Here is a 57671-nt window from a genome sequence, read left to right on the forward strand (position 1 = left end):
ATTACTGATCAGGAAATTGCATTTCTGGCCGAAAGTATAAACGGATTAATTCAGAAAAAAGTTTCCGATTTTCAATTTAAAACATACAATGAAATTCAGATCGACTGTGACTGGACAGCCGGCACCCGCGATGATTATTTTAAATTTTTAAATCGATTAAAAAAGATTTCAGGCAAGTCCGTAACCTGTACGCTTCGGCTGCATCAGGTAAAAGATAAAAACCTCACGGGAGTGCCGCCTGTTGATAAAGTTTACCTGATGTGCTACTCTACTTCGTCGCCGTTGGAGAATTCAGACAGAAATTCGATCCTTGATGTCAACACGCTGAGAAGTTATCTGTCGAAAATTGAAGACTATCCCATTAAAAATATTGAAGTAGCCCTGCCGATTTATTCGTGGGGGATCGTCACCAATCACTTAGGAAAACACCGGCTGATCAACGCTTTGTCCAGAAAAGATTTGCAAAGCCCGGACTTTAAAAGGATTTCCGATACAGAAGCCGAAATCCTGAAGGACGGGTTTTACTTTGGACACTATCTGAACAAGGGATTTAAAATCAAAGTAGAAGAGATTTCAGATGAACAGCTTCGAGAAGTTATAAGTTTCCTGGAGAAAAAAATAAAACCTTTCGATATTATTTATTATCAATTAGACCGTAAATTTGTTACAGGACATCCGTTTGATTTATAGTATATTTTAATATATATTCATCAGCTGAAACTTCAAATAAACTATTACACTAAAAACACCATCATAAATGAAAAAGTACATTCTTTCACTTGCGGTTTTTTCGCTTTTTTATACCGAATCCCAAGCCTGTGCCTGGTCGGATCCGGATTATGAGTATTTCAATCTCTTTACCCAGAGTATTATCCGGGACAAATCTTACCTGCCTTTTCTTCACAGCTATTCCACAAGGTTCTATTCGGATTTTAAACCTTCCCAGATTCCTGACGACAACATTTATACCTGGAAGAAGTTTTTCAACAACCAGTTGAATTATGCGGAAACCGATTATCTGGTGAATAAAATGAACATCAGTGATCTGAATGCTCTTAAAAAAGGAGCACCTACAAATCAGCTGCTGCTAAAGCTGGGGGCCGGGTTTTATCCGAAGTACCGTGAAGCGGTGGATTACCTGATCGAAGCCAAATACCTCGAGCCGTACATGAAAATCAACTATGTTGAAACAGCAGACTCATTTTACTACAGGGAGAATGAAAGCAGTAAAAATGCGACTAATCTTGATTACGACAAAACCATTGCAGCGCTGACATCACTTTACAATGCAGCAAAGAATCCTGAAATCAAACAGCGGTACGGCTATCAGCTGGTGCGGTTCAACCATTATACAAGAAATTACGACGCTGCGGTTCAGGCATTCAAAAAGTATGTTGAGCCGATCCGGTTAAGAGGGACTGCTTATTTTATGGCATTGGATCAACTGGCGGGTGCACAGCGGGGATTAGATCTGAAAAGTGATGCCAACTGGAACTTTTTCCAGGTTTTCATAAACAGCAAAAGCCGCAAAGAATCCGCTTTTGTATCCATGAAGCTTTCAGATTCGGCTTCCTTTAATAACATCATGAAAAGAGCAGGAACCAGTCAGGAGAAAAATATGGCCTATTTCCTATTAGGCTATGAAGATTTCAACAACCCGATCCCGACCATGGAAAAGATGTTTGACATTGATCCCGATTCGGAAATCCTGAAAGTAATGGCCGTGAGAAGCATCAACGAGCTGGAGCGAAGCTACCTTCCCATTTACTATTACAATAATGACGACGGAAATACTTCTGTTCAAACCACGACAGCGGATAAAACCACAGATCAGGGAAAAACCACAGCCGTAGAGCCAAAAAAAGAAGAGCTTTCCTTCTGGCAGAAAATTGTACGGTTTTTCAAAAATCTTTTCAGCAGTAAAAAAGACAAGGATACTCCGGAAAGCAAAGCAGAGCAAAGTGACGACGAATTGCTGGATAATCCTAACCGCATTCCAGTCTTCAGCAAAAATAATTATTGGTACGATGACAAAAGAAAAGACTTCCTTGATGATCTTGAGAAATTTACCGACAAAGCCAAAGAAAAGTCTAAAGATGAATACTGGCAGATTGCTGATGCTTACCTTAAATTTTTAAGGAAAGACTATAAAGCCAGTACAGAGATTTTAAATGATATTACGACAACGAATCCGGAATACCTGGAACAGATCAAAAGAATGAAAATCCTGAACGACATTGTTTCCCAGCCTAAGATCGATGCCGCTTATGAAGATCATTTAATGAACGACTATGCGGAATACTTTGTCGATCAGCATGAAGTTAAAAAAGACAGCACAGATACTGCGGATTATTATTACGGTGAAGTACCCTCCACTAAGGATTTCCTGAAAGACGTGCTGGCCAACCGCTACTTTCTGCAGGGAGAAGACGGGAAATCTTTCCTCATGAACAATAAACTTTCGGACCTTCAGTACAACCCGAACTCCAGCTTAGTAAAAAGTGTGGAGGATTTCTATAAAAAGCCCGATAAGACGCGGTTTGAAGAACAGATTATTGCTAAAAATATTGATGATGTCGGGAATATTGATGCCTTTTTCGCTATTATTTACGGAGACCGTGCGATGCGGCAGGCAGATTTTGAAAAGGCAAAAGCTTATTATGCAAAAGCTCAGGGATTCAAAGGAATTCCGAGAACAGAATGGAATTATGACTCGAAAAAAGTAATGCCGCTTCAATATCCGGCCACGGCTTATAACGGATTCAATAATATCTCCGATCTGGTCTTCGGGCACAACGTCTGGGAAAGTTTCCAGAGCACCCCGGAAGAAAGCATGAAAAAAGAGGATTATTCCCAGTTTCCGTTTATTAAACCCTCCATGAATAAACTGGAACTTGCGGATGCTTTGCTTCAGCTTAAAAGAATAGGTTCAGGAAAAGATGTAAAGGCTGCTACGGCCAACCAGCTGATCGGAAACCTGTTGTACAATACATCAATCTTAGGATATTACCGTCAGCTTTTTGTAATGGATATCGACAATACGAATGGCGGAAAATACGACTTCTGGAGTACAGACCGGAAAAATCCGTATCAGTATTATTACAAAAACTTTTTAGACCGAAGCTATATCGAACCTGATAATTTTGATCTTGCCATCAGCTATTATAAAAAAGCCTTTGACTTATCCGCAGACCGGGAACAGAAAGCAAGGATACTTTTTCAGATGGCCAGTGCGGAACAAGGCAAATATTACCAATACGAAGCAAAACATCCCTCCACGATTGATTATTCCGATCCGAAATACAGTGAGAAAAGCGATGCTTACCAAAAGCAGCTGGATCAGATTAAAAATCAAAAATACAGAACGTATTTTGCGATGCTGAAAACGCAATATGCGAATACGGGAACTGCACGGGAACTGACGGGAAGCTGTTCTTATTTTGGGTATTTTGTGAGATAGTTTTAAATTAAAAAGGAATCATTTCGATTCCTTTTTTTGTTGCTGTTCCTGAAGCCATTTTTCATGTCTCTTTCGGAACAATTCATCTTTATAATCTTGGTTACGTTGAGCTGCGTCGATGGAATGGGAAGCATGAATATCCTCATCCTCTTCGGCGAAATCTGCCAGCTTTTCGTAATACAAGTGAAGCTGATCAAGTTCCTTTTCTGTCAGGTCTTCGATATCTACAATCCGGTTACTCGCTTTTTCGTTGGCGGCAATGAGCTCATTCAGTTTGATCTGGATGGCTTTGGAGTCTTTATTCTGAGCCTTTTGAATTAAGAAAACCATTAGGAAAGTAATGATTGTTGTACCAGTGTTGATTACTAGCTGCCAGTCTTCCGAGTATTTGAAAACAGGCCCTGACGCAGCCCATAAAATTACAATTAAGGTGGCCCCTATAAATGCATAAGAGCTTCCGGTAAATTTTGATGCCCAATCTGAAAATCTTTCAAAGATACTTTTGTCTGCCTTAGCCATTTCTTTAGTTTTAATCAGGTTATGGACATCAAAAACTCCGCCGAAACAGCGGAGTTTGCAGGTTTAAATTAATTGGACTTATAATCAGTATTTAATGGCTTTGTCCAGCTCTATAGAATTATTATTTTTCTTTAATGTTTTTCTGTATCATATCCGACAGTTCTTTAATTGTTCCGGTCTTTTCCATCGTCATACAGGGTGTATCCATATTTGTGTTGCTTTTGTAATTCTCTTTTATGGAGTAGATTATTATAATGAAAGTAATTACTTTTTTATTTCAGGATATCGTACTGCTTTATCAAGCTCGATGGGATTGTTATACTTTTTGATCCTCTGCCGCTCTGCAATGCCGTACTGGCGGAGTTCTTCGGGCTTGTAGATCACCTTGCCATTATCCAATGCTAATTTATTATTTTCATTGATCTCGGTCTGCCCGCTATTTATGAATTTAAGAGGATCCTGATAATAGCTTAAAAGCATAGATTGATACTTTGAATATGGGATTTCTACACCGCGATTTTTCGCATTTTTATACATCTCAATAAATTGGGTATCGGGAAAATTCTGTGATTTATTAAGCGTAAAATGATAGTTCTCCTTATCATCATAAATTTCCACAATCATCCCGGGCAGCCCATGGAATTTGTACGGTCCTTCCTGAAAAGGAAAATCTCTGGAAAACCAGGCTGTCCAGTTTCTGCCTCCGAATCTGGCAGTCGCCTTCTGAAGTTTTAATGATGAAGACATTTTGGTCTCTTTTTCAATATTCCATGACATTAAAGGAGCATCTTTGAGCTTATAAATATCAAAATTCTGAAAGCTGTACAAAACGTACTGTTTGCTTTTACGGTTTTTGCTTAAAAAATCACTGGGCTTTCCGATAAAAGTCCTCATTCCCGAAGCGTGTTCAATAGAATCACTTACGAAATAAGACCGCTCATAATAAAAGGCTTCTTCCGGATTGATGTCCAGGTAATAATTTGTTTTGCGCACTTCTGCCGAAGTGGAATCCGGCCGGTAGACCAGGTCATAAATAAAACGGTGGGTTTGTGCGTTTAATGAAATACCAAATAGGAGAATACCGAACAGTAAAGTTTTCATCGTAATAATTTTTACGAATATACATATAAAAATGAGCCCTCGTCGCAAAATTATGGTGATGAATAAAAACAAAAATCCGCTCCTTTACAGGAACGGATTTTTTTATAATCATACAAAGTATGTGAATTATCACACTTTGATTTCAACGTCTACTCCTGAAGGAAGCTCTAATTTCATTAGGGCATCTACAGTTTTAGAAGAAGAAGAGTAGATATCCATCAGTCTCTTGTGAGCTGATAACTGGAACTGCTCTCTTGCTTTCTTGTTTACGTGCGGAGATCTCAACACAGTGAAGATTCTCTTATTGGTAGGCAATGGGATCGGTCCGTTTACCACAGCACCGGTAGCCTTTACCGTTTTTACGATTTTCTCTGCAGATTTATCTACCAAGTTGTAATCGTAAGATTTAAGTTTTATTCTGATTCTTTGTGACATTTTAATCTAATTTAATATTAACCTTTAGCCTTAGCGATTACTTCTTCAGCAACGTTACTAGGAGCAGCTTCATATTTTTCGAATTCCATAGAAGATGTTGCTCTACCTGAAGATAACGTTCTAAGAGAAGTTACATAACCGAACATTTCAGATAGTGGAACGAAAGCTTTGATTACTTTAGCGTTGTTTCTATCATCCATACCGTTTACCGTACCTCTTCTTCTGTTAAGGTCACCTACGATGTCCCCCATGTATTCTTCCGGAGTTACTACTTCAAGCTTCATGATTGGTTCCATGATAACCGCTTTCGCAGCTCTACCCGCATCTTTGAATCCCATCTTAGCAGCTAATTCGAAAGATAGCTGATCGGAGTCAACCGCGTGGAAAGATCCGTCTTTAAGAACAATTTTCATTGCCTCAACTTCGAAACCTGCCAATGGACCGTTCTTCATTGATTCTTTAAATCCTTTTTCAACTGCAGGAATAAATTCTCTTGGAATGTTACCCCCTTTAATTTCGTTGATGAATTCAAGACCTGTCTTACCTTCGTCTGCAGGACCGATTTCGAATACGATATCTGCGAACTTACCTCTACCTCCGGACTGCTTTTTGTAAACCTCTCTGTGGTTAGCTTTCTGTGTAAGAGCTTCTTTGTACTCTACCTGCGGCTGCCCTTGGTTAACTTCTACTTTAAACTCTCTTCTCATACGGTCTACGATGATATCCAAGTGAAGCTCACCCATACCGGAGATAATTGTTTGTCCTGAAGCCTCGTCAGTCTTAACCTGGAAAGTAGGATCCTCTTCAGCTAATTTAGCCAAAGCATTACCCATTTTATCCTGGTCAGCTTTCGTTTTAGGTTCAACAGCGATACCGATTACCGGATCCGGGAAGATCATTGATTCAAGAACGATTGGGTTCTTTTCATCAGATAAGGTATCTCCTGTTTTAATATCTTTAAATCCTACAGCAGCACCAATATCTCCAGCTTCGATATACTCAACCGGGTTTTGCTTGTTCGCGTGCATCTGATAGATTCTTGAGATTCTTTCTTTGTTACCGGATCTTGTGTTCAATACATAAGAACCAGCATCCAATCTTCCTGAATAAGCTCTGAAGAATGCCAATCTACCTACGAATGGGTCAGTAGCAATTTTGAAAGCCAATGCAGCGAAAGGATCTTGAACAGATGGTTTTCTTTCGATATCAGCGTCAGTTCTTGGGTCTGTTCCTTTGATATTGTCCTTATCCAATGGAGAAGGAAGATATTTACAAACAGCATCAAGCATGAACTGTACTCCTTTGTTTTTGAAAGAAGATCCACAAGTCATAGGAATAATAGAAAGATCGATAGTCGCTTTTCTAAGCGCTTCGTTGATTTCCTCTTCAGAAATTGAATCCGGATCTTCGAAGAATTTCTCCATTAAAGTTTCATCGTAGTCAGCTACTGCTTCTACCAATTTCTCTCTATATTCTAGAACCTCATCTTTCATGTCTTCAGGAATCGGAACTACTTCATAAGTAGCACCTTGTCCAGCTTCATCCCAGATGATCGCTCTGTTTTTAATTAAGTCTACAACTCCTTTGAAATCCTCTTCAGCACCGATTGGTAAAACAATTGGAACAGCGTTGGAACCTAACATTTCTTTTACTTGTTTTACAACGTTCAAGAAGTCAGCACCCTGTCTGTCCATTTTGTTTACGAATCCCATTCTTGCCACTTTGTAGTTGTCTGCAAGTCTCCAGTTTGTTTCAGACTGAGGCTCTACACCGTCTACGGCAGAGAAAAGGAATACCAATCCGTCCAATACTCTCAAAGATCTGTTTACTTCTACAGTGAAGTCAACGTGTCCCGGTGTATCGATAATGTTGAAGTGGTAAGGCATTGTTTCAGGTAATTTCTTACCTTGATCTGTTGGAAAGTTCCAAGAACAAGTAGTGGCCGCAGAAGTAATGGTAATCCCTCTTTCTGCTTCCTGCTCCATCCAGTCCATTGTAGAAGCACCGTCGTGAACCTCTCCAATTTTGTGGTTTACACCTGTATAGAATAAAATCCTTTCTGTAGTGGTAGTTTTACCTGCATCGATGTGAGCAGCAATACCAATATTTCTTGTAAATTTAAGATCTCTTCCCATTTCAGATTAGAATTTGAAGTGTGAGAAAGCTTTGTTCGCTTCCGCCATTTTGTGAGTATCAGATTTCTTTTTGAAAGCAGCTCCTTCTTCTCTTGAAGCAGCTACAACTTCATTAGCCAATTTCAAAGCCATAGACTTATCATTTCTAGCTTTAGAATATTTGATTAACCATTTCATTGCCATAGAAATTTTTCTATCTGCTCTGATTGGCATTGGGATCTGGAAGTTAGCTCCACCTACTCTTCTGGAACGTACTTCTACGTGAGGCATTACATTAGTAAGTGCATCTTTCCAGATTTCAAGGGCTGTTTTCTCGTTATCTCCTTTTTTAGTTTCTACGATGTCCAATGCATCATAGAAAATTTTGAATGCGATTGACTTTTTACCGTCAAGCATTAGGTTGTTTACGAATCTTGTTACCAATTGATCATTAAATTTCGGATCTGGTAACAACGGTCTTTTTTTCGCTTTTGTCTTTCTCATTGTTTCTGTACCTTATTTAATGATTATTTTTTCTTTCCTTTTGCTGGTGCAGCTGGTGCCTGACCTGGTTTAGGTCTCTTCGCTCCATACTTAGATCTTCTCTGTGTTCTTCCATTTACACCTGCAGTGTCTAATGCACCTCTTACGATGTGGTAACGTACTCCCGGTAGGTCTTTCACCCTTCCGCCTCTTACCAATACTATCGAGTGCTCTTGAAGATTATGTCCTTCGCCCGGGATGTAGGCGTTAACTTCTTTACCGTTAGAAAGTCTTACCCTTGCAACTTTTCTTAGTGCAGAGTTAGGTTTCTTCGGTGTAGTAGTATATACTCTCGTACATACACCACGTCTTTGTGGACAAGAATCAAGGGCAGCCGATTTGCTCTTCTTGGCAAGCGTGGCTCTTCCTTTTCTTACTAATTGTTGAATAGTAGGCATTTAATTGCTTTTTATTTTAGGGTGCAAAAATAATAATATTTTTTTAATTAACAAGCAGTTAAGTAGAAATAATATTTTTATTTAAAAATTAATTAACAGCCACTTACGGTTTAATCTGTAATCGTAACCTGAACATTACGGTTCCACTTAAAATTTCTGATATTTCTTCTTAACTGGGCTTCGTTGCCACAGTCAATTGAATAAACAGACACCTCGTCCCTTGCAACTGTGATCGGATGGGTTATTTTCAGTACCGCTACTTTCTTCCAGCTTTTCGGTATGTACGGATGCAGCCATGCATCATATAGTATAGCTATATCATATTTCCGGTCAGCGGTATATTGCGTGAGAAAATATTCGAAGTTATGATCCGGATGTTTTTTGTTTTCGTTGAAAGGAATGGTTTCTTTAGATCCCAGGCCGGCAATATCGAGGAGACGAATATCCGTAAAGTAAGTAATGGCTCCGATATCATTTGCAACTACTTTTGATTCGTTATAGTAGGCATGGAGAAATTTTGCCGACTGGATCTGCTGCTCGTAAATATTCTTTCCGCCTTCAGACAACATCGTATGTGCGCTGAAACATTTATAGAACAGCAGGAAGATATTCATTGTAATAAAAACGGACAGGACTTTTTCTTTGTTAAAATACCCTTTGAAATCTTCGATAAAACCCCGAACTCTTGGAATGATGGCCATAGAAAAACCAGCCAGCAAATAAGCTTCATACCGGAACAGCCCTTTCAGATCCGCAAACATGGAATGACAGATCATGGTAAGAGTAATAACAATCAGAAGAAAATTATTCTCAACAGCTTCATACAATTTCTTATTCTTAAAATCCCAGTACATGAGGATCAGACAGATCAGGATCGGAAAAAAGCCGATTTTATAAAAACTTACATTCAGTAAAAAATTATCCAGAAAAATCTCCTTCAGCTGATAGGAGAAATGACTGTCAAATGCAAGCTTCGTCCCTTTTACCACCACCGAATTCGGAAAAAGATAGCCGTCCTGCTGGTAATTAATAAGACAGAACAAAGCGATAGGCACAAAACCAGCCAATAAAACAAAAATTGCCCTCCTCCATTTCCTGAGCACCATAAAAACAAAAGCCAGTGCTACAAAGTAAAACATACTTTCAAAACGGACCAGTCCCATCAGCAGTAGAGAAATATAAAACCCGGCAACCGCCGGTTTATATGGCAGACGCGTAAGATAGAAGATATTTAAAACCAATAAGAAAACATGGAATACATGCTCCATCCCGGATAATACCTGCAGATGCAGTACCGAAATAAATAAAGTAAAGAGCACCGACAGAACAATACTTTTAATCTTTTCAAAAATACCGCTGAAGTATCGGTTCAGGATATAAACGGTTCCCAACCCGAAAACAATATTTACATACAATGGAATCTGGTCATTGTTTCCAAAAATTTTAATTAAAATACTTAAAAGATAGGTGAATAACGGAGAGGAAGAAGTAGAGGAAAATTCGTATCGGGTAACGCCCCAAACCTTATACAGCGCAAAATTCTTTGCCATCGCCAGATGGATGTAAGCATCATCAATTGGATATATGTAATGCCCGTCAGTCTTCGGAATCGACAGCATATAATAGATCATGCAAACCGCAGAAAATACGACAACCGAAATCAGAAAGCTTTTCGAACCTGTACCGGGAAGAGATTTCATAGATAAATTAATTCTAAAAATCTCAAAGATAAGTATCATCAATCACTCAACCATGTTTTCGGCACAATATTTCCTTAATTTTGTTTTTAGAAATAATAAACTGCTTACTTATATGAAAAATGCCAACATTATCGGTCTTCAGGAAGAAGATTGTACAAAAATTGCAGAAAAATTAAATATCCTTCTGGCCAATTATTCCGTATTTTATCAGAATACAAGAGGTTCCCACTGGAATATTAAGGGAGATCAGTTCTTCACGCTTCACCCGAAGTTTGAGGAATTATACAATAGCCTTGTTCTTAAGATTGACGAGATTGCAGAAAGAATTCTTACCCTGGGTGCTACTCCTGCACATAATTATTCAGATTACCTGAAGGTAGCTACTATTAAGGAGAGTCAGGAAGTAAGCGATGCAAATAAAAGTGTAGAAAACATACTGAACTCTTTTAGGGTAGTCATTGATCTTCAGCGAGAATTGCTCGATATTACGGATGAAGCCGGAGATGAAGGAACCAACTCTCAAATGAGCGATTACATCACCGAACAGGAAAAAGAAGTTTGGATGTACAATTCATACCTTGGAAAATAAACCTAAATTTTTTCCCGGAAAAATCAAAAAAATCACCTTACATTTAGGTGATTTTATTTTTAATTATTATATTTGCGTATAAATTACACAATTATGCATAACGTACGTTTGAACTCCATTCTGGATAACGATTTCTATAAAATAACCATGCAGAACGCCGTGGTAAAATTATTTCCTGGCTCTGTTGTAAAATATGAATTTATCAACCGTGGCAAACATCAGTTTCCCGAAGGTTTTGATGCTGCTTTACGCGAAGCCGTCAATAAAATGGCTGAGCTCAAACTGACGAAAGAAGAAAAGAAATTTATGGCCAATACCTGTCCGTACATAGATCTGCCCTACCTTGATTTCCTGGAAGGCTACCATTATGATCCGTCGGAAGTAAAAATCCATCAGGAGGGGAGCGAACTTTCCGTTACGGTAGAAGGGCTTTGGTACAGGACCATTCTTTGGGAAGTTCCTTTGCTGGCACTCATCAGCGAGCTGCATTACGAGATGAATCATATGGAAAGGGATTCCAATGAAGTGGTAATGAGCAAAACCCTTGAAAAAGCGGATGCTCTGGCAAAGCTGGGGGTAAATTTTGCAGAGTTCGGAACCAGAAGAAGACACTCCCACAAAGTTCAGAATCTGGTGATGGAAGCACTCACGCAGAAAAAAGATTCCACTTTCATCGGAACATCAAATGTGCATTTTGCAATGAAATATGGCGTAAAACCAATTGGTACCCACGCTCATGAATGGTTTATGTTTCATGCTGCAGAATACGGTTTCAAAATGGCGAACGAACTGGCGCTGGAGCATTGGGTAGACGTTTACCGCGGAGATCTGGGAGTTGCCCTTTCCGATACCTACACCACCGATGTTTTTTTCCAGCAGTTCGATAAAAAGTTTGCGAAACTTTTCGACGGCGTTCGTCACGACAGCGGCGATCCACTGGAATTTGCAGATAAGACAATTGCTCACTACCAGAAGCATGGTATCAATCCTCTATTTAAATACATCATTTTTTCCGATGGACTGAATCTTGAAAAGGTAGAGGAAATCACCAATTACTGCAACGGAAAAATCGGGATTTCTTTCGGTATCGGAACCAACCTTACCAATGACGTTGGCTTAAAACCAATGAATATTGTAATGAAACTAATCGGTGTACAGGCTCCGAACAAAGAACTCATCCCTACCGTAAAGCTTTCCGATGAGCACGGGAAATACACCGGCGATCCGAAGATGATTGAACTGGCGAAAGAGTTTTTGAGAATAAAAAATTAAAATAGGTAAATGTGTATTAATATGATTTGATAACTTGCCTTTGTATATTGAAAAATCCGGATGCAATCGTAAAATAAAAATCTCGAATTAAAAACAAATAAACCTCACAAATATTTGTGAGGTTTTGTTATCTTTATTAAAAACTAAAACCATACAAACTAATTAAACAGACTTTATTAATGATTCCAACTATTGTTACAAATTTTTCAATTAGCCTTATTATAGTTATATTTTATTATTTTTTTGATTATAAAAAAGATAATTACTCCTATTTTATAAAAAGACTTAAAAAAAGAGTTTCTTTCGACAACTCGTTCAGGATATTTAAATACACTTTTTTAATATTTCTCGGATATCATATTTTTAACCATTTATTATTTATTAAAACTTTTAATGAATATAAATATTCAAAAACACTATACATCTATCTGATAGAAAATATTTTAGATATTTATATTTTTTCAAGTATTCTAATATTATTAATTTATTTAATTTTTAAAGAGCGAATATCTGACAATCTATGTAAAGACTTTGAAAATTCATATGGAAGGAAATTTACTTTCTTTATTAAATATTACATACTTTATGCAATTTCTTTTGTACTTTTTGCACTAAGTCTGGCATTATCAAATTGGATTTTAGAAACTACTGATATACTATTTATAAAATCTGGGTTTTATCCGTTAAAAATAAATTACAATAGCTCAAACTATTATCAAAGTGGTGTTTACCTTTCTACTATTTTGTCATTTCTAACGACATTTATCTTTTTTAACTCAATTATAAAGCATCTTAATAGTAGATATACCCCTTTTGAGCTGGTTAATTTCTTTTTGATATGTGTTATAGTTGCAATTGGAACCTTTTCAGGATTTTATTCATTATTAAATTTCGTTATAAATATATATTATTTGGGATACGACGGAGAATGGATTAATCAGGACAAATTGGTTGGCTACTACTCAATAAGAATAACGTCAATTATATTATTGTTTAGTTTGTTAACTTTTATTTATAAAACAATTTTTCATGGAAATATTATTTATGCTCTGATACTGGGTCTACTACCTTTGGAAAACAAACTTTATGATACAAGAAATATAGCGTCTTTATACGGACTTGATAGTGATTATTATGATAAAATTTATTTTTTACAACTAGGATTTTATATCTTAAGTATATTTATATCTCAGTTTTTAATATCAAATAATTCTATCGATTTTTATAGTTCAATTATTTTTTTGGTATCTCCAATTATTGTGGATGACTTTTTAGTTATTCATGTATACCACAAAAAATTTGGATATATAGATAAATTACATAATGCAAAAATTAATGGCTTTAATATAATTTTATTTATTTCATCCATTACTACTTTACATATTGAGAAAAAGAGCTTACTGTTGATATTTTATATAATTTTTTCAATTATCTTTTTAATAATTTTTGTAAACGATTTCCGTAAAAACTTATTAATTAAGCAATAACAATTACTTCTTAATATTAAAACAAAAACCACCATGAAAACCATCGAAGAAGTCCTTAAAAAATTAGACGAAATTATTAGCTGGGCTAAAGAAAACCAAAGCCCGGTAGGCTATTTTGCATGCACCTACAGAATTATGACCGCCCAGGTTTTAAAGGGAATTCAGCAGAAAAAATTTGAAGACAATCCAAGGATGACGGTGCTGGATGTTGCTTTTGCAAGCCGTTATCTTGAGGCTTGGGAATCCTATTCGGCAGGGAAAAGATGCAGCAATTCCTGGTATATCGCTTTTGAAGCCGCAAAAAATAAAGACCTGCTGATCCTGCAGCACATCTTTTTGGGAATGAATGCCCACATCAATCTCGATCTGGGAATTTCCGCAGCCTCCATCATGCCTAACCGGAAGATCGCTCCCCTGAAAAAAGATTTTGAAAACATCAACAATGTTATTGCCTCCATCAACCAGAAAGTACAGGATTCCCTGAACCGGATCTGCTACCCGGTAGAGCTGATTGATAAAATCTCCAACGGAAAAGACAACGCCGTGCTCGATTTTGCCATTTCCAAGGCACGGGAAACCTCATGGGCAACCGCAGTTATGACCTCCAACGCGCCCAATTTTATGAAAGAATCCGTAATCGGAATTGTGGATTATGCCGCCGCAAAAGTTGCCTCACAGATTATCAGTCCCCGTATCCTGACACCGGCTTTAGTAAAACAATTAAAGAAATGCGAAAGCAGCGACGTCCGGAAAAACATCGAAATTCTGGCTTCACCGAAAAATGGGTAATGGTAAAATACTTTAATTTAAAGCTTGCTTAATTTTTTCATGAGAATTCCTTCCATTTTTTCATAGCCCTTTGCGGTAGGGTGAATTTCATCTTCAGTATAGATCTTATCCAGCCCGTTGCGTGAATCTTTCATTTGGGAATGGTAATCAACATAAGGGATATTATGTTTTTTTGCATAATCTGAAATCATTTTATTAAGGGCAATTACCTTATCTGCGGGATGCATATCTTTTCTCCAGCCGAAATCATAAGCCGGGAGAACCGAGCATAGCACCACTTTGATATTATTGGCTTTGGCCAGTTCCACCATCGAAACAATATTTCCGAAAACTTTGTCTAAAGAGATCGGACCCTGATTTTCCGCAATATCATTGGTTCCTCCCAAAATAATTACCCGTTTCGGCTTCAGGTTGATGACATCTTCCCGGAATCTCAAAAGCATCTGGGAAGTAACCTGTCCGCTGATTCCTCTCCCGACAAAATTGTTTTTCTTGAAGAAAGAAGGATCTTTGGAAACCCAGCCTTCCGTAATTGAATCTCCCATAAAAATGGAGTTAGGCGCTATTTTTCCGGCTAAAATTTCCTGGTTCTGCTTTTCATATTTTGCATAATTGGCGAAGTCCTGTCCAGATACGACGGCTGAAAAAAGAATGACAGCCAGGCTTAAAAATTTCATACGATCTTATTTTACAATTTGAATATATGAAATAACGCAAAACAAATTGATTTTCCAAATACGTTTCTAGAATTTTGCATATTAATGAAAGCAAACAGAATGACCACAAATTTCACGTTTTACATAAAATTACGGGTTCCCGTCAAAAAAATAAACTTTCCTTTTTGTAATTTTGATAGATGGAGATAACGTATTTAATCATCGGATGTATTGCCGGAGGAATTATTGGAGCAGTGATTGTATATTTCGCCCTGAAATCATCAACCATTTCAAGAAATTCATACGACGAACTCAATAATTTATATATTAAAAATAATTCTGACCTTGAAAATGCCGGCCTTAAAATTCAGGAACTGACCCGGCATATGGAGAGGGAAAAAGAGGTCACTATTCAACAAACCGATATATTCAACGATCTGAAAAATGAATTTGCAAGAATTTCGGCGGAACACGCTTCCCTGCAAAAGCAGTTTTTGGAACAGAAAGAATTTACGGCAAAACAGAATTTCCAGATCGAAACCCTTCTGACTGAAAAGCAATCGCTTTTTGCTAAAAATTCCGAACTCTCGGCAATCAACGAAAGCCTGCAGAAATCTTTGCAGACCCAAAAAGAGGAAATTGCCAAGATTCAGGAGGATTCCAAAATCCAGTTTGAAAACCTGGCCAACAAAATCCTGGAAGAAAAGACAGAGAAATTTACCACGCTCAATCAGAACAATTTAAAAACCATCCTCGAACCTTTCCAGGAAAAAATCACCGATCTGAAAAACCGGGTAAATGAAGCCTACGAAAAGGAAAACAAAGAACGTTTTTCCCTTGCCGAGAAAGTAAAGGAACTGGCCGAGCTCAACCAACAGATCTCCGAAGATGCCAAAAAGCTTACCCGAGCCCTGAAAGGCGAAAGCAAAACGCAAGGGAACTGGGGAGAAATGATTCTGGAAAGCATTTTGGAAAAATCCGGACTGGTAAAAGGAAGAGAATATTTTCTGGAACATGAGCTCCGGGATGAAGACAACAAAGCGCTCTTTTCCGAATTCTCGGGTAAAAAAATGCGTCCGGATGCCGTCGTAAAATATCCGGATGAAAGAAATGTGATCATCGATTCCAAAGTTTCACTTACCGCCTTTACCGATCTTGTCGATGAAACAGATCAGGATATCTACCTGATGCGGCTTAACCAGCATTTGTCTTCCATCAAAAACCACATTACACAACTCAGCCAGAAAGCTTATGACGATTATGGAAAATCGCTGGATTTCGTGATGATGTTTATTCCAAGTGAGCCGGCTTATATTGCTGCGATGCAGGCAGACCAGAATCTCTGGAATTTTGCCTATGAAAGAAGAATCTTATTATTAAATCCGAGTAATTTAATTACCTCTCTAAAATTGATCGCCGATCTTTGGAAAAGGGAATACCAGAACCGGAATTCTATGGAAATTGCTGAAAGAGGAGCTAAGCTGTACGATAAATTTGTAGGCTTTGTGGAAAATCTTGAAAAGGTGGGAAAAAACCTGGACCAGGCAAAAAACGTTTACAACGATGCTTACAAGCAGCTTTCTACCGGAAACGACAATCTCGTTATCCAGACCCAGAAGCTGAAATCTCTTGGAATTAAAAACAAAAAAGACCTTCCGCCAAGCCTTGTAGAAAATTCACAGATTACTCTTGAAACCTCGGAAGATTAAATATAGAACCTCAGATCAGCACTGAGGTTTTTTATTTACCTGTAATTTTGATTAATTTTGCAGGATGATCATAGAAAGCTTTCAGAACGAAAAAGTAAAACACGTTACCAAACTTCTTACCGACAACCGATTCCGTAAAAAATCGGATGTTTTTGTCGTGGAAGGGCAGCAGGAAAATGCGCGTGCACAAAAATACGGGTTCCAGCCTTTGGAATTTTTTATCTGTGAAACCATTTTTCAGCAAGAACTTCCTCAGGGAAAAACGCATTTGGTAAGTGAGAAAGTATATGAAAAAATCGCTTACCGCGGAACCTCGGAAGGAATTATCGGTATCTATAAAACAAAGGAATCGGATCTATCCTCCTTTAAGCCTAAAAAGGATTCTACCGTCATTATTGTAGAAGGCGTAGAAAAGCCGGGAAATCTAGGGGCGATCTTAAGAAGCTGCGAAGCTTTTGGTATTGATGCCTTGATCGTTGCAGACGGTAAAACAGATTTTTATAACCCCAATGTTATCAGATCAAGCGTGGGCTGCCTTTTCGGGATGGACGTTTTCCAGGCGGAGAACCCGGAAACCCTTGAATTTCTTCAGCAGAATAATTTCAACATCTATACAACGATCATGGATGAAACAGCAGAAGACCTTTACATCCGTGATTTCAAGCAGAGATCCGCAGTCCTGTTCGGTACGGAACATTCCGGGCTCAGCGATTTTTGGATCGGCAAAGGAAAGAATACCCTGATTCCGATGGCAGGAAGTATTGATTCCCTTAATCTGAGCAATGCGGTGGCCATAACCTGCTATGAAACATTGAAGCAGAAAAAAAGTTAAATACTTTATTACTAAAAAAAATAAACGCATAAAAAAACCGCTCACATAGTGAACGGTTCTTTTATTTTAGCAGAGCTAGAAATTATTTCTTAGCTTCTTCTTTTTTCTCTTCAGCTTTGATTTCTTCTTTAGCTACTTTACCTTCAGCTTTAACTGAATCTTTAGCAACTTCAGCAGTAGCTTTGATAGAATCTGTAGCAGCGTTAGCTGTAGAATCGATAGCAGCAGCAGTTGAATCTGTAGTAGCAGCTACTGAATCTTTAGCAGCTTCTGTAGAAGTAGTTTCACCTTTTTTACAAGCTACTAGAGAGATTGCAGCGATAGCAGCTACGAATAATGACTTTTTCATAATAAATTAAATTTAATTTTGTTAATATTGTTTTATAAAATCTTTTCTCTGTTCTGTTATTTGAACAAGACAAAGGTATAGCAGATAGAAAATTTGTTTATGAAAAATAATTGTAATACCTTTGTAAAATCGTTTTACAATTAAACATAACTGATAATCAATAATTTAATCACTTCAAAATACATTGACGGATTTAGATTTATTACATTTTGAGCAGCTGAAAAAGGATGTACAGGCTCAATATTTGAAAGAACACTCTCCTTCCTATGACGATATTTCGAAATGGAAGGGCATCGATATCATATATTTTCAGGAAGATCTCAGAAAAAAGGCAAAAGGCAACATCAGCGAAAAGTCTTTTTATACCTATTTTAAAAATTCTCCGGTTACTAAATTACCGAGAATCGATATGCTCAACTTACTGAGTATGTATGCAGGGTATGATTCATGGTACGAGTTTAAGAAACAGCATCTTTTTGCAGGCGAACTCTTGCAGGAAAATGAAGATTTTAATGATGATGATCTTAAAGAACTTGAAAAAACAGTTTCTGCATCGCTGGAACTTCCAAAAGATGAAATTCCCCCTATAAAAAAGGAAATAAGCATTCCTGAAATTAGTGATTTACAAAAATCAACTACTGAAAACCAGCCAGTTGAAACAAAACCAGCGATTACTCAGGCATCATCTGATTCAATTGAAAAACAAAAGAAAAATTTCTTTCGAAGAAATGCCTGGGTGCTTGTAACTGCTGTTCTTATTATAATAACAGGACTTCTTGGTTTCAAAGATGTTATTTTCCAGAAAACGTACCAATACTGCTTCACCGATGCCGACAGAAATATGAGCATTCAGCGTGAGATCGAAATTAAAGTTATTAAAGAGAACGAATCTCCTATCTTATATAGGATAAAACCCGGCGAATGTTTCCGGTATGCCACTAAGGATAAGATTCTTAAGATGCAGATCAGCTCTCCTTTCTACGAATATCTTGAAGTAAGCAGAAACCTTGAAAATGCCCCTGAAGAAGAAATCATAGAACTGAAGCCGGACGATTACAAAATGGCGCTTTATTATTTCTCCACAAAAGATATCAAAGGAGGGAATCCTGAAGAACAGCTGAAACTTATCCGGCAGAAAAGAAAGCAGCTGGAAGGCCGCATCAGTGATAACGCCGTCATCACTCAAGTTTATGACAGTGATATTTATGGGCTTGAAACGCTGGATAAGGAAGATTATATCACGCTGATGACAACACCGACTACTTCTCTTAAAAACCTCAATGTAATTGAAATGAAGAAAGATAAAAAAGGAAAGATCGTCTCTATTAAGTTTAAAATCTCAACCAATGAAAACAATAAGTAATATTTTATTTTCTACGATACTTATCGGAATTATCATGATTTCCTGCATCAAAAAAGAGGATAACGCAGGACCAAGCGATCTGGAAAAGCTAAGAAATACCAACAACATCACTGTAAAGATGGATAGTGCCCAGGCAATCAATTCCATTACAATGCAGAAAGTGCAGGATGTACTGGATCTTTCTACCCTGTATCTTTCCGGACAGAAAAACACTGAAATCGATACGGCCATTTATTCCAAAATTGAAAAATATTTCCAGAAATCGGATTCCACGACTTTCAAAGATCTCTTCAAGGAGTTGGAAAGCCTGAATGTAAAAAAGGTGAAAGTAAGCAACATCAATGTATTCCAGAAGATAAAGGAAAAAGACACCCTGCATTTTGCAAAGTTTAATGTAGAATATACAGGAGAAAAAAATAAGAAAATAGGAAATTTTGAGCGCAATGCTCAGTACACCCTAGTTTCAAAACCAGACCAGAAAAGCAAGGAATTTAAGTTCTACTTCGTCAAGTTCTATTCGGATGAACCGGAGAAAGACAGCACTTCATCGGGAGTAACCAAGTAGTCGAGCGGAATATCATATTCCCAGACGTCATCGATATTTTCATCGGGGTTAAAATAATTAACTCCGATTTTTTTGGTCTCAGCCGGAATAGTTTCAAAGAAACCGTCATAAAAACCTTTACCGTATCCTACCCTGTTTCCTTTCCCGTCACAGTACAACAGCGGTGTAATCACAAAATCGAAATCCGAAATTCCTGAGTCTTCATTCGAAACCGGCTCCGAAATTCCCCAGTTGTTCGTTTCATACTTTGTATCAGCAGAAATTTCAACCGATATAAGCTCCGTGCTTACTACTTTGGGAACAAAAACACGGATATTACGGCTTAGAAAATATTTAATAAAAAGCTGCGTATCGATTTCCTTGAACTTCTGAATGGGGATGAAAACATGAACTTTCTGGCCCGGAAGCGGTTTGAAATAAACTATAAAATTCTCAAAAATCTTTTCCGATAACAGGAAAGCCTCATCATCAGACAAGGCTTTTCTTTTTTGCATATATTCTTTCCTGAGTTCAGCTTTCAGCATCCTTACGCGTTTTCAGCAGATAAAATTTTATATAGTTTATCAGACAAACGCACCCTGAACGGAAGCTCAAAAGTAATCTGATCTCCCTGTACAGCCGTCTCTACAGGACCTCCGTTGGCATGAATTTCCGTAATGGTAATTTCCTGCTCACCGGTAGTCGGCCCGGAAATCAACACTTTGTTTCCTACAGACAATTCATTGTTTTCAATAAGGAACTGCGCAATTTTTGATTTTGTAAAATAATGCTCCGCTTTTCCGATCAAAGTTTTCTTGACCTTAATTTTCTGACGGATATCTTTTGTTTCGGCTTTGGCCAAAGGCTTATTAGGCAGATCACCTGATTTTTTGAATTTTAAAGCTTCCGACTTTCCTTTTCTGAAAACTTTATTGCCTACCTGCAGGCCTTTTCTCAATTTCAACTGCTCGTCCCACGGCAGATGAATGGTTTCCAGGCATTCCGTCGAACAGCAGTTTTCCATCGCCGCCTTACATTCATCACACTGGATAAACAACAGATGGCAGGCATCATTGGCACAGTTCGTATGGTTATCGCAAGGTTTCCCGCATTGGTGGCACTGTGCGATGATGTCATCCGTAATTCTTTCTCCCAGACGGTGGTCGAACACGAAGTTTTTCCCGATAAACTTACTCTCAATTCCTTCTTCTTTGATCTGTCGGGTATATTCGATGATTCCGCCTTCCAGCTGAAAGACGTTTTTAAAACCCTGATGCTTAAAATAAGCACTTGCCTTTTCACAACGGATTCCGCCGGTGCAGTACATCAGAAGGTTTTTATCTTCTTTGTGATCCTGCAGCTGATCGTTGATGATCGGCAGGCTTTCCCTGAAGTTTTCCACATCAGGCGTGATGGCCCCTTCAAAATGGCCGACTTCGCTTTCGTAATGGTTTCTGAAATCCACAACGATGGTATTCGGGTCTTCCAGCAGTTCATTGAATTCTTTTGCTCTCAGGTGAACCCCTTTATTGGTTACGTCGAAAGTTTCATCATTAAGGCCATCTGCAACAATTTTATGCCTTACTTTGATGGTCAGCTTTAAAAAAGAATGGTTGTCCTGCTCTACCGCTACATTCAGGCGGATGCCTTTCATAAAATCATATGCTTCCAGCGTATCCCGAAAAGCCTCGAAATTTTCTGCAGGAACGCTCATCTGAGCATTGATTCCTTCATGTGCTACATAAATACGGCCTAATGCATCGAGGGCATTCCAGGCTATAAATAAGTCGTCGCGGAATTTTTTGGGATCTTCAATATGGGCATACGCATAGAAAGAAAGGGTAAGGCGCTCTTGTCCGGCCTCATCGATAAGTCGTGCTCTTTCTTCTGCGCTTAAGGTGTTGTACAGTTGCATGCTATAAACGTTTTAAGTGAGAAAAATAATTTGGCAAAGATAATGAATTTTTCAAAATTAATTAAATCATGAAATAAAACAGCTTTTCGGCCTAATTCCCAATTTGCTGTCTCAATTTAACCTTTAGCATGACAATTGTATCTTACCTATGACATTTTGTCTTTAATAAATTTTTAATATTCGTTAATTCCGGTTTTAACAATTATGACTTAATCCATAAAGTATTCCTATTCCCGTTAAATTTTAGTTAAAATTGAAACATTAGGTATTAATTGCATACGTATTTAGCATTAAATTTGTTTTAGAGTAAAACGAAAAAGTGAATAAAATAATTAATCAAATAAAGAAAGATATACAATGAAGAGTACTTTAAAAAAACTATTGCCATTTGCTGTAGTAGGTGTTATTTCAGGAGCTACTACCGTTGGAGGATTACAATACCTGAATCATGACTCCAACAGCACAGACCAATCCTATTTTACAAAAGCTTCCAACGTATCTTTTGCCGGGATGAACTCTTCGGCGGTAGGTGATGACTTTGTGAAAGCAGCTAAAACAACCGTTCCGGCTGTAGTTACCATTAAAAATTACCAGTCCAGATCCACAAGCAGGGCTTCAGAACAGGATATGTTCGATTTTTTCTTCGGTGATCCTTTTGGAGGAAGAAACCAGCAGAGACAGAAGCAGCAGGCCCCGGACAACATGCCTTCAGGTATGGGATCAGGAGTTATTATTTCCCCCGATGGCTATATTATTTCCAATAACCACGTTGTGGCAGGAGCCAACAAGCTTGAAGTGGTTTTAAGCAATAAAAAATCGTATATCGCAACCTTAGTAGGAACAGACCCGAATACCGATATTTCCTTATTAAAAATTGAAGAAAAAGGATTGCCTTATTTAAATTTCGCTAATTCGGATAATATTGAAGTAGGACAATGGGTACTGGCGGTAGGAAACCCGCTTGGACTAAACTCTACTGTAACGGCGGGGATCGTTTCCGCTAAAGGAAGAGGTATCGGGATTTTAAGCTCTCAGGGAAAAGCAGCCAATCCGATTGAAAGCTTTATCCAGACCGATGCGGCTATTAACCCAGGAAACTCAGGAGGAGCCCTTGTAAATACAAATGGAGACCTGATCGGTATCAACTCGGCGATCCAGTCTACTACAGGATATTATCAGGGATACGGATTTGCCGTTCCTTCCAATCTCGCCAGAAAAATTGTGGAGGACATTAAGAAATTCGGAATTGTACAGCGAGGATTCTTAGGGGTTACCTCATTAGACCTTTCTAATGATCAATTGGTAGCAGCTTATAACAAACAGGAAAAAACCAATATCAAGGCAGGATCAGGAGTGCTGGTAACCGGCTTTGGAGAAAACAGCGGTGCTGAAGATGCAGGATTGAAAAAAGGAGATGTTATTACCAAGATCGATAATGTTGCCATCACCGATTTTGCAGATCTTTCGGTTGCCGTAGGTAGCAAACGTCCGGGCGATAAGGTACAGGTTACCTATGCAAGAAACGGCAAGGAGAATACGACCACCGTTACTTTGAGAGACCAGAAGGGCGGAACGTCTACCAGAACAAAAGCAGATCTGAGCGTTACTGAAAAGATCGGTGCTGAGTTTGAGCCATTAAGTGAAAGATTCAAAACCGATTACGGATTGAACAGCGGAGTAGTCGCTAAAAACGTAACGGAAGGAAGCGAGATTGCCAAAATCGGGATCGTAGATAACTACATTGTTATTGAGATCAACGGCAAGCCGGTAAATTCGCAAAAAGACGTTGAGAAAATTCTTGACCGATATTCAGGAAATGTATCTGTTAAGTTTGTAGACGCTTACGGACAGATCTATACAAGAGGATTTAAAATGCCTTAATTAAGAGAACTAAACTTCACTTCATATCAACAAAAAGCCGCTGCGAATTTAATTTGCAGCGGCTTTTTTATTTATGACCTGTTCATTTTTTCGGAAATCCTCCGTTTCTTTTTCCTCTCATAAATCACTTCCACAATTTTTCCTCCGATCCATGAAAAGGGGAAAAACGTGAGAAAAATAGATACTTTGTAGAAGGTAGGATGATAAGGGAATACAATAACATCAAGCATTGCTATAAAAAGCATAATAAAGCCGATAAGGATTGCATATGCCACTTTAGCATACTTTACGATGATGGCTGTGGCCACTCCCCCAACGGTAGTTCCCAACCCGGAAATAAACAGCAGGAAGCCGAAAAAAGCCCCGTCTTTCTGCATGCTCTGAAGAAATTTTTGCCAATGCTCAAAAGGAGCAAAAGCCTCGAAAGTTACCCATTGCGGAAACATCCTGATGCCAAGAGTAATAATAAGCCCTGCAATGCCAAGGCCTACGATAACCGCAATTGTATTTCTTATAAAGTTCATTAATCCTGATGTGCGATCATAGAAATTTCGATATCAACATTTTTCGGAAGGCAGGAAACCTGTACGGTCTCGCGTGCCGGATAGCTTTCCGGATCCAGATAAGAAGCATAAATATCATTCATAACTGCAAAATCGTCCATGCTCTTTAGGAAGATGGTTGCTTTTACTACATTTTTAAATGTCATTCCGGCTTCTGTAAGAACGGCCTCAAGGTTTTTCATTACCTGATGGGTTTCTTTTTCGATTCCTTCCACCAATTTGCCTGTTGCAGGATCTACCGGGATCTGACCTGAGATATACAAAACACCGTTTGCCATATTGGCCTGTGAATAAGGACCGATCGCTGCAGGAGCATTTTCCGTGTTGATTATTTTTTTCATTAGAATTTATTTTGGGTGCAAATATAAAATTTATATTCTATTTCTATAATCAAATATCAAATCTGATGCTAGAATGGTGCATTCGGCTGTGTAAAACTTCTGTCTTTATACTTCAGCGCATCGCTTAAGATGTTGGCTTTGATTCCGATAAAGAAATCATATACTTTATATTGTCCGAATGGAACCCAGTTGAAATTGATGGTAAAACTTCGCTGATCCCTTGAAAATCCGATCCTGGTATATGCCAGCTGGCGGGTCACCATATCGTAATGGGTGCTTCCGTTGATATTCCAGTAAGGAGTGAGCTTGATGCTTCCGTCCAGTCCGACAGAAGCCAGCTTTGTCGGGGTTCTGGATGCCGAGCTTCTCGTATAGGCATAGTTGGCATTTACGTTCAGCGTCCAGGCCTGATCAAAATGAGCATAATTATCGTCGTCGAAATAATAATTTTCATTTCTGATTTCTCCTTTCTTACTGTACTTTTTGCTGTAGTCTACTTTCTCTCCGAAAATCTCGCTGCTTAAAGGATAGGACATCTGTACGTTGAATCCCTGCACACTGAAGTGACCGAAGCTCTCCGTTCTAATTCCCGCTTCCTGTCCCGGGATATAAATAATCCGGTAAGGATCCAGTGACAAGCTGGTATTAACGCTTAATTTATTGTTAAAAAAAGAAGACTGCCCATTAACGGTGATAATCGAAAAAGGGTGATCCTTTGCGGCGAAGTTATAGTTTCCGGAAAGGTTTAACGATTCAAAAATCTTTATTTTCTTTACGCCAGTAGAATCTTTTTTAGACCGTACTTTCATTTCGACGTTGTTCCCGATGTTGAACCCCAGAGCACCAACCAAACCACTGGTAGGCGATCCGATAATCCCGCCTTCAAAAATGGAATATGGCGTTAAAGCTCCGTTGGCATCATAATAATTTCTGAAGTATCCGAATCCTGAACCGCCGAAGTCCGGTGAATAGGTAAACCCGATACTTGGGGTCATCATATGCCTGATCGCTTCAATAGCGGAACCTTTCTTGAAATTTTTCGTTCCGTATAAAGTCGTCTGCAAACTTGCCGTTGTGGAAAAAGTGGAATATCCCGACACCCCTTTGTTGGTTTCGGTAACTACTTTATTCTGGATCGGATCGTAAAATTTATCAATCGTTTTTGTAGTCAAGGCATTGTCTACGTTGGCTCCTAAGCTGAAAGTGAAATATTTTGCAACCGTCGTATTGGTTCCTAACGTAATATTGTTTTTAAGCCCGGTCTGCATTTTATCCCACATCGCCGCCTTGAAGAGTTCGCCTTCCTGGGTCTGGACATAGTTTGTTAAATTAATCCCGGTATTTACCGTAAGGTTTTCCAGTAACCCGGATCGCACACCCGTTTTTGAACCGAACAGATAAAACTGGTTAATCGCAATGTTCATCTGCGGCAGACGGAGATCCGAAAGACCTGTCGCAAAGTTCTGCGAGTAAGAAGCCGTTCCGGTAATGGTAACCGGCAGCTTCAGGAATCTCTTGGTAAGCGTTACCGTAGAGTTCTGTTGGGTATTCAGTACGTTCTGGTTGAGAATGTAATTGTTGTTCAGTGTATTGTTATAAAACTTTGTACTTACCACGTCTACTGAAGCGGAGAAAGTAAGGAAAGGATTCGCTTTGGTATCCTGCGTATGTCTCCAGGCAATCCGATAGGTTCCCGTCTTTCCGTAATTATCGAGCCCCTTGATTCCACGGACCATGGTTCCGATATCGGCGGAGAAGTTTCCGGAATAGCGGTACTTCTTGATGTAATTCATTTCCGGCCGGAGGTTCCAGCTTCCTTTAGTATAGATATCCGAAAGGATCTTAAGGTCAAAATGTTCCCCGATCGGCTGGTAGTAGCCTAATCCGTTTAAGAAGAAACCCACATCCTGCCGTTCCCCGAAACTCGGGATCAGGATACCGGCCGATCTTTTGTCTGAAAACGGAAGAATGGCAAAAGGCATAATCAATGGGGTTGGAACTTCTTCGATATACATCTGGATAGGACCGGATATAATAGAAGATTTATTTCTGGTCTTTACCAGTTTGATGTTGGACGCCCGCAGATAATAATCGGCTGCGGTATCTTTTTTCTTGATAAAATAATCATCGGTCGTGTAGATCGCACGCTTCATTGCAAAGACCGAATCGTTGTATTTTTTTGTTTTATTCGCTACAATTACCCCTTCATTTTCCTCTGTTCTGGCATTAAAAGCGATTGCCTGCCGTGTTTTCGTATTGTACTGAAATTCTGTAGTCTCGTATACTTTCCCGGCCTGGGTTGTAATCACGGGTTCGATAATTCTCCCGAGAGAATCCTGTTTACCACGGGCATACATGATGTTTTTCTGCTCATCGATGGAAATGTAGTCGGCATCGATCTGCATGTCCTGGTATTTTACCTGCGCATTTTTGTTCAGGTAAATCATTTTCTTCTGGAAATCTCTTCGCTGAACATCTGCTTTCGTACGCAGAACATCTTCAAGAGATTCCTTTTTTACCACTACAGTGTCCTTTTTGGAAATGGTATCATTAACCGCATTTTCAGGCAATTTTTCAGGAGTCTGCTGTGCTAAAAAATTGTTAAAAATTAGGATAATTAAAATTTGTAATATATTTTTGGAGACGGTTTTGACCAATTTTTTCGTTATATTTATATGTATAATACTAGGGCTCAAAATTAATATAATTTTTAAAACTGAAAGATGCACAAAGTAAATTTTAAAATAATTTTATCATTTCTCTTCCTACTCCTTACCAACTTTATTTTTTCGCAAAAGAAATTCATCGTGGTTTTAGACGCGGGACACGGAGGAAGTGATCATGGAGCAAACAGGACCTACGCCGACATCGGAAGAATTGCCGAAAAGGACGTTACTCTAACAATCACCCTGAAAGTTGGGGCGATGCTTGAAAAGAATAAGGATTTCAAAATAATATACACCCGTAAAATCGACGAATACCCTTCTCTTTCAGACAGGACCAACCTGGCTAACCGCAGCAAAGCGGATCTTTTTGTCTCTATCCACTGTAATTCCGCAAAAAAGCCGACCGCCTACGGAACGGAAACTTATGTACAGGGGCCTGACCAGAACGATACCAACCTGGAAGTAGCCAAAAGGGAAAATGACGTGATTTTTCTCGATGAAAAAGATAAACAGACCTTCGGATCGTACGATGCCAGCTCACCGGAATCTTTAATTGCCCTGAAACTTCAGCAGAGCAAATATCTGGAATCAAGTCTTTTGCTGGGCGGACTGGTAGAAAATAATTTTGTAAATAAGGACAAAAGGTTTTCCCGGGGAGTATTCCAGAAAAACCTGCACGTTCTGCGTATGAATGCCATGCCTTCGGTTCTTATTGAAACCGGATTTATCAACCATCCGGAAGAAAGCCACTATCTGGCTTCAGAAAAAGGACAGGAAGAAATTGCAGAAAGCATCTATCAGGCGATCATCGATTATAAGAAGGCGATCGACAGGAAGTCGGGCTTCACAGGTAATGTAAGAAAACCGGAACCTGAAAAACCGGCTGAAGTCGCTCTGAAAAATGATTTCAGAATTTTACTGCTCAGCTCTCCACAGAAATTCAATGACGGAGACCCGGCGCTGAAAGGGCTGAATTACATTTTACCGATTAAGGAAAACGGACAGTACAAATACTATTACGGCGTTACCAATCTGGCTTCGGTAAAGGATATCAACATCAGAACGGCCAAGGATGCCGGATTCAGAAATGCCTATGCGGTAGGATTTATGCCGAACCAGAAGCTGAGTACAGGCTATTATACCATTGAAGTATATGTAGGTGATAAGCTGAACGGAAACTCACCGATCATCCAGACGCTGAAAGATGTGGAACGGAATAAGGAAAGCGGCGTATTCTATTATACCTACGGAAAAGTCTATACTTTAGAAGATGCGGTAAAGCTTCAGAAAGATATTGAGGCCAAAGGAATTAAGAATACCGTGATCCAAAAAGTTTTCAAATAGAAGAAAAATAATTTTGAAGTTAAAAAGTTAATTGTTACTTTTGCAACCTCAAAATTTGGCCTATTCGTCTAGTGGTTAGGACTCAAGGTTTTCATCCTTGCAACAGGAGTTCGATTCTCCTATAGGCTACCAAATTTTTATCATGCCGGATTTAAAAATACAAGAAGCGAAATTGCTTTTTAAGAAAATCCACTCTAACCCAAAAAGTTATGATTTAAAAATCAATGAAGACGGGATTACAGGCAGTGATGATAAAGTAAGTTTCAGACTTTACAGGACGGGAGAAAGGGTCAACTTTGAAGTAACGATTGACGAACTAACCTTCACCAATACGACTGGAGAATGGAACAATGCGATGGTAATGCTTACAAGCACCATCAAAAAATTAGAAAGAGAAGAAGAGAATATTAAAATAGAACAAGCAATAGATAAACTTCGAAAATATTTATCTGAAGAAAATTAAAAATTTTTAAAAATAAATTTGGAGGATATAAAAAAAGTTTTTACTTTTGCACTCACATTTGAACGATATGGCAAATCATAAATCAGCATTAAAGAGAATTAGACAAAACGAAGTAAGAAGACTTCGTAACAGATACTACCACAAGACTGCTAGAACAGCAATGAAAGTGTTAAGAAATGAAGAGGATAAAGCTGCTGCTGCAGAACAATTGCCAAAAGTAATCTCTTTGTTGGATAAATTAGCGAAGAAAAACATTATCCACAAAAACAAAGCAGCTAACTTAAAAAGCAAATTAACTAAGCACGTTAATAAACTGGCTTAATAAGCATAGTTGGCCCGTTCGTCTATCGGTTAGGACCTCAGATTTTCATTCTGGTAAGAGGGGTTCGATTCCCCTACGGGCTACTAAACAAATCACTTACTAACCAGTGATTGTTGTAAGAGTTGTAAACTTATAAAAACAAAAAAAACTAACACGCTATCATGTAGCGGAAGACAGATGGCCCGTTCGTCTATCGGTTAGGACCTCAGATTTTCATTCTGGTAAGAGGGGTTCGATTCCCCTACGGGCTACTTTAAAAGAGATTCAGTTTTGGATCTCTTTTTTTGCTTTACCTCGAATTAACCACGCCGGTTTCTTCAATGAGATTTTACACAATGCAGAAAGATCAGAAACCATTATTTTTTTGGGAGCTTGATCCGGCTCTCCGCTACTACTCCTCGCGCCGACACCTCTAATCCATTCACTCCATCGCTAAACCCATCCGCTTCCCGACGCGCCAATCCCGCTGTGGGGTAACCGCTGCGATCCGGGCTAGGGCATCAGACTTTTGACCAACCGTTGACACCATAACAAATTCTGTAGGGTTAAAACCTTCCAAAGCAACTCCTCTGTTTATCATTAAAAAAAACCTTCAGGCTTCTTAAAACCTGAAGGTTTGGCATATAAAACGAAATCCTGCTAAATTCCAATATTCAGAAAAATGCTGAAGCGGGATTTTGCTTCAATATCCCCTCCGGCCAGGTGAGAATATACCGGAAGCATCACTTCACTTCCCAGACTGAATTTTTTATAAGCAGTCTCAAATCCCACCTTTCCGTACAGGGCATTACCTGCTGTATCCGGCAAAGCTTCGTCAAACTGCCGGTTCCGGCCATACACTTCTCCCTGTAACCCTGCTTTTGTGGAAAAGATGATGTTTCCTGCGCCGGAAATCTGATAGAATACTGTGGCTGCATAATTCCACTGGTTTCCGAAGCGATAGCATTTCCGGTTCTGGGTTTTTACCGTGTAATCCGTATTCAGGAGAAATGCGGTCCTGTTTTTCCGGAACTGATAATTCAAAGCCAGCTGATAATCCCAGCTTCCGGTGCCCAGCTGAAAGCTCGGATTGACTCCCGAAAGGCCCTTTTCGTCAAATTTCCCTAATGGGATTTTTATTCCGATACCGCCATTAAGCTGATGAATCCTGTTTTCTGAAGTCAGCAGCCGGTAAATTCCCATCAGGCTTGCATCGCCGATGCCGCTGATACGGACAGTGCCCTGCAATGTCTGCTTCTCATGGAAATGAAACGGAAGGCTTGCGTAGATGCTCAGCTTTTCAGTAACCGGAACCTTTGCCCACAGCTGGAGGGTATTGAAATACTGGTCCTGCGTCACATCATCAACAAACAAATTCTCTTTCGCCTTATAATGCTGGGCAAAATATTTAATCCCTACAAACTGGGGATTCAGCAGCGATTCAAACCCGGAAGAACCGTTTCCTGCTGCACATCCGCAGGCATCGCAGTCTTCCGGAACAAAAGCATACCCATCGCGCGGAATGGAAATACTGTCGCTGACCGTCCCGGCATAGATGACCTGGATCATCATCAACGCCATCAATACAATGATCTTCTTCATATCGACTGCTTTATTCCGCAAATGCCGGATTGGTGATGAATTTTTTATCGGACAGGGTTTTCAGGAAAGATATAATCCATTGTTTTTCCTGAGCATTCATCGCAATTCCGGTATGTCCGTTCTGCTTCAGTTCAGGATCAAGGTTCGGGTTATCCGTAATCCCCTCCGAATAGAAGTTGAGGACCGCGTCCAGTGAGTAAAATCTTCCGTCATGCATATAGGGCGCCGTATATTCTACATTGCGCAGGCTCGGAACCCTGAATTTCATGCGGTCGGCAGGATCAAGCGTTACACGGTAACGGCCCTCATCCTTAAACTGGGCATTATAGTACAGTCCGGTATTCCTGAAACTTTCGTCGGTAAACAATTCCCCGCTGTGGCAGGAAGCACACTTCTGCTGAAAAAGATGCATCCCCTGGGTTTCCTCTGCCGAGAAACTTTCTTTTCCCTGCTTCATCCGGTCGTATTTTGAATCAGCAGAAACCAGCGTAACCATGAATTGAGAAAGCGCCTTCAGCACTCTTTCACCCGTAATATTTTCATCGCCGTAAGCAGCTTTGAACAACTTTTTATATTTCGGATCGGCATTCAGCCTGGAAACGGCTTCCGGCATTGAGCTGTCCATTTCATCTTCATTGGTGATGGGGATAATGGGCTGTTCATTTAAATTATGGATCACGCCGTCCCACATATACCTTTTCAGGAAAGCCATATTCTGGATCGGCGGCGCATTCCTGATTCCGGTCCTGTCGTCTACGCCGTGGCTCACCGGATGGCCGTGATGCGTAAAAGCATTTTCCTGGATATGGCAGAAGCCGCAGGAAATGGTATTGTTCCGGGAAAGCCTGCCCTCGTAAAACAATTTCCTCCCCAGCTCCACTCCGTTTTTCGTAACCGGGTTTCCGGAGGTATCAAAAGTCATTGCAGGAAAATACGAAGGAAATGAAACGTTGTAAGCCTCATCTTTTTCCAGTGGCTCGATCACTTCACCGGAACACGAAACAAAAATCATAAACAGAGGAACAGCGAGCAGGGTTTTGATTACTTTAATCATTGTGAACATGGTCTGCTTTAAACATTTTCGTCAGGTTATCGGTGATCTTGACCAGGTGCGGTCCGGATCCCATCATCATATCGTTCGTCGGATCCAGAATAAGCGGGTTTGCTCCGCTTAGATATTGATTGAAATCTGCCAGAATATGGACTGAAGGCCTGATTTGTCCGGTCACCCTTGCGGTGGTAGGAAGATCCAGGGTAATTTCGCGGTAGAGATCGAGGGTACCGTTGGCTTCGGTATTGCCCATATTGCCGGTATGATTCATGAATTCTGTATCGGGAGAACCCGCGCCGTACTTCCCTTCCAGCTTTACAAAGATATAGCCGGCCACCCAGGACCAGGTCATGCCTTTCTGTTTGGCTTTATTCCAGAACTCCGCCTGTCCGTCCTGCCCCAGCAAGTAAGCCTTCTGGCTGATCCCCAGTCCGAATTTTATCTTTTTATAACGGCCTGTAGGAACTTCAGTAAGATTCACGTAGACGATTCCTGCCACGGCATCCGCCTGGTCGATGATGAAAGCACCTTTGTCGGGATTGTTTTCATTAAACCTGAACTCATTTCCGGCCTCATCGATTAAAGCAATATTGCTGATGACGTATTTAAGATTGGAAAATTGATGCTTCTGTCCGGCTGATGAAGTCTGTACGGTCTGGTTCAGCACAATATCGCCCAGATTATTAAAGCCGTTTTCAAATTTTAACTGGAGGTTTCCTTTGGTTTCAGATGAAGAATCATCCTCACCGTTATTCCGGCAGGAAATAAAAGTGGAAAAAGTAACAGCAATAAGAAAGAGTGATAAAAATTTATAAATTTTCATTGTTGATTTTTTAAGTTGAATTTTTTTGATGAGGGTTTCCTTTGTTTGCTCAACGGTCATCCTGCAGGCAGAAAAGTTTTATTTTTTCACCTGGTACAACAGTTGGGCAGGCTCAGTATAAAATAACTGAGCAAAGGACACCGGTATTCCGCACCAACACTGGTTTTAGCGGTAATCATGTTTATTTGATGATTTGCGCTGATACAGTGAATGCAAAATACAGTGGTTAAAAAAGACAACTAAAAAACCGGCGGTCTGAAAACCGGTTGTGAGAACAAAAAAGAATACGCCGTTTCGTAAAGGAAGCCGGAATCTGAAGAGACCGGTTTCCGGGTATTGGTGATGCCGGCAATTTCAGGAAGAACATAAAAATCCAGTAATTTCTGTCCCGGATTTTTTAATTTGCTGAAAGGAAGTGAACCGGTATCGGTGGTTTTTGCCATTTCTTTACTGAGGTAACACGTTCCGTTGCAATGAAGTTCGGGCCTGCTTTTGTTGATACACAGGACCCTGGAGATATAATCATAATTTACAGCATATTCCACCAATGGGATCAGAGGCCTGAACACCACGAAAAAAGTGAGGAATATGCTGCAAATAAGGTTCATCGATTATTATTTCTTGCTAACCGCTTCTTCGTACCTTCTGCTGATTTCTTTCCAGTTGGTCACATTCCAGATTGCTGTCAGATAATCGGCTCTTTTGTTCTGGTATTTCAGGTAGTAAGCATGTTCCCATACATCAATCCCGAAGATCGGCGTTCCTTTTTCCTCTACGACATCCATTAAAGGATTGTCCTGATTAGGGGTTGAAGAAACAAAGAGTTTTCCGTTTCTATCCACGGACAGCCAGGCCCACCCCGAACCGAAACGGTCGGCTCCTGCCTTTGCCATTTTTTCTTTAAAAGCATCCATGCTTCCGAAAGCATCATTGATGGCTTTTGCCAGTTTTGCAGAAGGCTGGGTATTTTTTACCGGCGTAAGAACCGTCCAGAACAGTTCGTGATTGTAATGTCCTCCGGCATTGTTTCTTACGGCAGCCGGTAGCTTAGACACATTCGACATAATTTCAAACAGGGTCTGCTTTTCCTGCGGCGTACTTGCGATAGCTTTGTTCAGGTTGGCTACGTACGCTGCGGCATGCTTGGAATAGTGGATCTCCATGGTTTTGGCATCGATGTTTCCTTCCAACGCATCATAAGCATACGGTAAAGGCGATTGTTTGAATTGGGCAAACGCAAACTGCGCCGCGAAAACTGCACTTAAAGCAGCTACTTTCATAATCTTCATAACGTTTCGTTTTTTGTGGTTTGTATTATTTGTCGGAAGATGGGTGATGGAAACCGGAAGTTTACAACTCACTGTAAAATTTCCAGTTTCATTCCATCTTCTCGCTTATTTATCTTAGAAAATTTACTATTTCTGAACGGTTAACTTTTGGCATACTCTTCAGCCTTTACATTCAATCAATTGCTACTATTCCTTTGCAGGGCGACAATTTCTGATTAAGCCAAAAAACAACCTCCAGCTTCCGTCACCCATCTCCCAACTATTTACTTCAACAGCTTCCTGATATCTTCGATCAGCATTTCCCGGTCGGGATGGTATTTCCCGGTCAGTTTCGGCGTTTTTCCTTCCGGATCCTCATAATTCAGTCCGGAATAATACAGGATCGGCATGTTGTCTTTATTGTACCGGCACCGGATATTCCCCTCTTTGTCAACCAGCGCGATCATTCCGCTGTGGTTGAGGCTTTCGCTTTCGTCTTCCTTATCCCCGACATAAATATTGAACTGGTCTGCCAGTTTCCCGATATAATCCCTGTCGCCGGTGAGAAAATGCCAGTTGGGAGACTTCACCCCGATTCTTTGGGCATGCTCTTTCAGCAATGCCGGCGTATCATTTTCCGGATCGATGCTGATGGAAACAATTCCGAATTCAGGATCATTGATTTCATCTTCAATGGCTCTCATATTGGTATTCATGACCGGGCAGATCGTCGGGCATCTGCTGAAGAAAAACTCTACGAGATATACTTTCCCAAGCATCTCTTTATTGGTAATTTTCTTATTATTCTGATCTGTAAGCTGAAAATCCGGAACTTTCATGACCGTATACAGGTTCTTTTTAAAATACCCCATTCCGATCCCGATTCCCAGAAAAAGCAGTGCCATTACCGCCAGCGGAACAATAATCCTGCTTTTAGATTGCGGTTTCTTATTTCTGGACATATTTCTCCGGATTCTTTTTAAATTCATCTTTGCAGTACACACTGCAAAAACCGTACGTTTTATTTTTATAAACTGCCGTATCTTTCATATCCGGTTCGGTTGGCATATGACAGATCGGGTCTACCGCATTGGCAAATTTTACTGCCTTTGCATTTGATTTTGCCACAAGAGCCGCTTTTTTATGTTTTACTTTAGGCGTTTCCTGGGCACACGCCATCAGGGAAACCGACATCAGTGCCGTTAAAATAAGTTTTGATTTCATTTTTTATTGAAATTGAAATTAATAATATAAAAGGAAAAATAATTGAATGTAAACTAAATTTAATCCTGCCGGTCAGCTCAATACCAAGGCGATAACCTCCTAGATTGAGGATTTTCGTATTCACCACCAGGTAAACCTCAGCAATGAGGCTATGTCTGAATGACCGTACGTATTACATTCAGTTAAAATAAATTAAGCTAAAGGAGGATGGAATATCCTGGAGAAATATTCCGAAGTATGAAAATCAGTGTACCCGGATTTAATCTTTGTATTGCTGATATCGAATCGGGTACTGTCTGAAAAAGAAAGGATTTCACGGGAAAGGAATACATCCAGCCCGGCAAGCTTTATGTTCTGGCCGTTGTTCGACTGCTTTTCCGTTTTTGAAAGTTCTTTTTCCAGATAGCATTTCCCTTTACAGGTAGACTGCGGGACGTTTCTGTTTTCGCAAAGATTTTTCACGATATACTCATAATTTACAGCATAGCTGATCAACGGCAATACCGGACGAACTGCAATGGTAAAAATAATGAATATGGAAATGAAAAACTTCAACCGATGATTTTTGTTTCACAAATATACCACTGAAATTTGTTTTATGGGCAATTATGATGAAAGTCATTTTTAGAACGAAAAGCAAAAGCAGATTATTTTACACATAAGAAGTTATAAGCTAAGATTAAAATTTCGAGAATATTTTAGAGCACATAAGAGCGAAAATCAGAGATTTTCAATGGGTTTATCCTGATGGTGGCTAAGGTACCTGAAGCTACATCATCACCGGTAAAAATAAATGAAATCTGTGGAAATTTAAATCACAAAAGACTATCAAACGAATCATAAAGTTATCATGTTGGATGCTGAAAAGTTCACTAAAGTTCTAAAAATCTTTGATTTTTAATCTCATGTGATCTAAAATATTTCAACTAATCAAAATATTCTTCTGTTTCTTATGTGTTAAAAATATGCCTCTCATTCCTGAAAATCTGTGCTGGTTTTGTGGTGAAATAAATTTTGGCTGAAGCCAGATGTATTTTTTTGTAAATGGCCTTCCTTCCAAAAGCTCAGGATGACATTGCCCGTTCCTATTGATTAGGCTAAATATAATTTCAGAATCTACACGAATATTGGTGCGATTACTGGGATTAGATAGTATTTCATAAAGCTTCCGGCTTCCTTCTCCTCAACCATTAAAACTGCATTCGCTGGATTCTCACCGCATTCAGAATGGCCAGCAAGGCAACTCCTACATCAGCGAAAACCGCCTCCCACATGGTAGCCAGCCCTCCGGCTCCGAGAATGAGCACGACTGCTTTCACCGTAAATGCCAGAACGATATTCTGCCATACAATTCTTTTGGTCTGCTTTGCGATGTTGATGGCCATAGGAATTTTGCCCGGCCGGTCATCCTGGATCACCACGTCTGCAGTTTCGATGGTTGCATCGCTGCCAAGTCCGCCCATGGCAATTCCGACATCACTTAGTGCAACCACCGGGGCATCATTTACCCCGTCTCCGATAAAAGCCACGGTTTGTTTTTTAGATTTAATCTCCTTTACCTTATTCACCTTGTCTTCGGGAAGAAGATCACCGTACGCCTCCTGAATACCTAATGCACCGGCTACGTGCTTTACGACAGAAGATTTATCACCGCTCAGCATCGTAGTTCTGACGCCTAATGATTTCAAGGCATCAATGGTAAATCTGGCATCAGGCTTTATAACATCTGCAATCGTGAAATAACCGGCGAAATTATTATCGTATGCTACCGCAATGACCGTATACACAATACTTTGCGGATTAAGGTCATAACGGATACCGAAAGTATCCATCAGCCTGAAATTCCCGACCAATAGTTCCTTTCCATTAACGGTTGCTTTCAGGCCCTGTCCTGAAATTTCCTCTATATTTTCCAGCTTTATGGCATGATCAATCTCTCCTACGTATTCATGGATGGCAGTGGCAACCGGATGTGAACTGTTGCTTTCCAGTGCATTGACGAATTTCAGGATTTCATTTTTGTTGACAGCATCACTGAATTTTACTTCCTGCACTTTAAAAACACCCTCCGTCATCGTTCCGGTCTTATCCATTACCACATGCTGAACTGTGGCCAGTACATCCAGGAAATTGCTTCCTTTGAACAGAATTCCCTTACGGCTTCCTGCTCCTATTCCCCCAAAATAACCCAGTGGAATGGAAATCACCAAAGCGCATGGACAGGAAATCACCAGGAATACCAATGCCCGGTACAGCCAGTCACGGAATTCATAATTTCCGACAAAGAAATACGGCAACAAGGTAATTCCGATGGCCAGAAACACCACGATCGGTGTGTAGATTTTAGCAAACTTCCGGATAAACAGTTCAGTGGGAGCCTTCTGCGAGGTAGCATTCTGCACCATTTCCAGGATGCGGCTCAGTTTGCTGTCTTTATAAGCGGTGGTAACTTTTACCTGGCTGACGGTATTCAGGTTGATCATTCCCGCCAAAACCGTTGCTCCTTTCGTTTTGGTATCGGGTTTACTTTCACCGGTAAGCGCAGAGGTATTGAATGATGCTGTTTCCGATAAAAGTTCACCGTCAAGGCCCAGCTTTTCTCCGGATTTTAACTGAATAATATCGCCAATGTTTACATTTTCCGCTTTTACGGTCTGCGGCTTTCCGTCACAGAGCACCGTTACCTCATCGGGCCGCTGGTCGAGCAAAGCCTTGATATTGGTTTTTGCTCTTGTAACGGCCATCGCCTGGAAGACTTCGCCTACCGAATAGAACAGCATTACCGCCACCCCTTCCGGATACTCACCGATCGCAAAAGCACCTACTGTGGCAATTCCCATCAGGAAAAATTCGGAAAAAACATCACCGTTTTTTATGCTTTCAAAAGCTTCTTTCAACACGGGCAGTCCTACGGGAATATAAGCAATAAGATACCAGACCAGCCGGATCCAGCCGGCAAACCAGTCAGGCTTTACGGAATGATCCAGGATGATCCCGGCTGACAGCATTGCAAAAGACAGGATTGCCGGAAGAAACATCTGAAATACGGATTTACCTTCCGTATCGTGAGAATGACCGTGATCATGGTCATGATCATGGCCTTCGTGGTGATTATGTTCCTTTTGCGATTTTGTACTGCAGCATTCTTCCATGACGGTAATTTTTAATCAAAGGTAGGGGTAAAGCAAATGCAATGCTATTGCAAACTTTCAAGGCAATGCTCGCAGATTCCTTTGGCAAAAAGCCTGATCTCATCGATCCTAAAACCGGTCTGCATATTTTCCGGAAAAGAGATTTCTTCTTTACACGTAGTCTGCTTACAGATTTTACAGTAGAAATGCAGATGCCGGTCTTTATGCGTATTTTCGTTGCAGCCGTCGTGGCAAAGCATATATTTTGTAGTTGAATTTTCCTGAATGCCGTGGACGATTCCTTTTTCCTCAAATGTTTTCAAGGTGCGGTAAATCGTGGTGCGGTCTGCGTTGTCGAAATGGCTTTCGATCTCGGATAAAGACAGGGCTGCTTCCTGCGAACTCAGGAAATCATATACCAGGATCCGCATGCTGGTGGGCTTGGTATTCTTGTCAATTAATTTGCTTTCAATATCTTTCTTCATATTTCTGGATTTAATGGTCATGTTCGCCCGAATTGGTCAGTTTTGCATTGATGAAATAAGCACCTTTCACGGCAATTTCCGCATCAGCGGGAATTTCTTTCACCGGAGTGACGGCTGTGTACCCCATATCGGATGCGCCTTTGATGACTTCCACTTTCTCAAAGTTAGTGGTTTTCATTTTTGTATTACCTTGGTTTCCTTCTGTTTTATGGCTTTCTTCAGCATCATGACTTTTATCCGTTTTTACGAATACATAGAATTTACCGTCGGCTTCTACAATGGCTTCATCGGGAATGGCAGGGGTTACCGTTTTATCAAGGCTTACGATTCCGGTGATGTTCATTCCGTCGATCAGCCCGGTCTTATTTCCGGTAACATTGGCATGGACAGAAATCGTTTTGCTGTCATTTTCAAACGAAGAACCGATGCTGTAGATCTCCGCATCATATTCGGTTTCGGGATTATTGGTCAGCTTAAAATGCACCACCTGCCCTGCCCTCATCTTCGGCAGGTCTTTTTCAAACACCTGGAGATCGAGGTGGATGGAATTGTTATCGATGATTTCCGCCACCGGCGAAGAAATATCCACATAACTCCCGATCTGCGAAGCAATGCTGCTGACCGTTCCGCTGATCGGTGCCGTGATGACCAGACCGGATCTCATATTCCTATTGCTTACTTTTCCAGGACTGATTCCCATCATCCTGAGCTGCTGTAAAAGCGATGACTTCCGGGTACGAAGGGTTTTCAGTTCTGCATCGGCACTCTGCAGGTTTTTCCGGGCTCCGGCATCATTATCGAAAAGCTCCCGCTGCCTGCGGTACTCCTGTTCAGCGTAAACGATCCTGCTGTTTACGGTTAAATAATCTTCCTGAAGCCTGATGAATTCCGGGTTGGCAATTGTAGCGATCACCTGCCCTTTCTTCACGGAACTTCCGACCTGAATATTCAGGGTTTTGATGATTCCGCCATACAGGGAAGTTACTGTTGCTTTGTTGTTGTTCGGCACCCTGAGCAGGCCATTGGCTTTTATGGTTGAGGTAAGTTCCTTCATTTCGACATGCCCCAGCGTAATTCCTACGGTCCTGATCTGTTCCTGCGTTAATGAAGCGGTGGTCTGCGGAACTTCCTGATGTTGTTCTTCCGGCTGTTCCGTTTCGTGTTCTGCATTTTCTGCTGCTTCTTTTTTACTACAGCTGAAAATAAAAACGGCTGAAAATAAAAGTAATTTAATGTTATAGTGTAGGTTCATGTTATTTATTGAGGATTGAATTAATGGTGATCACCGACTGATTGACCTGCTGAATGGATTCCAGGTACTTCAGCTGGATATCGGTAGCGGTCCGTAAGGCAAACAGGTATTCCACATAGGAAATTTCGCCTGTTTTATACCCCAATTGCGCTGCTTTTACAATTTTTTCAGCATTCGGGATAGCATTTTTCACATAGTAATCATATTGCAGGACATCCTGTTCATACTGGCTCCACGCATTTGTCAGCTGGGTCAGCAGCTGCTTTTCCTGAAGTTTTGCCTGGGTTTCCGCTGCCTGTTTCTGATATTCCAGGGACTGCACCCGTGCTTTTGTAGCTCCGAAAGTAAGCGGGATCGCTATACCCAAGGTTACGGCATGAAACCGGTCTCCCGAATTGTAGAACTGTTCCTGCCCGTTTCTGGTATGAAATCCTGTAAGCGACTGATTTGTATAACCGATACTGAATTCCGGGAGACCCTGGGATTTTTCAACCTGTTTGTTCTTTTCCGCAACTTCTATTTCCTGATAAAAGGACCTTAACACGGGGTTACCTTCAACTGCCGTGCTGTCTAAGAAGTTTTCCGCTTTCAAAGGTTCATAGTTTTTATTAAGCGGAACTTCAATTTTTTCAGCAGTATTCAGAAGGGTTTTCAGACTGCTGTAAGCGTTGTTCAGATAGACTTTATTCTGATTTAGCAGAAGGCCAATCTCCCCTTTCTGGGTTTCCGCAGTGTTGATCTCGATTTTTTTAATATCTCCTGCTTTGAACCTAACCGTAGCAATTCTTATAAAATCCTGGTACAGGCTGTCAAGGCTTTGCAGCTTTAATTGATTGTACTGTAAATACTCAATCTGGTAATAATAGGTCCGGACCTGCTTCATCAGTTCGTTCAAAGTAATTTCTCTGTCGATCTGACGGCTCCTGATATTTTCGCTGATCAATTCTTTTTTTGCTTTGAACAGAGTCGGAAAAGGAATGCTCTGTGATACGGAAAACGATTGGTCGAATTTCGGACTGTTGTATTGGCCCAGCTGGGCGTCGAAATTAAGCTTCGGAAGTTCTTTCGCCGTTCCTCTCAATGCTTCCGCCGATTGTACGCTCCCATTTTTTGACTGTATACCTAAATTATTACCGGCTGCCATTTCTAACGCCTGTTGCACGGAGATTGGCCTGACCTGCGCATTCCAGAACGGTCCGGAAAACAAAAACATCAATATGATAACTGCCGTCACGGGTTTTGTATTTATTTTCTTTCCTGAAATTCCATCATTAAAGATGAGATACAGCATCGGCAGGACAAAAAGGGTGAGGAAAGTCGCTGTTACCAAACCGCCGATTACCACAGTGGCCAACGGTTTCTGCACTTCGGCTCCAGCTCCCGTAGAGACCGCCATCGGCAAAAATCCTAATGAAGCAACGGTAGCCGTCATCAGGACCGGCCTCAGCCTGATCTTTGTTCCTTCAAATACTCTCTTCAATACACTCTTTTCACCTTCTTTTTCCAGTTCATTAAAAGTTCCGATCAGCACGATCCCGTTAAGTACGGCAACCCCGAATAATGCAATAAAGCCGATTCCCGCGCTGATGCTGAAGGGCATATCTCTGATGAGCAGGGCAAAAATACCTCCGATGGCACTCATCGGAATAGCGGTAAAGATCAAGATGGCTTGCCTGAATGAACGGAAGGTAAAATACAGCAGCATGAAAATCAGCAACAGGGACACCGGAACTGCAATCATCAGCCTTTTGGCGGCAGCCTGTAAGTTTTCAAACTGCCCGCCGTAGGTAAAATAGTAGCCTGAAGGCAATTTCATATGATCCAGCTTGGCCTGAATGTCTTTCACTACACTTTCCACATCCCGGTCTTTCACGTTAAACCCGATGACGATCCTCCGCTTCCCTTCCTCACGGCTGATCTGCGCCGGGCCTAATTTATACCCGATGTCAGCCACCTGGGACAGCGGGATCTGAGTTCCTGAAGGCGTAGAGATCATCAGATTGCGGACATCATCAATATGGGTCCGGTGAAGGCTGTCGAGGCGGACCACCAGATCGAAACGTCTTTCGTTTTCAAACACCTGACCGGCACTCTTCCCTGCAAAGGCCGTGCTTAAGACATCGTTGACTTCTTCAATGTTCAGCCCGTAATTGGCCATCCTTGTCCGGTCGTATTCTACATTAATCTGCGGAAGCCCGCTGATGCGCTCGATCTGCGGAGCTGTCGTTCCTTTTACGGTCTGAATCGTTTTTGCGACTTTATCCGCATACATGGATAAGGAATCCAGGTTCTCGCCGAAAATCTTGACAGCCACGTCCTGGCGGATCCCGGTCATCAGCTCATTGAACCGCATCTGAATCGGCTGGTTCTTTTCAAAAAACACACCGGGAATCACTTCCAGCTTTTCCATGATTTCATCGGATAATTCTTCGTATGATTTTTTGGATTTCCATTCATCCTGTGGTTTTAAAACAATAATCAGATCAGAAGCTTCGGGAGGCATCGGATCGGTCGGAACTTCTGCGGAACCTGTTTTACCGATTACCATTTTTACCTCATCAAACTGCTTGATAATCCTTGAAGCCTGCATGGACGTTTCGATGCTCTGGCTCAATGAGCTTCCCTGCGGAAGAATGCAGTGAAATGCATAATCGCCTTCCTGCAGCTGTGGAATAAACTCCCCGCCCATATTTTTAAATATAAATAGAGTCACGATAAAAACCGCCCCTGTTGCAGAGACAATGATATATTTATATTTTACCGCTTTGCTTAACAAAGGCTGGTAGATATGCTGAAGCCTGTTCATCAGTTTATCCGAAAAAGTTTCTTTATGTATTGGCTTTTTAGATAAGAACAAAGCGCTCATCACCGGAATGTAGGTGAGTGATAAGATCAACGCTCCCAGAATGGCAAATCCTACCGTCTTGGCCATGGGCGTGAACATTTTCCCTTCTACTCCCACCAGGGTAAGAATAGGAATATACACGATAAGAATAATGATTTCACCAAAAGCCGCGCTTTTCCTGATTTTTGATGCAGAGCGAAAAACTTCCTCATCCATTTCCGCCTGCGTAAGTCTTTGTGTGGATCTTCTCAGCCCCAGATGATGAAGAGTGGCTTCAACGATAATTACGGCGCCGTCCACAATCAGTCCGAAATCGATAGCGCCAAGGCTCATCAGATTGGCACTTACCCCGAAGACATTCATCATTCCCAACGCAAACAATAAAGAAAGCGGGATAGCAGATGCTACAATGAGCCCTGCTCTCAGGTTTCCAAGGAAAACGACCAGGACAAAAATGACGATCAGTGCTCCTTCTATGAGATTTTTCTCAACAGTTTTCATGGCCCTTCCCACCAGATCGGTCCTGTCCAGGAACGGTTCGATGACTACATCGTCTGGGAGCGACTTCTGGATGACCGGGATTCTGGCCTTGATGTTGTTTACGACTTCATGGCTATTGGCTCCTTTCAGCATCATGACGACCCCTCCTACCGCATCTACTTTGCCGTTGTAGGTCATGGCTCCGTACCGTACCGCACTTCCGAAACGGACTTCTGCCACGTCTTTTATAAAAACAGGAACGCTTCCCGTTTCATTTTTAACGGAAATATTCCTTATATCCTCCAGGGATTTCACGATCCCGATGCCACGGATGAAATAGGCATTCGGTTTTTTATCGATATATGCACCACCGGTGTTTTGGTTGTTTTTTTCCAGTGCCGTAAAAATATCGGTGATGCTTACTCCCATTGCTCTCAGGCGGTTAGTATCTATGGCGACTTCGTACTGTTTCAGCTGTCCTCCGAAACTGTTGATTTCTGCTATTCCCGGTGTTCCGTTTAGCTGTCTTCTCACGATCCAGTCCTGCATTGCACGGAGTTCTTTGGGATCATATTTCTTTTCGCTTCCTTTTTTCGGATGGAGAATGTATTGGTAAACTTCACCCAGGCCGGTGCTTACCGGTGCGAGTTCAGGCATTCCGATCCCCTTGGGAATCTGTTCCGCTGCTTCCTTCAGCTTTTCATTAATCAGCTGACGGACAAAATAGAGGTCTGCATTTTCTTTAAAGACAACGGTCACAACCGATAATCCGAACCTTGAAATACTTCTGGTTTCTTCAATATCCGGAATATTGGCTATACTCTGCTCAATGGGAAAAGTAACGAGCTGTTCGACTTCCTGCCCTGCCAAAGTGGGACAAGTAGTGATGATTTGTACCTGGTTGTTGGTAATATCCGGTACCGCATCAATGGGCAGCCTGGAAGCGCTCCAGACACCCCAGATGATCAGAAACAGAGTCATCAGTCCGATGACGGTTTTATTTCTGATGCTGAATTGTATAATGGTATCTAACACAAATTAAGATTTTAATTCGTAACGGCCTTTCTTCTTACACTAAAGTCATAGCAGCAGGTATTTAAAACTAACCCGCCCTTATTACAGCGCCATATCAAGAAAGGCCATCGTGGATTTTGAAAGTATTCATAGACTGCCATTAGGAAAATGGCAGATGCAAAAATAGCCCGTGATCCTCTGCAATGGAATTGCAAAGAAGGCATCTTTTAAAAAATCAGAAATTAAATCTTAGGCGGCTGCCAGATATGGTCGTAGACCTGATATGCGAAATCGTTTTTACGGAAAAAGATTTTTTTTGAAAAGTATGAAGGAATTTTTGCCGGAGCTTCCAGTAGAGCATTTATTTTAAAAGCAGTTACCGTAATCTGGCAGCAGTTGCAGGTACATAAAGGGGAGCAGATATCGCCTTTATCTTTAGAATGAGAGCCCTCCGATAAAAAAGAAAGCTGTGTCTGCGCAGAACCTGATTCTTTATGCAGATCTTCACACGGCATCAGTGACAATGCGATGAAATAGAATGCAAGTAAAAATCTGAGGAGGTTCATCCATCCAAAGGTAGAGAATTTATGTGAGACCGTAGGTGGTAAAATGGTATAAATTTTCCTGCTGTTGTTTAAAGTGTTATGAAAAACCTTTAATTTTATAGGATGAAAATTTTAATTGTAAACGGCCCCAATCTCAATCTGCTGGGAACCCGGGAACCTGAGATCTACGGAACTGTTTCCATGGAGGATTACCTGGACAAACTGAGATCCGAATTTCCCGCGCTGGAACTGGAATATTATCAGTCGAACATCGAGGGGGAAATTATTAATTGTCTCCAGAAGACCGATTTTGATGCGCTGGTGATCAATCCCGGTGCTTATACCCATTATTCGTATGCGATTGCGGATTGTTTAAAGAATATTCAAAAGCCAAAAGTTGAGGTTCATATCAGCAATATTTATAAAAGAGAAGAATTCCGGCAGAAATCGGTAACGGCAGCCCATACGGATACAGTACTGTCAGGGTTTGGAATGGAAGGATACCGACTGGCGATATTGAGTCTGGCTGGTGTTTAAACTGACCATCTTCCAGCGATAAGTTTTCACATTATTAATTTATCTACTGATTCAATATTAAGGTTTCTATAAAATTTTTACAAAAAAAATCCTCAGCATCTACGTGCTGAGGATTCGATATTTTAATTGGTTGTCTGCGTTTGTAATTGCGGACCAGAAGGAATTAATTTTTTACCATCTTCCGTATTGCAGTACTGTTCAAAGTTCTTGATGTATTTTGCGGCAAGGTCTCTTGCTTTTTCTTCCCATTCACCGGCATTGCTGTAGGTGTCTCTTGGATCCAGAATTCCTTCGGAAACATTCGGCAGTTCGGTAGGTATTTCCAGGTTCATGATCGGGATTCTTGTTTTCGGAGCGTTTTCAATAGAACCGTCTATAATGGCATCGATGATCGCTCTTGTATCTTTTAGGGAAATTCTTTTTCCGGTACCGTTCCAACCGGTGTTTACCAGATATGCTTTTGCGCCGTGTTCTTTCATTTTCCCAATTAAGGTTTTAGAATACATGGTCGGGTGCAAAGTTAAGAAAGCTTCTCCAAACGCCGGTGAGAAAGATGGTTCCGGCTCGGTAATCCCTCTTTCCGTTCCTGCTAATTTTGAGGTATACCCGCAAAGGAAGTGGTATTGTGCCTGATTTTCATCCAGTATGGAAACCGGAGGCAATACCCCGAAAGCATCTGCTGAGAGGTAAACGATTTTTTTCGCATGCCCTGCTTTTGAAGGCAATACGATTTTATTGATATGATAAATCGGATAAGAAACCCGTGTATTTTCGGTGATCGAGCCGTCGGTGTAATCGGAAATGCCGTTGTTCACGACAACATTTTCAAGAAGCGCATCTCTTTTGATCGCTCTGAAGATATCCGGCTCTTTTTCTGCGGAAAGGTCGATTACTTTCGCGTAGCATCCTCCTTCGTAGTTGAAAACTCCGTTGTTGTCCCAGCCATGCTCGTCGTCACCGATCAGGTATCTTTTCGGATCAGCGGATAAAGTTGTTTTCCCGGTTCCGGAAAGACCGAAGAAAAGGGCAACATCTCCTTCTTCACCTACGTTGGCCGAACAGTGCATGGAAGCCATGCCTTTTAGCGGAAGGTAATAGTTCATCATCGCAAACATTCCTTTTTTCATTTCTCCGCCATACCAGGTACCACCGATGATCTGAAGTTTTTCAGTAAGGTTGAACATCACAAAGTTTTCAGAATTCAATCCTTGCTCTTCCCAATGCGGATTGGTGGTTTTGGAACCGTTGATTACCGTAAAATCCGGTGCACCGAAGTTTTCCAGTTCGTAATGGGACGGACGGATGAACATATTGGTAACGAAATGCGCCTGCCACGCTACCTCCATAATAAACCTTACTTTTAATCTCGTATCTGCATTGGTACCGCAGAATGAATCGACAACATAGATTTTTTTAGCATCAGAAAGCTGGTCCAGCACTAATTCTTTACAAGAGCTGAAAGTTTCGGGTGTCGTCGGCAGGTTTACTTTACCGTCCCAGAAAATGGTTTCTCTTGTAACATCATCCTGAACTATGTACCTGTCTTTAGGTGAACGACCTGTGAAAATTCCTGTTTTTACTGATACTGCGCCAGATTCCGTAAGCTCAGCTTTTTCAAAGCCCTGATTTTCAGGACAAACTTCAGCCTGATACAATTCCTCATAAGAAGGATTGTAAACGACTTCATAGTTTCCCTTAATCCCTAATTTCTCTAAATCCTGGATGATTTTAGCGTTTTTCATTTTACTTATATTTCTATTTCTTTTTTGGAGTCTAACAAAATTAATATTAATTAATTGTTAAAAGTGGTTTAAATATAATGATATAAGTCAGAATGGCAAATAAAAAAACGAGTTTATAAAAAACTGAAAATCAATAAACTAGATCGGAATAGTCAAAAATTGTGGTAAAACCTTTTCCCCAAAAATAGTCCCTAAAGCCGTCAAATTTTGAGCTCATCACAAAATCTCCTCCCCATGCGCCCAGACTTTTAACAAAAACCGGGCAGTCTTTGAAATACAGCTCTTTAACTGTAGGAATTTCAAGGAAATGCGATATTTTTTGCTCATGAATTAACATTAGCTGCGAAAAATTTTCCAATTCGTTACATAGTAAAATATTTCTTGTAAGATCCGAAAATTCATCGACGTGTTTTTGAGACTTATTTTTTGAACGGTAAAAGCTGATTCCTTCACGGCTGTCCTGCTTCTGATTCAGATGAATAAAAATAAGGTCATTTTTAAAAGGAGGATCAAAATTTACCTTTTCATAAGTAATTTCCGGAACACTTCGGTACAGCACTGCCGATTTCTCTTTGGCAACGGCAATATCATACCCGCTTCCTCCCAGGCTTATCTTATTTAAATGGAAAGGATCAACCTCTGCCCATTCCGCAAGATTATTCATTAACGTAGAGCTGCTGCCTAAGCCATAGTTTGCCGGAAACTGGAGATTGGTTTTTAAATGGTAGGTAAAATCAGCTTTGAATCTGATCGAAGAAAGCGCCTGGACGTTTTTTAAGGTTTTTAGAATGAATTCAGCACTTGAGGGAATATTGGTCTCTAAAACCTGCCAGCTTCGATAGTCTATCACTGCTTTCAGCCATATTTTTCCCTGATGAAAGGCTTCCCAGAAAATAAGGGATCGTGCATCCCGTACTTCTTCAAAAGAAAACTCTTGTCCCAGCCGTGTAGGTACCGCTAAGACAAGAGCTCCGTCCATTGCGAAATATTCTGAAGTAAGCATCAGCTTTCCCGGTGAAAATATCTCGCCCATGAGTTCTATTAATTTTAGATGGCAGAAGCCATATCTACGGTAGCATCAATTTTTTTGATAAGTCCCTGTAATGTTTTTCCCGGTCCTACTTCTACGAATTTTGTAGCACCGTCTTTAATCATATTCTGTACGGACTGTGTCCATTTTACAGGTCCCGTCAGCTGGGCAATCAGGTTTTTCTTGACTTCATCCGGATCAGAAACCGCCGTTGTGGTAATATTCTGATATACCGGGATCATTGCCTTTCTGAATTTGGTCTGCTCGATGGCTGCGGCCAGTCTTTCCTGTGCAGGCTGCATCAAAGGAGAGTGAAACGCTCCGTTTACCGGCAACAGCAAAGCTCTTTTAGCACCGGCTTCTTTCATTTTTGTACAAGCCTCTTCTACGGCGGATGTTTCCCCTGAGATTACCAGCTGTCCCGGACAGTTATAATTGGCAGGCACCACAATACCGCTGATCTGTGCACATATTTCTTCAACTTTAGCATCTTCCAATCCTAAAATTGCAGCCATAGAGCTCGGATTAGCATCACAAGCCGCCTGCATCGCTTTTGCCCTTTCGGAAACCAGCTTCAGCCCGTCGTCGAAAGACAGAACGCCATTGGCAACCAATGCTGAAAATTCCCCTAAGGAATGTCCTGCCACCATTTCAGCGCCCAAACCATTTACGGCTTTCAGCGCAGCAACGGAATGTATAAAAATTGAAGGTTGGGTAACCTCGGTTTTTTTAAGGTCTTCATCCGTTCCGCTGAACATGATGGAAAGGATATCAAACCCTAAAATTTCATTGGCAGATTCCATCATATCCTTAATGTCTTTTCTGGAATCGTACAACTCTTTTCCCATTCCTACGAACTGAGAACCCTGCCCTGGAAATACAAGTGCTTTCATGTATTATTTTAAAATATTATGCAAATATAATTATAATGTTAAAAATATTCTTTAAAAGTGATTTAAATCGTTATTTTATGGAAGTAATCTGATCACGCGGTAGCCTGTATTTACATACGCACCGTTTGCTTTGGATTTTACAAACTCAAACTTTGTCGCCAGCTGCGTCTGTACCTTATTCATCTGTTTAAAGATTTCCCCTTTTTTATTCTCCCTGGTCAGCATATCGTTTACTATATCAAAACCTACGATGGCAAACTTAGGAGGGGTCTTGCAGTATTTGTTTTTATAGGCCGCAAGGATTTCTTTTTCAAAGCTTCCTTCCGTATTCACCTTTCTGTCCATCAGATAAACCAGGTGAGCCTGGCTGAGATCATCCACTTTTTTCTCGAACACCGGGGCATAATGCATACTGAATGCCTTTACACCCTGCACTTCCTTAGATAAAGCGATTACCTTGTTGGCAAAAGCTTCTGCCGTCGCATCGCTCTCGTTAGCAAGAATGGCAATTACCGGAGCCGACTGTCCTGTCATCATATTCTGATCCAGCTGGATATCCGCCGGTGTATTTACGATGCTGATAGCAGGATTTTTTAATATTTTTTCAAGACCGGCCTTGATGTAGTTGGCATTTTCCTTTTTGGGATCGGCAACGATGTATATTTTCTGATCGGAGAATGTAGCTTTTACTTCATCCACGATTTTATCGGCATACGTCTGATCATTGGTTTCCACAATAATCAGGTTGCTGTAGTTATACAATTCCGGAGAATTGGCAAACGGAGCGACAATCGGGATTTTCTGGCTTTTTGTAAAGTCTAGAACATCCACTACATTCGATTTGAAGAATGGGCCGATAATTAAATCCGTATTATTAGGGTTTATCTGGGTAAGCGAATTCCTGAACGATGCTTCGTTTCCTGAATCTACGATCTTAATATCCAGCTTCTGCCCGTTGGCTGCGTTTCTTTCAATGGCAAGTTTTGCACCTGTTAGGAAATCCAATGCCATGGAACGGTACTGGGTTTCACCCGTGCTGTATCCGAATGGCAGCATCATAACAACGCTTAACGCATCACCGCTTTTCTTCACGTAAGCCGGATCCAGCTTTTTTATTTTTAAAACCATTCCCGACCTCAATCCTCTGGAAAGCTCCGGGTTTAAGGCAACAAGCTCATCGATGGTAATTCCGAATTTATTAACGATAGAGAAGACGGTATCTCCCTGCTGAACGGTATACGTTACATAGTCATCAGCTTCGAAAGTGGTTGTATTGGATGAGGATCTTTCGTTTTCCGTATCCACTTTTGTCTTTGCATTTTCCCCGAAAACATCAGCACCTGTACTTTTGCTGCCTGCTTTTTTTATTTTAATCGCTTCGCCGGGTTTTAATCCTCTTTCTTCCAATCCGGGATTTAAGGCAAACAATTCTTCCTTGGAAATATTGAACTGTCTTGAGATCCTGTAATAATTATCTTTCTGCTGAACGACATATTGATCTTCCGATGCAACGGCAACAGGAGTTTCAACAACTGTTTCTACAGGTTTTGATGCAGGAGCAACGGTAACTGCAGTATTTTGCTGGTCTCCGCCGTATTTTTTTATACTTTCCAGAGGAAGCGTCACTTCATCCCCGATTTTCATATGGGAATCCAACTCCGGATTCAGCTTCCGAAGATCGGTTTCAGAAATGCGGTACTGTTTTGTAATTCCATAGATGGTTTGTTTCGGCTGAAGAATAATTTTTCCGGTCTGGGCATTGCCTGCCGGTCTGGAAGAAGCTGCCGTTTTTGGAGATGCGGCTGCGGCTTTTTCATTTTTAACAGTTAAGACATCCCCCAGTGCAAGCTTTCCGTCTTTCACTGCCGGATTCATTTTCAACAGTTCGTCTACCGTAAGTCCGTATCTTTTTGCAATATTGTAAGGAGTATCTCCTTTTACAACGGTATGCGATCTTTGGGCAGCGACACCCAAAACCATACATAAACTGGATAGTATAAAAAACCTCTTTATCATATTCGGTGATTATATCTGCAAAAATACTTCTTTAAAATTAAATGGCAACTATTATTAGTTTGGACTCCTCAATTTGCATCTCTTCTAAACAAGTTTCCAGCCAAGAATACCCGTGGTCTGCAAAGAAAACGCTGAAATTATAAATTCTTTCCTGCCAGGTTCCGGAAGGATGTACATCCAAAAATAGGTTCTCTAATCTTTCGAGCAGTTCGCTTCTTTTTATTTTTTCAGCATGCAGAAGGCGCTTTTTCATTCTTTTAAAAGATTTCAGCTGCCTTACTTCTTCTGCCTGTACCATGTTTCCGAACGATTTTTCGGTAGTTTCTGCCATGGCTTTTAATTCTGAAAACTGGCTGACCAATGCATTTTCTTTTTGCTGCAGCGCTTCCAGAATGGCATTATCTTCCAATATTTTGTTGTTGGTAACGGCCGTGAAATTCCGGAAAAAGTCTTCGATCTTCAGGTTTAGTTTAGCAATTTTCCCTACAGTCTTTTTTTTTAAAAACAACATGGAGTTCCGGGGGATCAAAATGGGAAACGGAATATTGATTTCTGAAAAATAATCCTTGAGTTCCAGCCAGTACATGATTTCCGCATTTCCTCCAATGTATGCCAGATTTGGTAAAACGGTTTCCTGGTATACCGGACGCATCAATGCATTAGGACTGAATTTCTCAGGGGACATTTCCAGTTCGTTTAGAATTTCTTCTTCCGTAAAAGAGATGTTTTTATCAACAATGATGTATTTTTTACCATCAAAATCAATCCGGTCCCTTGTGTCTGAAAGGTAGAACAAATTGATCTCACGGGGATTCACTTGGACTTTTCCATATTTTTCTGTCAGGAAATCTACTTTATCTCTGGAATTTTTAAATAAACTGAAATGAAGGATTTCATCCTTAAAAGTTTCTCTGATCTGCGCTTTAAGCTCTTTTGAGTCCCCATCCAAAATCAGTAATCCGAATTCCGAAAACAGCCGGTTGACTAAAGTTGCAATGGCTTGCGTTAAGGTATTCCCGGGTTTATAGGCTTCTTTCAGCATCAAAATCAATTCGGTTCCAAAAACACAATCTTTAAACTCTTTTTCAAATTCTGAAATAAAAAAGGTATCGTTAATGGTAATCCGTCCTACAGGACCTCCAGATTTTTCATTGGCTTCGTAAAAATGATTTTCCGTTTTAAAGTGATTGATCTCCGCAAAATCATGGTCTTCGGAGGCCATCCAGTAAACCGGGACAAAATTGAAGTCCGGGAAGTTCTGTTTTAAATAAGAGCAGGTTTTAATCGTTTGTAAAATTTTATAAACAAAAAAAACAGGTCCGGAAAAAAGGTTGAGCTGATGGCCGGTAGTGATGGTAAATGTATCCGGCCGTCTGAGGTGATTTATGTTTTCGCTCTGTCTGGATGAAAGCTGAAGATGGGCAAGCTGCTTTTCTATCGTGTCCGCCAGGATAGTTCTCTGATCTGCCGTGAAAGAATTCTGCTTTTTGTGAATCTGCTTTTTAAAATGATCCAGGGAAAAAGTGTTTTCTTCAAATCCTTCAATATTCTGATTCAGAAAATCCTTTACCAATTGAGGAATGCTCTCTATATCCTGAAAAGCTATTTTATTAATCGTTTTCAACGCTGTTTATATTTTAGTTGAACAAATACCATACAATCCCAAGATTTAACCTGAAATCGTAAACAGGGTAACTTGGAAATGCATAAGCTTTGTTGTGTGAAAGAAGAGTTCCGACCTGTTGGCCTTCGATGAAGAAGAACATTTTTTTAACCTTCATATTAAAGTAGATGTCGGCAATCGGCTGCCCTCCGATAGAAAATGAGCCGGCATCCGGCAAAATATATTCGTTAAGGATCGGAAAATAATTTCTTGAAGCAAACTTCGAGAAATAATATACTTTGATCCCCGTCTGAATTTCTGCTGCTTTTTTAAAGGCCTTTGTCTGATAAAAGAAATTGGCCCGGCCGATGAAGCCCGGCAATGGTAAAAGGTCTTTGTTGGTTAAAACATTCTGGAACTGCAGCCTCGTATTCAGATGAAAATCGCCATAGCTGAAAGTCGCATCCCCTCCGATCTGCGAAATGTTTACCGGGCTTTCGCTTTGCTGCGGCATAGCATTGGAGTCGAAATAAGTATAATTGTCGATCCTGTAATAATTGGCAAAAAGTTCCGTTCTGAACCATTTCAATCCCAGACTTCCTCCAATCTCCGAAACTGTCTGATTTTGGGCATTCTGAAGATAATAGTTGTAATTATTATAGATTGAAGTATTCAGTAAATAATTGAATGACGGATAAGCACTTTGGAAATTGACTTTCGCATTAACAAAGTAATCTTTTACCGGTTCAAACTTTAAATTATTCGTTGTTTTCAGATAGGTCCCAAACTGGCTTCCGTTTGAAAATTCCAAAAATGAATTCAGCTGAATTTTATCAAAAAGCCTGACCTGTAGATTTCCAACAGCTCCAAGCCGGCTTTCTTTAATCTCGGTCGGGATTTGCAGCAACGGTAAATTGATTGCATTTGTTCCGAATTTCAACATCTGATAACGGGCCCCGGCATCAAGCTTGAATCTTTCATTATCCCAAACCAGACTTACCGTATTGCTGAAGTTATCCGAATATTTTTTTGAGCTCAGCGGACCGTCAGTCACGAGTTCCTGCGGAGCATCATACCAATAGGTTTCCGGAGAATTCTGGCTGTAGTAATATTTATTTCCCTGATGAGAAATCGTATGTCTTATTTTAAAAGGAATTTTTTCAGAATTAAACGGTGCGAACTGATGGGTAAGGTAGTATCTTCTATAAGAAAATTGTGAACTTGAGGAAGCGAGGTTTACCTGCATATTCTGCCGGTTCCTTGAGTTTGTATCTCCCTGCTGAAAAAGGCTGTCTACCGCAATCCCTCCGTTTTCCTGGTTATTGACATTCTGGTGCAGATAGTGTGCAAACAATTCATAGTTTCCTTTTTTAGAAACATAATGTCCTGTAAATAAAGTATTGTTATTGGAAGCTAACGAATTTCTATACATCCCCTGGGAACGCAATCCGCTGTATTCCAAAGAAAAATTGAAACGTTTCCCGATGTTTTGGGTATACATGGATTTTAAAGCCGCTCCATTTTTCATGGCATTATGGTAAATGAAGGTTGCCGTTGGTGTTTTTACATCGTAATAGTTGATATCATCGACCCCAAGAATCCAATACGATTTGTTGGTAGGAAGCAAAGCCAGATTCTGCTCAGGAATAACTTCATACATTAAAGGATTAAATCCTGCCCCGATATTGGCCACCTGCGCCCTTCCGAAATTATCCCGGTTATTATACTGCGAATAGATATAGGTCTTATCAAAAGTCATCACTGTATCAAAAACCTTTTTCTCTGAAAATTGCTTTTGGTACAGATAATCGTTGATTGTCGGTTTAAATATTTTAAGAGAATCCTTCTTTCCAGAGTCTATCACTAAGGTGTCATCCTTGGGAAGCTGGTTGGAATCTGTTTTGTTGACCACCTGGGCCCGGATTGTGAGACTGAAGAAAAGTATGATGGAAAAGATGTACTTCATTTCTTATTATTGTAGAGCAAAAATAAGAAATAATGGGGAATAAAAACCCCGCATTTTTTGATGCGGGGTTGGTATAAAAAATATTCAACTTAAAATTGTTTATTAGTAACCTGGGTACTGTTGAATAAGCGCATTAGTGTTCAACTCTGACTGTGGAATTGGGAGTGATCTAAATTGGACTTTACTTGGAGATAAAGCCACTTGTGTCTGAGGATTTTGAAATGAAATTCCGTTTCTTTTAAGATCACTATATCTGAAACCTTCTAAAAAGAATTCAAGATCTTTCTGCATTAAAATCTCATTTAATAAATCCGTTCCCGTTCCTGTATAGACATATCCACTATCTCTATTAGTCCTCACCCAGTTATTCAGTTTTAATAGAGCATCGGCCGGATTTGTATAATACAAAGCTTCTAACTGATTAAATACAGCTTCCGTCTTTCTTATAACAACAATATCCCTATCTGTAGTAGTATATTTCATTACATCAATTGGTTTAGGATTATCACCTAAAGTTAAAACATACCCTGTATTTCTGTACCATGTTCCTCTCCTAACATCATTGGCTCCCATTTTCGCAAAAAATGTTTGCGTCGCAAAATTCTGTTTATATCTTCCTGTCGAAGACCATGTAGCAGTGATACCATCATTTGCGCCGGGTAAATCCAATGAATTATAATCAATTTGAAATATTGTTTCTGAATTATTTTCACTGGATGAAGTAAAGTAATTAGCTACTCCTGAAGATGGTAATAAAGTGTAAGATGAGTTATTAAGAACTTTTTGGGCATAAGTATTAGCCTGAACATAATTTTTAGTTGCAAGATAATATCTTGAAAACAATACATCTACAGCAGCTGAATTAAATTTTTTATTTCCATTACCCGTTCCAATTTTAGAACTTGCGTTTGTTAAATCAGCAAAAATCTGATCATATACTTGTTTTACACTAGACCTAGGCAAGTTTGCTCCCGGTTTGAATTCTAATGGCATAGGAACACCATATTCAGGATTCGAACCATTAAAATTGTCACTAAATAATGATACTAACGTTGAATATGCCAAAGCTCTTACAGCATACGCCTGACCAAATAAATTTTGAGGAGTTCCGGAAGTATTAGGGTCATCAGATATTTTACCTTCATAACTTAAAATAAAATTAGCATTTGCTATAATTTTATACAATGTGTTCCATAAGGTAGCAATATCTCCACTATTTTGAGTATAAAAAGTAAGATTAGGATCGCGCGTTGTAGAAAATCTATTGGAATTTACAATTGCCACAAAAGCATTATCTGCAAGCAATTCCTGCAAAGTTGGAATGAGCGCTCCGTAAGAGTTAAGAGAGCCATCACTATTGGTTTGATATAATCCATATAGTCCGTTTACAGCAGAATTTAATACTTTTTCATTAGTAATAGCTTGATCCAATGGCAGGGTTATAGGAGGTGTTTCTTCTGAAAAATCATCTTTACAAGAAGTTAACGATGTTACCCCTGCTAATAATATTAATAAAACTTTTATCTTTTTCATTTTTTCATTTTTTAACAATTAGAAATCAACTTGAACACCAAAAATAAATTGTCGCATATTAGGTTGCGTCATATCAAAAACGCCTAGATTAGAAACGGTATAACTAAATGCATTGGAATTTGCTTCAGGATCAAAACGGAGTCTTTTATCGAATGCATAAGTATATAAATTAATTCCTCTCACATAAGCATAAATACCTTTTAGATTAGGCATATTAAGCATAGTCCCTTTAAATGTATAACCTAATTCAACATTTCTTAATCTAATATTATCACCTTTATACAAATATCTGGTAGAGTTAGCATTCGAAGATTTATTTCCATTAAAAACTTGTTTCGGCATAGAAGCATTTGGATTAGTAGGACTCCATGAGTCATATAGGGCTGCAGTAGTAGTATTTACTGTAGGATAAGCTCCATCAGATTCATAGACAAACCCCCATCGATCCCAAACAGAATAATCGCCCTGATAATTTATCATGAATGACAACTTAAAACCTTTATATGTAAATTCATTAATTAAACTTGCAATATGGGTAGGTAAAGCTTTTTGGCCAGTAAATGACAATTTAGCCTTATTAACGTCATTCGTTGTTGCGCTTCTTGTTTCATCGGTATACCATAAGGGATCACCATTTGATGGGTCTACACCAGCCCATAATCTAGTGTAATATTCCGAAGGATTATGACCTGGAAAAAAAGCTTTTAATCCACTAATAACAGTTGGTGTTGGATCTCCTTTTATATAAGTTACTTTGGAATCATTATAAGAATAATTTGCTTTGATATCCCAAGTAAATACATCAGTACTTTTTCTATAACCTAATAACCCTTCAAATCCATTTGATTTTACTTCAGCTTGATTTCTGATAACAGAACTGAATCCTGTTGATGGAGAGATAGGAACATCATATACTTGATCTGAATTGATATTTGAATACACATCAAAGGTACCGTAAATACCTCCCCTATCTCCAAGTGAAAAGTCTATTCCAACGTTTCTTTTCTTTGATTTCTCCCAAAATAGCCCGTCCGGAGCTCCCGGAGTTAAAATAAAACCTGCATTGGTTTGAAGATAATTCCCTGTTAAAGAATATTGTGGATATTTATCATATGGCGATGCTGCCTGATTACCATTTTCTCCATAACTTGCTCTAAGTTTTAAAGTATTTATATATGACGGTAAAAAATTCATTTTACCGAGATCTAAGCTCAAACCTACTCCAAAAAAATTTCCAGCCTTCGTATATCCGGAATACGTATCTCTTCTCGCAGATCCTGTAATTGTTGCAAATTTA

At 40.1% G+C, this 57671-nt stretch carries 50 protein-coding genes and 3 tRNA genes (1 of these 53 running past the window's edge); 18 read left to right on the plus strand and 35 right to left on the minus strand.

What is annotated here, in order from left to right; translation table 11 throughout:
* On the plus strand, nt 1–690 hold a 690-nt coding region (locus QE422_RS00005; protein WP_307454191.1), incomplete at its 5' end, for a hypothetical protein.
* 67 nt (nt 691–757) lie between these two features.
* Nucleotides 758–3460, plus strand: a complete 2703-nt coding sequence (locus tag QE422_RS00010) for a hypothetical protein (RefSeq protein WP_307454192.1) — start codon at nt 758–760, stop codon at nt 3458–3460.
* 18 nt (nt 3461–3478) lie between these two features.
* Here QE422_RS00010 and QE422_RS00015 read toward each other — a convergent pair whose 3' ends face one another.
* The 7 genes from QE422_RS00015 to QE422_RS00045 all read right to left on the minus strand — a co-directional run bounded on the left by QE422_RS00015 (nt 3479) and on the right by QE422_RS00045 (nt 10270).
* Entirely contained in the window at nt 3479–3979 is a 501-nt protein-coding gene (locus tag QE422_RS00015) for a low affinity iron permease family protein (RefSeq protein WP_307454193.1), read from the minus strand.
* Nucleotides 3980–4243: 264 nt separating this feature from the next.
* A complete protein-coding gene (locus QE422_RS00020; protein ID WP_307454194.1) occupies nt 4244–5080 on the minus strand; it encodes a GLPGLI family protein in 837 nt (278 codons plus the stop codon).
* Between the two features lie 129 nt (nt 5081–5209).
* Nucleotides 5210–5515 carry a 30S ribosomal protein S10 gene (rpsJ, locus tag QE422_RS00025; RefSeq protein ID WP_002661363.1) on the minus strand — a complete coding sequence of 102 codons (306 nt, stop codon included), beginning with the start codon at nt 5513–5515 and terminating at the stop codon, nt 5210–5212.
* 17 nt (nt 5516–5532) lie between these two features.
* On the minus strand, nt 5533–7650 hold the full coding sequence (fusA, locus tag QE422_RS00030) for an elongation factor G (RefSeq protein ID WP_294303633.1): 2118 nt from the start codon (nt 7648–7650) through the stop codon (nt 5533–5535).
* Nucleotides 7651–7656: 6 nt separating this feature from the next.
* Nucleotides 7657–8133 carry a 30S ribosomal protein S7 gene (gene rpsG, locus QE422_RS00035; protein WP_062673583.1) on the minus strand — a complete coding sequence of 159 codons (477 nt, stop codon included), beginning with the start codon at nt 8131–8133 and terminating at the stop codon, nt 7657–7659.
* 23 nt (nt 8134–8156) lie between these two features.
* On the minus strand, nt 8157–8570 hold the full coding sequence (gene rpsL / locus QE422_RS00040; RefSeq protein WP_027381287.1) for a 30S ribosomal protein S12: 414 nt from the start codon (nt 8568–8570) through the stop codon (nt 8157–8159).
* Nucleotides 8571–8680: 110 nt separating this feature from the next.
* A complete protein-coding gene (locus tag QE422_RS00045; RefSeq protein WP_307454195.1) occupies nt 8681–10270 on the minus strand; it encodes a glycosyltransferase family 39 protein in 1590 nt (529 codons plus the stop codon).
* 112 nt (nt 10271–10382) lie between these two features.
* Here QE422_RS00045 and QE422_RS00050 point away from each other — a divergent pair, with 112 nt between their 5' ends.
* The 4 genes from QE422_RS00050 (at nt 10383) to QE422_RS00065 (ending at nt 14407) form a co-directional block, all read left to right on the plus strand.
* Nucleotides 10383–10859: a Dps family protein gene (locus QE422_RS00050; protein WP_307454196.1), complete on the plus strand. Its 477-nt coding sequence runs from the start codon at nt 10383–10385 to the stop codon at nt 10857–10859.
* 93 nt (nt 10860–10952) lie between these two features.
* Nucleotides 10953–12131 carry a nicotinate phosphoribosyltransferase gene (gene pncB, locus QE422_RS00055; protein ID WP_307454197.1) on the plus strand — a complete coding sequence of 393 codons (1179 nt, stop codon included), beginning with the start codon at nt 10953–10955 and terminating at the stop codon, nt 12129–12131.
* A 179-nt stretch (nt 12132–12310) separates the two neighbouring features.
* Complete coding sequence (locus tag QE422_RS00060; protein WP_307454198.1) at nt 12311–13618, plus strand: hypothetical protein; 1308 nt, start codon at nt 12311–12313, stop codon at nt 13616–13618.
* A 33-nt stretch (nt 13619–13651) separates the two neighbouring features.
* Entirely contained in the window at nt 13652–14407 is a 756-nt protein-coding gene (locus tag QE422_RS00065) for a DUF5995 family protein (protein WP_307454199.1), read from the plus strand.
* A 17-nt stretch (nt 14408–14424) separates the two neighbouring features.
* On the opposite strand, the gene QE422_RS00070 is transcribed toward QE422_RS00065, so the two are convergent.
* Entirely contained in the window at nt 14425–15084 is a 660-nt protein-coding gene (locus tag QE422_RS00070; protein ID WP_307454200.1) for an SGNH/GDSL hydrolase family protein, read from the minus strand.
* A gap of 179 nt (nt 15085–15263) precedes the next feature.
* On the opposite strand from QE422_RS00070, the gene QE422_RS00075 reads away from it, so the two are divergent.
* Nucleotides 15264–16772 (plus strand): DNA recombination protein RmuC, encoded by a 1509-nt coding sequence (locus QE422_RS00075; protein ID WP_307454201.1) that lies wholly within the window; start codon nt 15264–15266, stop codon nt 16770–16772.
* Nucleotides 16773–16836: 64 nt separating this feature from the next.
* Nucleotides 16837–17604 (plus strand): RNA methyltransferase, encoded by a 768-nt coding sequence (locus QE422_RS00080; protein ID WP_307454203.1) that lies wholly within the window; start codon nt 16837–16839, stop codon nt 17602–17604.
* A gap of 82 nt (nt 17605–17686) precedes the next feature.
* On the opposite strand, the gene QE422_RS00085 is transcribed toward QE422_RS00080, so the two are convergent.
* Nucleotides 17687–17953, minus strand: a complete 267-nt coding sequence (locus QE422_RS00085) for a hypothetical protein (protein ID WP_307454204.1) — start codon at nt 17951–17953, stop codon at nt 17687–17689.
* A 184-nt stretch (nt 17954–18137) separates the two neighbouring features.
* On the opposite strand from QE422_RS00085, the gene QE422_RS00090 reads away from it, so the two are divergent.
* Both QE422_RS00090 and QE422_RS00095 read left to right on the plus strand, forming a co-directional pair.
* Nucleotides 18138–19316, plus strand: coding sequence for a hypothetical protein (locus tag QE422_RS00090; RefSeq protein ID WP_307454205.1), 1179 nt, complete (start codon nt 18138–18140; stop codon nt 19314–19316).
* Complete coding sequence (locus QE422_RS00095; RefSeq protein ID WP_307454206.1) at nt 19300–19881, plus strand: hypothetical protein; 582 nt, start codon at nt 19300–19302, stop codon at nt 19879–19881. The genes QE422_RS00090 and QE422_RS00095 overlap by 17 nt, the downstream gene beginning before the upstream one ends.
* Here the strand turns inward: QE422_RS00095 and QE422_RS00100 are convergent.
* Together QE422_RS00100 and QE422_RS00105 are read right to left on the minus strand one after the other, a co-directional pair.
* Nucleotides 19830–20405, minus strand: coding sequence for a 5-formyltetrahydrofolate cyclo-ligase (locus tag QE422_RS00100; protein WP_307454207.1), 576 nt, complete (start codon nt 20403–20405; stop codon nt 19830–19832). The genes QE422_RS00095 and QE422_RS00100 overlap by 52 nt on opposite strands.
* A 2-nt stretch (nt 20406–20407) precedes the next feature.
* Nucleotides 20408–21775 carry a rhodanese-related sulfurtransferase gene (locus QE422_RS00105; RefSeq protein ID WP_307454208.1) on the minus strand — a complete coding sequence of 456 codons (1368 nt, stop codon included), beginning with the start codon at nt 21773–21775 and terminating at the stop codon, nt 20408–20410.
* Nucleotides 21776–22132: 357 nt separating this feature from the next.
* On the opposite strand from QE422_RS00105, the gene QE422_RS00110 reads away from it, so the two are divergent.
* Entirely contained in the window at nt 22133–23656 is a 1524-nt protein-coding gene (locus QE422_RS00110; protein WP_307454209.1) for a trypsin-like peptidase domain-containing protein, read from the plus strand.
* A gap of 71 nt (nt 23657–23727) precedes the next feature.
* On the opposite strand, the gene QE422_RS00115 is transcribed toward QE422_RS00110, so the two are convergent.
* The 3 genes from QE422_RS00115 to QE422_RS00125 form a co-directional block, all read right to left on the minus strand.
* The gene (locus QE422_RS00115) at nt 23728–24180 is read right to left on the minus strand and encodes a hypothetical protein (RefSeq protein ID WP_307454210.1); all 453 of its coding nucleotides are present in this window, start codon (nt 24178–24180) and stop codon (nt 23728–23730) included.
* Nucleotides 24180–24560 (minus strand): RidA family protein, encoded by a 381-nt coding sequence (locus QE422_RS00120; protein ID WP_307454211.1) that lies wholly within the window; start codon nt 24558–24560, stop codon nt 24180–24182. The genes QE422_RS00115 and QE422_RS00120 overlap by 1 nt, the downstream gene beginning before the upstream one ends.
* A 68-nt stretch (nt 24561–24628) precedes the next feature.
* Nucleotides 24629–27217 carry a putative LPS assembly protein LptD gene (locus tag QE422_RS00125; RefSeq protein ID WP_307454212.1) on the minus strand — a complete coding sequence of 863 codons (2589 nt, stop codon included), beginning with the start codon at nt 27215–27217 and terminating at the stop codon, nt 24629–24631.
* A 66-nt stretch (nt 27218–27283) separates the two neighbouring features.
* Here QE422_RS00125 and QE422_RS00130 point away from each other — a divergent pair, with 66 nt between their 5' ends.
* The 6 genes from QE422_RS00130 (at nt 27284) to QE422_RS00155 (ending at nt 29606) form a co-directional block, all read left to right on the plus strand.
* A complete protein-coding gene (locus QE422_RS00130; protein ID WP_307454213.1) occupies nt 27284–28570 on the plus strand; it encodes an N-acetylmuramoyl-L-alanine amidase in 1287 nt (428 codons plus the stop codon).
* Between the two features lie 57 nt (nt 28571–28627).
* Nucleotides 28628–28702: transfer RNA gene (locus tag QE422_RS00135), tRNA-Glu, on the plus strand.
* Nucleotides 28703–28712: 10 nt separating this feature from the next.
* Entirely contained in the window at nt 28713–29033 is a 321-nt protein-coding gene (locus tag QE422_RS00140; RefSeq protein ID WP_307454214.1) for a hypothetical protein, read from the plus strand.
* Between the two features lie 67 nt (nt 29034–29100).
* The gene (gene rpsT / locus QE422_RS00145) at nt 29101–29355 is read left to right on the plus strand and encodes a 30S ribosomal protein S20 (RefSeq protein ID WP_042721082.1); all 255 of its coding nucleotides are present in this window, start codon (nt 29101–29103) and stop codon (nt 29353–29355) included.
* 11 nt (nt 29356–29366) lie between these two features.
* Nucleotides 29367–29438: transfer RNA gene (locus QE422_RS00150), tRNA-Glu, on the plus strand.
* A 96-nt stretch (nt 29439–29534) separates the two neighbouring features.
* Nucleotides 29535–29606 (plus strand) — tRNA-Glu (locus QE422_RS00155).
* A 388-nt stretch (nt 29607–29994) separates the two neighbouring features.
* Here QE422_RS00155 and QE422_RS00160 read toward each other — a convergent pair.
* The 13 genes from QE422_RS00160 to QE422_RS00220 form a co-directional block, all read right to left on the minus strand.
* On the minus strand, nt 29995–30936 hold the full coding sequence (locus tag QE422_RS00160) for a transporter (protein ID WP_307454215.1): 942 nt from the start codon (nt 30934–30936) through the stop codon (nt 29995–29997).
* Between the two features lie 10 nt (nt 30937–30946).
* Nucleotides 30947–31990: a cytochrome-c peroxidase gene (locus QE422_RS00165; RefSeq protein ID WP_307454216.1), complete on the minus strand. Its 1044-nt coding sequence runs from the start codon at nt 31988–31990 to the stop codon at nt 30947–30949.
* Nucleotides 31983–32810, minus strand: a complete 828-nt coding sequence (locus QE422_RS00170; RefSeq protein ID WP_307454217.1) for an MbnP family protein — start codon at nt 32808–32810, stop codon at nt 31983–31985. Before QE422_RS00170 ends, QE422_RS00165 begins: the two co-directional genes overlap by 8 nt.
* Before the next feature lie 239 nt (nt 32811–33049).
* Nucleotides 33050–33418 carry a hypothetical protein gene (locus QE422_RS00175; protein WP_307454218.1) on the minus strand — a complete coding sequence of 123 codons (369 nt, stop codon included), beginning with the start codon at nt 33416–33418 and terminating at the stop codon, nt 33050–33052.
* Between the two features lie 6 nt (nt 33419–33424).
* A complete protein-coding gene (locus QE422_RS00180) occupies nt 33425–34099 on the minus strand; it encodes a superoxide dismutase (RefSeq protein WP_307454219.1) in 675 nt (224 codons plus the stop codon).
* Nucleotides 34100–34362: 263 nt separating this feature from the next.
* On the minus strand, nt 34363–35040 hold the full coding sequence (locus QE422_RS00185; protein ID WP_307454220.1) for an SCO family protein: 678 nt from the start codon (nt 35038–35040) through the stop codon (nt 34363–34365).
* A complete protein-coding gene (locus tag QE422_RS00190; protein ID WP_307454221.1) occupies nt 35027–35302 on the minus strand; it encodes a YHS domain-containing protein in 276 nt (91 codons plus the stop codon). Before QE422_RS00190 ends, QE422_RS00185 begins: the two co-directional genes overlap by 14 nt.
* 192 nt (nt 35303–35494) lie before the next feature.
* The gene (locus tag QE422_RS00195) at nt 35495–35857 is read right to left on the minus strand and encodes a hypothetical protein (RefSeq protein WP_307454222.1); all 363 of its coding nucleotides are present in this window, start codon (nt 35855–35857) and stop codon (nt 35495–35497) included.
* A 635-nt stretch (nt 35858–36492) separates the two neighbouring features.
* Nucleotides 36493–38454, minus strand: a complete 1962-nt coding sequence (locus QE422_RS00200) for a heavy metal translocating P-type ATPase (RefSeq protein ID WP_307454223.1) — start codon at nt 38452–38454, stop codon at nt 36493–36495.
* A gap of 44 nt (nt 38455–38498) precedes the next feature.
* Nucleotides 38499–38918 (minus strand): Fur family transcriptional regulator, encoded by a 420-nt coding sequence (locus tag QE422_RS00205; protein WP_307454224.1) that lies wholly within the window; start codon nt 38916–38918, stop codon nt 38499–38501.
* 10 nt (nt 38919–38928) lie between these two features.
* On the minus strand, nt 38929–40170 hold the full coding sequence (locus QE422_RS00210) for an efflux RND transporter periplasmic adaptor subunit (protein ID WP_307454225.1): 1242 nt from the start codon (nt 40168–40170) through the stop codon (nt 38929–38931).
* Between the two features lies 1 nt (nt 40171).
* Nucleotides 40172–44530, minus strand: a complete 4359-nt coding sequence (locus QE422_RS00215) for a CusA/CzcA family heavy metal efflux RND transporter (RefSeq protein ID WP_307454226.1) — start codon at nt 44528–44530, stop codon at nt 40172–40174.
* Nucleotides 44531–44751: 221 nt separating this feature from the next.
* On the minus strand, nt 44752–45075 hold the full coding sequence (locus QE422_RS00220; RefSeq protein WP_307454227.1) for a DUF6660 family protein: 324 nt from the start codon (nt 45073–45075) through the stop codon (nt 44752–44754).
* A 102-nt stretch (nt 45076–45177) separates the two neighbouring features.
* On the opposite strand from QE422_RS00220, the gene QE422_RS00225 reads away from it, so the two are divergent.
* On the plus strand, nt 45178–45591 hold the full coding sequence (locus QE422_RS00225) for a type II 3-dehydroquinate dehydratase (RefSeq protein WP_307454228.1): 414 nt from the start codon (nt 45178–45180) through the stop codon (nt 45589–45591).
* Nucleotides 45592–45713: 122 nt separating this feature from the next.
* Here the strand turns inward: QE422_RS00225 and pckA are convergent, their stop codons facing one another.
* The 8 genes from pckA to QE422_RS00265 form a co-directional block, all read right to left on the minus strand.
* Nucleotides 45714–47333: a phosphoenolpyruvate carboxykinase (ATP) gene (pckA, locus tag QE422_RS00230; RefSeq protein WP_307454229.1), complete on the minus strand. Its 1620-nt coding sequence runs from the start codon at nt 47331–47333 to the stop codon at nt 45714–45716.
* Nucleotides 47334–47463: 130 nt separating this feature from the next.
* Entirely contained in the window at nt 47464–48366 is a 903-nt protein-coding gene (locus QE422_RS00235) for a GYDIA family GHMP kinase (RefSeq protein ID WP_307454230.1), read from the minus strand.
* 14 nt (nt 48367–48380) lie between these two features.
* A complete protein-coding gene (gene fabD, locus QE422_RS00240; RefSeq protein WP_307454231.1) occupies nt 48381–49256 on the minus strand; it encodes an ACP S-malonyltransferase in 876 nt (291 codons plus the stop codon).
* Nucleotides 49257–49331: 75 nt separating this feature from the next.
* Nucleotides 49332–51272 carry a LysM peptidoglycan-binding domain-containing protein gene (locus QE422_RS00245; protein WP_307454232.1) on the minus strand — a complete coding sequence of 647 codons (1941 nt, stop codon included), beginning with the start codon at nt 51270–51272 and terminating at the stop codon, nt 49332–49334.
* A 37-nt stretch (nt 51273–51309) separates the two neighbouring features.
* Entirely contained in the window at nt 51310–52896 is a 1587-nt protein-coding gene (bshC, locus tag QE422_RS00250) for a bacillithiol biosynthesis cysteine-adding enzyme BshC (protein WP_307454233.1), read from the minus strand.
* Between the two features lie 13 nt (nt 52897–52909).
* Nucleotides 52910–54841, minus strand: coding sequence for a putative porin (locus QE422_RS00255; RefSeq protein ID WP_307454234.1), 1932 nt, complete (start codon nt 54839–54841; stop codon nt 52910–52912).
* Between the two features lie 102 nt (nt 54842–54943).
* Complete coding sequence (locus QE422_RS00260) at nt 54944–56374, minus strand: RagB/SusD family nutrient uptake outer membrane protein (protein WP_307454235.1); 1431 nt, start codon at nt 56372–56374, stop codon at nt 54944–54946.
* 18 nt (nt 56375–56392) lie between these two features.
* Nucleotides 56393–57671: the end of a SusC/RagA family TonB-linked outer membrane protein gene (locus QE422_RS00265; RefSeq protein ID WP_307454236.1), read on the minus strand. Its footprint extends 1595 nt past the window's final position; the window shows 1279 of its 2874 coding nt (coding positions 1596–2874); its start codon lies off the right edge, out of view; its stop codon occupies nt 56393–56395.

The organism is Chryseobacterium sp. SORGH_AS_0447 (assembly GCF_030818695.1).
Taxonomy (GTDB): Bacteria; Bacteroidota; Bacteroidia; order Flavobacteriales; family Weeksellaceae; genus Chryseobacterium.

What these genes read in the sequence shown, in the direction of transcription:
- QE422_RS00095 (WP_307454206.1), top strand. Translation starts at nt 19,300, where the DNA reads ATGAAAACAATAAGTAATATTTTATTTTCTACGATACTTATCGGAATT.
- QE422_RS00075 (WP_307454201.1), top strand. Translation starts at nt 15,264, where the DNA reads ATGGAGATAACGTATTTAATCATCGGATGTATTGCCGGAGGAATTATT.
- QE422_RS00205 (WP_307454224.1), bottom strand. Translation starts at nt 38,918, where the DNA reads ATGAAGAAAGATATTGAAAGCAAATTAATTGACAAGAATACCAAGCCC.
- rpsG (WP_062673583.1), bottom strand. Translation starts at nt 8,133, where the DNA reads ATGAGAAAGACAAAAGCGAAAAAAAGACCGTTGTTACCAGATCCGAAA.
- QE422_RS00175 (WP_307454218.1), bottom strand. Translation starts at nt 33,418, where the DNA reads ATGAACCTTATTTGCAGCATATTCCTCACTTTTTTCGTGGTGTTCAGG.
- QE422_RS00160 (WP_307454215.1), bottom strand. Translation starts at nt 30,936, where the DNA reads ATGAAGAAGATCATTGTATTGATGGCGTTGATGATGATCCAGGTCATC.
- QE422_RS00020 (WP_307454194.1), bottom strand. Translation starts at nt 5,080, where the DNA reads ATGAAAACTTTACTGTTCGGTATTCTCCTATTTGGTATTTCATTAAAC.
- rpsJ (WP_002661363.1), bottom strand. Translation starts at nt 5,515, where the DNA reads ATGTCACAAAGAATCAGAATAAAACTTAAATCTTACGATTACAACTTG.
- QE422_RS00255 (WP_307454234.1), bottom strand. Translation starts at nt 54,841, where the DNA reads ATGAAGTACATCTTTTCCATCATACTTTTCTTCAGTCTCACAATCCGG.
- QE422_RS00210 (WP_307454225.1), bottom strand. Translation starts at nt 40,170, where the DNA reads ATGAACCTACACTATAACATTAAATTACTTTTATTTTCAGCCGTTTTT.
- QE422_RS00085 (WP_307454204.1), bottom strand. Translation starts at nt 17,953, where the DNA reads ATGAAAAAGTCATTATTCGTAGCTGCTATCGCTGCAATCTCTCTAGTA.
- fabD (WP_307454231.1), bottom strand. Translation starts at nt 49,256, where the DNA reads ATGAAAGCACTTGTATTTCCAGGGCAGGGTTCTCAGTTCGTAGGAATG.
- QE422_RS00105 (WP_307454208.1), bottom strand. Translation starts at nt 21,775, where the DNA reads ATGCAACTGTACAACACCTTAAGCGCAGAAGAAAGAGCACGACTTATC.
- QE422_RS00115 (WP_307454210.1), bottom strand. Translation starts at nt 24,180, where the DNA reads ATGAACTTTATAAGAAATACAATTGCGGTTATCGTAGGCCTTGGCATT.
- QE422_RS00170 (WP_307454217.1), bottom strand. Translation starts at nt 32,810, where the DNA reads ATGAAAATTTATAAATTTTTATCACTCTTTCTTATTGCTGTTACTTTT.
- QE422_RS00100 (WP_307454207.1), bottom strand. Translation starts at nt 20,405, where the DNA reads ATGCTGAAAGCTGAACTCAGGAAAGAATATATGCAAAAAAGAAAAGCC.
- QE422_RS00185 (WP_307454220.1), bottom strand. Translation starts at nt 35,040, where the DNA reads ATGTCCAGAAATAAGAAACCGCAATCTAAAAGCAGGATTATTGTTCCG.
- QE422_RS00260 (WP_307454235.1), bottom strand. Translation starts at nt 56,374, where the DNA reads ATGAAAAAGATAAAAGTTTTATTAATATTATTAGCAGGGGTAACATCG.
- rpsT (WP_042721082.1), top strand. Translation starts at nt 29,101, where the DNA reads ATGGCAAATCATAAATCAGCATTAAAGAGAATTAGACAAAACGAAGTA.
- QE422_RS00130 (WP_307454213.1), top strand. Translation starts at nt 27,284, where the DNA reads ATGCACAAAGTAAATTTTAAAATAATTTTATCATTTCTCTTCCTACTC.
- fusA (WP_294303633.1), bottom strand. Translation starts at nt 7,650, where the DNA reads ATGGGAAGAGATCTTAAATTTACAAGAAATATTGGTATTGCTGCTCAC.
- pckA (WP_307454229.1), bottom strand. Translation starts at nt 47,333, where the DNA reads ATGAAAAACGCTAAAATCATCCAGGATTTAGAGAAATTAGGGATTAAG.
- QE422_RS00225 (WP_307454228.1), top strand. Translation starts at nt 45,178, where the DNA reads ATGAAAATTTTAATTGTAAACGGCCCCAATCTCAATCTGCTGGGAACC.
- QE422_RS00070 (WP_307454200.1), bottom strand. Translation starts at nt 15,084, where the DNA reads ATGAAATTTTTAAGCCTGGCTGTCATTCTTTTTTCAGCCGTCGTATCT.
- QE422_RS00050 (WP_307454196.1), top strand. Translation starts at nt 10,383, where the DNA reads ATGAAAAATGCCAACATTATCGGTCTTCAGGAAGAAGATTGTACAAAA.
- QE422_RS00190 (WP_307454221.1), bottom strand. Translation starts at nt 35,302, where the DNA reads ATGAAATCAAAACTTATTTTAACGGCACTGATGTCGGTTTCCCTGATG.
- rpsL (WP_027381287.1), bottom strand. Translation starts at nt 8,570, where the DNA reads ATGCCTACTATTCAACAATTAGTAAGAAAAGGAAGAGCCACGCTTGCC.
- QE422_RS00045 (WP_307454195.1), bottom strand. Translation starts at nt 10,270, where the DNA reads ATGAAATCTCTTCCCGGTACAGGTTCGAAAAGCTTTCTGATTTCGGTT.
- QE422_RS00180 (WP_307454219.1), bottom strand. Translation starts at nt 34,099, where the DNA reads ATGAAGATTATGAAAGTAGCTGCTTTAAGTGCAGTTTTCGCGGCGCAG.
- QE422_RS00065 (WP_307454199.1), top strand. Translation starts at nt 13,652, where the DNA reads ATGAAAACCATCGAAGAAGTCCTTAAAAAATTAGACGAAATTATTAGC.
- pncB (WP_307454197.1), top strand. Translation starts at nt 10,953, where the DNA reads ATGCATAACGTACGTTTGAACTCCATTCTGGATAACGATTTCTATAAA.
- QE422_RS00080 (WP_307454203.1), top strand. Translation starts at nt 16,837, where the DNA reads ATGATCATAGAAAGCTTTCAGAACGAAAAAGTAAAACACGTTACCAAA.
- QE422_RS00235 (WP_307454230.1), bottom strand. Translation starts at nt 48,366, where the DNA reads ATGGGCGAGATATTTTCACCGGGAAAGCTGATGCTTACTTCAGAATAT.
- QE422_RS00220 (WP_307454227.1), bottom strand. Translation starts at nt 45,075, where the DNA reads ATGAACCTCCTCAGATTTTTACTTGCATTCTATTTCATCGCATTGTCA.
- QE422_RS00110 (WP_307454209.1), top strand. Translation starts at nt 22,133, where the DNA reads ATGAAGAGTACTTTAAAAAAACTATTGCCATTTGCTGTAGTAGGTGTT.
- QE422_RS00165 (WP_307454216.1), bottom strand. Translation starts at nt 31,990, where the DNA reads ATGATTAAAGTAATCAAAACCCTGCTCGCTGTTCCTCTGTTTATGATT.
- QE422_RS00120 (WP_307454211.1), bottom strand. Translation starts at nt 24,560, where the DNA reads ATGAAAAAAATAATCAACACGGAAAATGCTCCTGCAGCGATCGGTCCT.
- QE422_RS00010 (WP_307454192.1), top strand. Translation starts at nt 758, where the DNA reads ATGAAAAAGTACATTCTTTCACTTGCGGTTTTTTCGCTTTTTTATACC.
- QE422_RS00060 (WP_307454198.1), top strand. Translation starts at nt 12,311, where the DNA reads ATGATTCCAACTATTGTTACAAATTTTTCAATTAGCCTTATTATAGTT.
- QE422_RS00140 (WP_307454214.1), top strand. Translation starts at nt 28,713, where the DNA reads ATGCCGGATTTAAAAATACAAGAAGCGAAATTGCTTTTTAAGAAAATC.
- QE422_RS00245 (WP_307454232.1), bottom strand. Translation starts at nt 51,272, where the DNA reads ATGATAAAGAGGTTTTTTATACTATCCAGTTTATGTATGGTTTTGGGT.
- QE422_RS00015 (WP_307454193.1), bottom strand. Translation starts at nt 3,979, where the DNA reads ATGGCTAAGGCAGACAAAAGTATCTTTGAAAGATTTTCAGATTGGGCA.
- QE422_RS00200 (WP_307454223.1), bottom strand. Translation starts at nt 38,454, where the DNA reads ATGGAAGAATGCTGCAGTACAAAATCGCAAAAGGAACATAATCACCAC.